At 51.9% G+C, this 56,095-nt stretch carries 60 protein-coding genes and 2 pseudogenes (2 of these 62 running past the window's edge); 51 read left to right on the top strand and 11 right to left on the bottom strand.

From position 1 onward, the window contains the following. The 8 genes from ACLIN2_RS22935 to ACLIN2_RS22900 form a co-directional block, all read left to right on the top strand. Positions 1-579, top strand: the final stretch of a protein-coding gene (locus tag ACLIN2_RS22935; protein ID WP_411502237.1) for an NEW3 domain-containing protein. The gene continues 1,953 nt to the left of window position 1, outside the view; only the last 579 of its 2,532 coding nucleotides appear in the window; the start codon falls outside the window, past its left edge; the stop codon is at positions 577-579. A 128-nt stretch (positions 580-707) separates the two neighbouring features. Then, positions 708-2,216: an argininosuccinate lyase gene (gene argH / locus ACLIN2_RS22930; protein WP_411502236.1), complete on the top strand. Its 1,509-nt coding sequence runs from the start codon at positions 708-710 to the stop codon at positions 2,214-2,216. After that, entirely contained in the window at positions 2,216-3,208 is a 993-nt protein-coding gene (locus ACLIN2_RS22925; protein WP_411502235.1) for an N-acetylglucosamine kinase, read from the top strand. Before argH ends, ACLIN2_RS22925 begins: the two co-directional genes overlap by 1 nt. 17 nt (positions 3,209-3,225) lie before the next feature. After that, on the top strand, positions 3,226-3,963 hold the full coding sequence (locus tag ACLIN2_RS22920) for a PIG-L deacetylase family protein (protein ID WP_411502234.1): 738 nt from the start codon (positions 3,226-3,228) through the stop codon (positions 3,961-3,963). Between the two features lie 132 nt (positions 3,964-4,095). Beyond that, on the top strand, positions 4,096-4,344 hold the full coding sequence (locus ACLIN2_RS22915) for a hypothetical protein (RefSeq protein WP_122925837.1): 249 nt from the start codon (positions 4,096-4,098) through the stop codon (positions 4,342-4,344). Positions 4,345-4,464: 120 nt separating this feature from the next. Beyond that, complete coding sequence (locus ACLIN2_RS22910; RefSeq protein ID WP_400585633.1) at positions 4,465-5,022, top strand: nitroreductase family protein; 558 nt, start codon at positions 4,465-4,467, stop codon at positions 5,020-5,022. Between the two features lie 257 nt (positions 5,023-5,279). Beyond that, positions 5,280-5,588 (top strand): methyltransferase domain-containing protein, encoded by a 309-nt coding sequence (locus ACLIN2_RS22905; protein ID WP_411502233.1) that lies wholly within the window; start codon positions 5,280-5,282, stop codon positions 5,586-5,588. Continuing rightward, on the top strand, positions 5,470-5,829 hold the full coding sequence (locus tag ACLIN2_RS22900; RefSeq protein ID WP_411504623.1) for a hypothetical protein: 360 nt from the start codon (positions 5,470-5,472) through the stop codon (positions 5,827-5,829). The genes ACLIN2_RS22905 and ACLIN2_RS22900 overlap by 119 nt, the downstream gene beginning before the upstream one ends. Positions 5,830-5,921: 92 nt before the next feature. Here ACLIN2_RS22900 and ACLIN2_RS22895 read toward each other — a convergent pair whose 3' ends face one another. Continuing rightward, on the bottom strand, positions 5,922-6,386 hold the full coding sequence (locus tag ACLIN2_RS22895) for a GbsR/MarR family transcriptional regulator (protein ID WP_328210532.1): 465 nt from the start codon (positions 6,384-6,386) through the stop codon (positions 5,922-5,924). A gap of 271 nt (positions 6,387-6,657) precedes the next feature. On the opposite strand from ACLIN2_RS22895, the gene ACLIN2_RS22890 reads away from it, so the two are divergent. From ACLIN2_RS22890 to ACLIN2_RS22880, 3 genes are all read left to right on the top strand, one after another. Beyond that, on the top strand, positions 6,658-7,014 hold the full coding sequence (locus ACLIN2_RS22890; RefSeq protein ID WP_122925844.1) for a group I truncated hemoglobin: 357 nt from the start codon (positions 6,658-6,660) through the stop codon (positions 7,012-7,014). 242 nt (positions 7,015-7,256) lie between these two features. Next, the gene (locus ACLIN2_RS22885; RefSeq protein ID WP_411502232.1) at positions 7,257-7,793 is read left to right on the top strand and encodes a DinB family protein; all 537 of its coding nucleotides are present in this window, start codon (positions 7,257-7,259) and stop codon (positions 7,791-7,793) included. Between the two features lie 421 nt (positions 7,794-8,214). Continuing rightward, a complete protein-coding gene (locus tag ACLIN2_RS22880) occupies positions 8,215-9,621 on the top strand; it encodes an amino acid permease (RefSeq protein WP_328210534.1) in 1,407 nt (468 codons plus the stop codon). Positions 9,622-9,691: 70 nt separating this feature from the next. On the opposite strand, the gene ACLIN2_RS22875 is transcribed toward ACLIN2_RS22880, so the two are convergent. After that, complete coding sequence (locus tag ACLIN2_RS22875) at positions 9,692-10,312, bottom strand: TetR/AcrR family transcriptional regulator (protein ID WP_328210535.1); 621 nt, start codon at positions 10,310-10,312, stop codon at positions 9,692-9,694. A 133-nt stretch (positions 10,313-10,445) separates the two neighbouring features. Here ACLIN2_RS22875 and ACLIN2_RS22870 point away from each other — a divergent pair, with 133 nt between their 5' ends. Continuing rightward, complete coding sequence (locus ACLIN2_RS22870) at positions 10,446-11,393, top strand: MBL fold metallo-hydrolase (protein WP_411502231.1); 948 nt, start codon at positions 10,446-10,448, stop codon at positions 11,391-11,393. 119 nt (positions 11,394-11,512) lie between these two features. Then, complete coding sequence (locus ACLIN2_RS22865) at positions 11,513-12,262, top strand: GNAT family N-acetyltransferase (protein WP_411502230.1); 750 nt, start codon at positions 11,513-11,515, stop codon at positions 12,260-12,262. Here ACLIN2_RS22865 and ACLIN2_RS22860 read toward each other — a convergent pair. Next, entirely contained in the window at positions 12,237-13,148 is a 912-nt protein-coding gene (locus ACLIN2_RS22860; RefSeq protein ID WP_411502229.1) for a DNA/RNA non-specific endonuclease, read from the bottom strand. The genes ACLIN2_RS22865 and ACLIN2_RS22860 overlap by 26 nt on opposite strands. Before the next feature lie 161 nt (positions 13,149-13,309). Between ACLIN2_RS22860 and ACLIN2_RS22855 the strand changes: the two genes are divergently transcribed. Both ACLIN2_RS22855 and ACLIN2_RS22850 read left to right on the top strand, forming a co-directional pair. Beyond that, complete coding sequence (locus ACLIN2_RS22855) at positions 13,310-13,924, top strand: PH domain-containing protein (protein ID WP_327932882.1); 615 nt, start codon at positions 13,310-13,312, stop codon at positions 13,922-13,924. Between the two features lie 306 nt (positions 13,925-14,230). Continuing rightward, the gene (locus ACLIN2_RS22850) at positions 14,231-14,368 is read left to right on the top strand and encodes a hypothetical protein (RefSeq protein WP_170184444.1); all 138 of its coding nucleotides are present in this window, start codon (positions 14,231-14,233) and stop codon (positions 14,366-14,368) included. A 68-nt stretch (positions 14,369-14,436) separates the two neighbouring features. Here the strand turns inward: ACLIN2_RS22850 and ACLIN2_RS22845 are convergent, their stop codons facing one another. Next, positions 14,437-16,131, bottom strand: a complete 1,695-nt coding sequence (locus ACLIN2_RS22845) for a PucR family transcriptional regulator (RefSeq protein WP_411502228.1) — start codon at positions 16,129-16,131, stop codon at positions 14,437-14,439. Positions 16,132-16,392: 261 nt separating this feature from the next. Here ACLIN2_RS22845 and ACLIN2_RS22840 point away from each other — a divergent pair, with 261 nt between their 5' ends. From ACLIN2_RS22840 to ACLIN2_RS22795, 10 genes are all read left to right on the top strand, one after another. Continuing rightward, a complete protein-coding gene (locus ACLIN2_RS22840) occupies positions 16,393-17,001 on the top strand; it encodes an ankyrin repeat domain-containing protein (protein WP_122961299.1) in 609 nt (202 codons plus the stop codon). A 6-nt stretch (positions 17,002-17,007) separates the two neighbouring features. After that, positions 17,008-17,913 (top strand): DUF2877 domain-containing protein, encoded by a 906-nt coding sequence (locus ACLIN2_RS22835; RefSeq protein ID WP_411502227.1) that lies wholly within the window; start codon positions 17,008-17,010, stop codon positions 17,911-17,913. Further along, positions 17,895-19,439 carry an acyl-CoA synthetase FdrA gene (gene fdrA / locus ACLIN2_RS22830; RefSeq protein ID WP_411502226.1) on the top strand — a complete coding sequence of 515 codons (1,545 nt, stop codon included), beginning with the start codon at positions 17,895-17,897 and terminating at the stop codon, positions 19,437-19,439. Before ACLIN2_RS22835 ends, fdrA begins: the two co-directional genes overlap by 19 nt. Before the next feature lie 2 nt (positions 19,440-19,441). Beyond that, the gene (locus tag ACLIN2_RS22825) at positions 19,442-20,866 is read left to right on the top strand and encodes a DUF1116 domain-containing protein (protein ID WP_411502225.1); all 1,425 of its coding nucleotides are present in this window, start codon (positions 19,442-19,444) and stop codon (positions 20,864-20,866) included. 82 nt (positions 20,867-20,948) lie between these two features. Next, on the top strand, positions 20,949-21,980 hold the full coding sequence (locus ACLIN2_RS22820) for a cytosine permease (protein ID WP_411502224.1): 1,032 nt from the start codon (positions 20,949-20,951) through the stop codon (positions 21,978-21,980). After that, the gene (locus ACLIN2_RS22815; protein WP_411502223.1) at positions 21,943-22,224 is read left to right on the top strand and encodes a hypothetical protein; all 282 of its coding nucleotides are present in this window, start codon (positions 21,943-21,945) and stop codon (positions 22,222-22,224) included. The genes ACLIN2_RS22820 and ACLIN2_RS22815 overlap by 38 nt, the downstream gene beginning before the upstream one ends. Positions 22,225-22,279: 55 nt before the next feature. Further along, positions 22,280-23,230, top strand: coding sequence for a carbamate kinase (gene arcC / locus ACLIN2_RS22810; RefSeq protein ID WP_411502222.1), 951 nt, complete (start codon positions 22,280-22,282; stop codon positions 23,228-23,230). A 27-nt stretch (positions 23,231-23,257) separates the two neighbouring features. Then, positions 23,258-23,710 carry a nucleoside deaminase gene (locus ACLIN2_RS22805; protein WP_411502221.1) on the top strand — a complete coding sequence of 151 codons (453 nt, stop codon included), beginning with the start codon at positions 23,258-23,260 and terminating at the stop codon, positions 23,708-23,710. 192 nt (positions 23,711-23,902) lie between these two features. Beyond that, positions 23,903-25,456: a xanthine permease gene (locus ACLIN2_RS22800; RefSeq protein ID WP_411502220.1), complete on the top strand. Its 1,554-nt coding sequence runs from the start codon at positions 23,903-23,905 to the stop codon at positions 25,454-25,456. Between the two features lie 146 nt (positions 25,457-25,602). After that, positions 25,603-25,770, top strand: coding sequence for a DNA-binding protein (locus ACLIN2_RS22795; protein WP_411502219.1), 168 nt, complete (start codon positions 25,603-25,605; stop codon positions 25,768-25,770). A gap of 32 nt (positions 25,771-25,802) precedes the next feature. Here ACLIN2_RS22795 and ACLIN2_RS22790 read toward each other — a convergent pair whose 3' ends face one another. After that, positions 25,803-26,138, bottom strand: coding sequence for a hypothetical protein (locus tag ACLIN2_RS22790; protein WP_411502218.1), 336 nt, complete (start codon positions 26,136-26,138; stop codon positions 25,803-25,805). Between the two features lie 592 nt (positions 26,139-26,730). Here ACLIN2_RS22790 and ACLIN2_RS22785 point away from each other — a divergent pair. From ACLIN2_RS22785 to ACLIN2_RS22775, 3 genes are all read left to right on the top strand, one after another. Beyond that, entirely contained in the window at positions 26,731-26,877 is a 147-nt protein-coding gene (locus tag ACLIN2_RS22785) for a hypothetical protein (RefSeq protein WP_400585586.1), read from the top strand. Then, the gene (locus tag ACLIN2_RS22780; protein WP_411502217.1) at positions 26,852-27,334 is read left to right on the top strand and encodes a hypothetical protein; all 483 of its coding nucleotides are present in this window, start codon (positions 26,852-26,854) and stop codon (positions 27,332-27,334) included. The genes ACLIN2_RS22785 and ACLIN2_RS22780 overlap by 26 nt, the downstream gene beginning before the upstream one ends. A 194-nt stretch (positions 27,335-27,528) precedes the next feature. Then, a complete protein-coding gene (locus ACLIN2_RS22775) occupies positions 27,529-28,023 on the top strand; it encodes a hypothetical protein (RefSeq protein ID WP_122961297.1) in 495 nt (164 codons plus the stop codon). Between the two features lie 31 nt (positions 28,024-28,054). Here ACLIN2_RS22775 and ACLIN2_RS22770 read toward each other — a convergent pair whose 3' ends face one another. Both ACLIN2_RS22770 and ACLIN2_RS22765 read right to left on the bottom strand, forming a co-directional pair. Continuing rightward, positions 28,055-28,234, bottom strand: coding sequence for a hypothetical protein (locus ACLIN2_RS22770; protein WP_411502216.1), 180 nt, complete (start codon positions 28,232-28,234; stop codon positions 28,055-28,057). Positions 28,235-28,347: 113 nt separating this feature from the next. Next, a complete protein-coding gene (locus tag ACLIN2_RS22765) occupies positions 28,348-29,040 on the bottom strand; it encodes a Crp/Fnr family transcriptional regulator (RefSeq protein ID WP_411502215.1) in 693 nt (230 codons plus the stop codon). A gap of 47 nt (positions 29,041-29,087) precedes the next feature. Here ACLIN2_RS22765 and ACLIN2_RS22760 point away from each other — a divergent pair, with 47 nt between their 5' ends. From ACLIN2_RS22760 to ACLIN2_RS22750, 3 genes are read left to right on the top strand one after another with little or no spacing between them, the layout of a single operon-like run. Further along, positions 29,088-30,224, top strand: a complete 1,137-nt coding sequence (locus ACLIN2_RS22760) for an aminotransferase class V-fold PLP-dependent enzyme (RefSeq protein ID WP_411502214.1) — start codon at positions 29,088-29,090, stop codon at positions 30,222-30,224. A 41-nt stretch (positions 30,225-30,265) separates the two neighbouring features. Next, positions 30,266-30,856 (top strand): YitT family protein, encoded by a 591-nt coding sequence (locus tag ACLIN2_RS22755; protein ID WP_411502213.1) that lies wholly within the window; start codon positions 30,266-30,268, stop codon positions 30,854-30,856. A gap of 43 nt (positions 30,857-30,899) precedes the next feature. Beyond that, complete coding sequence (locus ACLIN2_RS22750; protein ID WP_328210544.1) at positions 30,900-32,312, top strand: amino acid permease; 1,413 nt, start codon at positions 30,900-30,902, stop codon at positions 32,310-32,312. 56 nt (positions 32,313-32,368) lie between these two features. On the opposite strand, the gene ACLIN2_RS22745 is transcribed toward ACLIN2_RS22750, so the two are convergent. Continuing rightward, positions 32,369-33,175, bottom strand: a complete 807-nt coding sequence (locus tag ACLIN2_RS22745; protein WP_411502212.1) for a helix-turn-helix domain-containing protein — start codon at positions 33,173-33,175, stop codon at positions 32,369-32,371. 166 nt (positions 33,176-33,341) lie between these two features. Here ACLIN2_RS22745 and tynA point away from each other — a divergent pair, with 166 nt between their 5' ends. The 3 genes from tynA to ACLIN2_RS22730 all read left to right on the top strand — a co-directional run bounded on the left by tynA (position 33,342) and on the right by ACLIN2_RS22730 (position 38,846). Beyond that, a complete protein-coding gene (gene tynA / locus ACLIN2_RS22740; protein WP_411502211.1) occupies positions 33,342-35,648 on the top strand; it encodes a primary-amine oxidase in 2,307 nt (768 codons plus the stop codon). Between the two features lie 45 nt (positions 35,649-35,693). After that, entirely contained in the window at positions 35,694-37,166 is a 1,473-nt protein-coding gene (locus ACLIN2_RS22735; RefSeq protein ID WP_092274529.1) for an aldehyde dehydrogenase family protein, read from the top strand. A gap of 207 nt (positions 37,167-37,373) precedes the next feature. Next, on the top strand, positions 37,374-38,846 hold the full coding sequence (locus ACLIN2_RS22730) for a protein adenylyltransferase SelO (protein ID WP_411502210.1): 1,473 nt from the start codon (positions 37,374-37,376) through the stop codon (positions 38,844-38,846). A 70-nt stretch (positions 38,847-38,916) separates the two neighbouring features. Here ACLIN2_RS22730 and ACLIN2_RS22725 read toward each other — a convergent pair whose 3' ends face one another. Further along, entirely contained in the window at positions 38,917-39,846 is a 930-nt protein-coding gene (locus tag ACLIN2_RS22725; RefSeq protein ID WP_411502209.1) for a TIGR01777 family oxidoreductase, read from the bottom strand. Positions 39,847-39,957: 111 nt separating this feature from the next. On the opposite strand from ACLIN2_RS22725, the gene ACLIN2_RS22720 reads away from it, so the two are divergent. The 9 genes and pseudogenes from ACLIN2_RS22720 (at position 39,958) to ACLIN2_RS22680 (ending at position 46,281) form a co-directional block, all read left to right on the top strand. Then, positions 39,958-40,824 (top strand): sugar nucleotide-binding protein, encoded by an 867-nt coding sequence (locus ACLIN2_RS22720; protein ID WP_411502208.1) that lies wholly within the window; start codon positions 39,958-39,960, stop codon positions 40,822-40,824. A gap of 51 nt (positions 40,825-40,875) precedes the next feature. After that, positions 40,876-41,571 (top strand): aspartate/glutamate racemase family protein, encoded by a 696-nt coding sequence (locus tag ACLIN2_RS22715; protein ID WP_411502207.1) that lies wholly within the window; start codon positions 40,876-40,878, stop codon positions 41,569-41,571. A gap of 231 nt (positions 41,572-41,802) precedes the next feature. Beyond that, positions 41,803-42,054, top strand: coding sequence for a hypothetical protein (locus tag ACLIN2_RS22710; protein WP_411502206.1), 252 nt, complete (start codon positions 41,803-41,805; stop codon positions 42,052-42,054). Continuing rightward, positions 42,041-42,214 (top strand): annotated as a pseudogene (locus ACLIN2_RS22705) (aminotransferase class V-fold PLP-dependent enzyme); the annotation flags it as partial. The gene ACLIN2_RS22710 and the pseudogene ACLIN2_RS22705, both read left to right, overlap by 14 nt. A gap of 2 nt (positions 42,215-42,216) precedes the next feature. After that, positions 42,217-42,381, top strand: a pseudogene (locus ACLIN2_RS22700) (saccharopine dehydrogenase); the annotation flags it as partial. Positions 42,382-42,394: 13 nt separating this feature from the next. After that, positions 42,395-43,180: a DeoR/GlpR family DNA-binding transcription regulator gene (locus ACLIN2_RS22695; protein ID WP_411502205.1), complete on the top strand. Its 786-nt coding sequence runs from the start codon at positions 42,395-42,397 to the stop codon at positions 43,178-43,180. Positions 43,181-43,328: 148 nt separating this feature from the next. Then, positions 43,329-43,895, top strand: coding sequence for a DUF1273 domain-containing protein (locus tag ACLIN2_RS22690; protein ID WP_411502204.1), 567 nt, complete (start codon positions 43,329-43,331; stop codon positions 43,893-43,895). Positions 43,896-44,141: 246 nt separating this feature from the next. Further along, positions 44,142-45,170, top strand: a complete 1,029-nt coding sequence (locus tag ACLIN2_RS22685; RefSeq protein WP_092274558.1) for a VOC family protein — start codon at positions 44,142-44,144, stop codon at positions 45,168-45,170. A 34-nt stretch (positions 45,171-45,204) separates the two neighbouring features. Beyond that, complete coding sequence (locus ACLIN2_RS22680) at positions 45,205-46,281, top strand: NAD(P)H-dependent flavin oxidoreductase (RefSeq protein ID WP_411504581.1); 1,077 nt, start codon at positions 45,205-45,207, stop codon at positions 46,279-46,281. A 104-nt stretch (positions 46,282-46,385) separates the two neighbouring features. Here the strand turns inward: ACLIN2_RS22680 and ACLIN2_RS22675 are convergent, their stop codons facing one another. After that, on the bottom strand, positions 46,386-47,318 hold the full coding sequence (locus tag ACLIN2_RS22675) for a GNAT family N-acetyltransferase (RefSeq protein WP_411502203.1): 933 nt from the start codon (positions 47,316-47,318) through the stop codon (positions 46,386-46,388). A 217-nt stretch (positions 47,319-47,535) separates the two neighbouring features. Between ACLIN2_RS22675 and nagA the strand changes: the two genes are divergently transcribed. Continuing rightward, complete coding sequence (gene nagA / locus ACLIN2_RS22670; RefSeq protein WP_411502202.1) at positions 47,536-48,708, top strand: N-acetylglucosamine-6-phosphate deacetylase; 1,173 nt, start codon at positions 47,536-47,538, stop codon at positions 48,706-48,708. Positions 48,709-48,772: 64 nt separating this feature from the next. Here the strand turns inward: nagA and ACLIN2_RS22665 are convergent, their stop codons facing one another. Beyond that, the gene (locus ACLIN2_RS22665; RefSeq protein WP_411502201.1) at positions 48,773-49,189 is read right to left on the bottom strand and encodes a VOC family protein; all 417 of its coding nucleotides are present in this window, start codon (positions 49,187-49,189) and stop codon (positions 48,773-48,775) included. Between the two features lie 305 nt (positions 49,190-49,494). Here ACLIN2_RS22665 and ACLIN2_RS22660 point away from each other — a divergent pair, with 305 nt between their 5' ends. From ACLIN2_RS22660 to ACLIN2_RS22630, 7 genes are all read left to right on the top strand, one after another. Further along, the gene (locus ACLIN2_RS22660; RefSeq protein WP_301171949.1) at positions 49,495-50,487 is read left to right on the top strand and encodes a LacI family DNA-binding transcriptional regulator; all 993 of its coding nucleotides are present in this window, start codon (positions 49,495-49,497) and stop codon (positions 50,485-50,487) included. Positions 50,488-50,501: 14 nt separating this feature from the next. After that, on the top strand, positions 50,502-51,419 hold the full coding sequence (gene rbsK / locus ACLIN2_RS22655; protein WP_411502200.1) for a ribokinase: 918 nt from the start codon (positions 50,502-50,504) through the stop codon (positions 51,417-51,419). Between the two features lie 10 nt (positions 51,420-51,429). Continuing rightward, entirely contained in the window at positions 51,430-51,825 is a 396-nt protein-coding gene (rbsD, locus tag ACLIN2_RS22650) for a D-ribose pyranase (RefSeq protein WP_411502199.1), read from the top strand. Between the two features lie 33 nt (positions 51,826-51,858). Then, positions 51,859-53,364, top strand: coding sequence for a sugar ABC transporter ATP-binding protein (locus ACLIN2_RS22645; protein WP_400585530.1), 1,506 nt, complete (start codon positions 51,859-51,861; stop codon positions 53,362-53,364). Next, positions 53,354-54,277 carry an ABC transporter permease gene (locus tag ACLIN2_RS22640; RefSeq protein ID WP_122961284.1) on the top strand — a complete coding sequence of 308 codons (924 nt, stop codon included), beginning with the start codon at positions 53,354-53,356 and terminating at the stop codon, positions 54,275-54,277. Before ACLIN2_RS22645 ends, ACLIN2_RS22640 begins: the two co-directional genes overlap by 11 nt. A 36-nt stretch (positions 54,278-54,313) precedes the next feature. Next, a complete protein-coding gene (rbsB, locus tag ACLIN2_RS22635) occupies positions 54,314-55,270 on the top strand; it encodes a ribose ABC transporter substrate-binding protein RbsB (RefSeq protein WP_310228570.1) in 957 nt (318 codons plus the stop codon). A gap of 344 nt (positions 55,271-55,614) precedes the next feature. Next, positions 55,615-56,095 carry the 5' portion of an AAA family ATPase gene (locus ACLIN2_RS22630; RefSeq protein WP_411502198.1) on the top strand. It continues 11 nt past the right edge of the window, so only the first 481 of its 492 coding nucleotides appear in the window; its start codon is at positions 55,615-55,617; the stop codon falls past the right edge of the window.

Below are 56,095 nucleotides of genomic sequence, written 5' to 3'. Positions count from 1 at the left end.
CAGCAGCTGGGTGTACAGGTGACAAACCTGACAGCAAAGGATATTGAGTCGGGTGATTTGAGCCAATACGATACCATCGTCTTGGGAATTCGTGCGTACGGCTTCCGTCCGGAGCTGATTCCGAGCAATGCACGTTTGCTGAAATACGTAGAAAACGGCGGCAATCTGGTCGTGCAGTACCACAAGCCGGAAGACAAGTGGAAGCCAGAGCTCGCTCCGTATCCGATCAAGATCGGGGAGCCGTTGATTCAATGGCGGGTAACGGATGAAAACTCCAAGGTGACCATGCTGGCACCTGATCATCCGCTGTTTTCGACCCCGAACAAGATTACCGAGCAAGACTGGAACAACTGGATTCAGGACCGCTCTGCCTACAACCCGGCACAGTGGGGCAAAGAGTATACCGAGCTGATTTCCAACGGAGATGCAGGAGAGAAAGAGTTTACAGGCACATTCCTCTCAGCTAAGTACGGCAAAGGAACGTATACCTACAGCTCCCTCGTCTGGTACCGTGAAATTCCTGCTCTGGTTCCTGGGGCGATCCGCTTGTTCGTCAATATGGTGAGTCTCCATCAGTAGCAATCCAGTTTGATCCGCCAAAGGGAAGAGGCAGAATGCCTGTCTCTTTTCCTTCCCGGATCGATGCGAGAATCTTTGTAATAATCGTAGTAGCCAGCCGATACAGCAGGGAAGGAGATGCAAGTCAAATGAATTATAGAGAGCGTATTTTTCAGCAGGAGGGAGAAAGCTTCCCAGGAAAGACCTATGTGGAGGTAGTTCTTGCACCTGCCTTTCATGAAGCCAAAAACCATCTCCTGCAACCGATGATGGCCATCAACAAGGCGCATCTGGTTATGCTGCGCGAACAGGAGCTTTTGACGGATACGGAAGCGAAGGCGATTGCCCAAGCTCTGGTCGGCATCGAGATGGAAGAGCTGCGCCACTCCGCGTACACCGGGCAGTTTGAAGATTTGTTCTTTCAGGTAGAGAGCCGTCTCTTGGAGTTGGCCCCGGACGTGGCGGGCAATCTGCATCTGGCGCGAAGCCGCAACGACATGGGAATCGCCATATATCGCATGGTGCTGCGGGAAAAGCTGCTGGTAACCTTGGAATCTGCCCTCTATCTGAAAGAGCATTTGCTCCTTTTTGCGCAAGAGCATGCGGAGACCGTGATGATCGGCTATACCCATACGCAGCAGGCACAGCCCACAACCATGGCCCATTACATCATGGCAGCAGTCGATTTGCTCAGTCGCGATATCAAGCGGCTGTTGAACGCTTATCGGACGTGCAATCGCAGTCCGATGGGAGCGGCGGCTTTGACTACTTCGGGATTTGCAATCAGCCGGGAGAGGATGAAGGAGCTGCTCGGCTTTGATGAGCTGGTAGAAAACTCGTACGACGCCGTTTGCGGAGCCGATTACCTGGGGGAGGCTGCCACGGCGATTCAGCTGGCAGCAATTAATTTGGGACGTACGGTTCAGGATATGCTGCTGTGGTGCACACAGGAGTTTTCGGGTTTAAAGGTAGCGAGCCCCTACGTGCAGATCAGCTCGATTATGCCGCAAAAACGCAACCCGGTGTCCTTTGAGCACATGCGCTCCCTTCTGTCCAGCAGCGCGGGAAATGCCCAAACGGTGTTGACCATGATGCACAACACGCCATTTGGTGACATCGTGGACACAGAGGATGACATGCAGCCGTATGTCTGGAAGAGCATGTCAGTGCTAGAGCAGATGTATCGACTGATGGCTTGCGTGGTAGGAACGATGGAAGTAAACAAAGCAGGTCTCTTGGAACGGGCAAAAGGCAGCTTTGCGACCGTGACGGAGCTGGCAGATACACTCGTGCGCACGGATCATCTATCGTTCAGAAGCTCCCACCACATCGTCAGCAAAGTAGTAAAAGAAGCGATGGCAGCCGGGCTTAAAGCGGATCAGATCAGTCTGGAGCTGGTCAATCGTGCGGCTTTGGACGTGATCGGCAAAGAACTGGCCATCACGGCAGAAGAGCTTCGTCTCGCCTTGGATCCGGTTCATTTTGTCCGCATCCGTAAGCTTCCGGGAGGACCGAATGCCGATGAAATCAAGCGGATGATTCAGGAGCGCACAGCTTCCTTGCAGGCAGAAACGTCCTGGCTTTCGCAGGAGAAACAGGAGAGAGAACAAACGTGGAAGCGGCTGGATCAGATCATCGCTGATTGGAGTGTGGGGTGATGGCAGCTGTACGGATTCCCCTTTTGGCAGTAGACGGAGGGGGCACCAAGTGCTTGGCCGTGCTGGTGGAACGATCCGGGCAGGAAGTCGGCTGCGGACGATCCGGCTCATGCAATTACCAGGGAAGTGGGGAGGAGGCAGCCGCGCGAGAGCTGATGCAGGCGATCTCCCAGGCTCTGGGGGAGGCTTTAACCCACTATCCAAACGTGCCAAGCACGCCCTCGGCAGAGTGGGAGGTTGAGTGCGCTGTCTTCGGGATCGCTGGCCTTGATACCGAGCATGATCGCCAGGTGATAACGGGGATGGTTCAGCGCGTATTGCAGCAGCTGCACGTGCACGTCCGTCATTTAATCGTCGAAAACGATGGCTTCGCGGCTTTGCTCGGTGCGACTGGCGGCAAGCCAGGCATCCTGGTGATCGCTGGCACCGGCTCCATCGCTTTTGGGGTAAACGATGCGCAGGAAACGTCACGGGCAGGGGGCTGGGGTCATCGCGTCGGGGATGAAGGGAGCGGCTACTGGATCGGCAAGCGGGCGATTGTCGCTGTCCTAAAAGCGGCAGATGGCAGGGGAGCACCCACTCTTTTGAAAGATTTGCTGCTGCCCTTCATCGGATTGTCTCGCGTGGATGAGCTTTTTAACTGGACGTACGGCTCATTCTATTCCGTGGACAAGGTAGGCGAGCTGTCCGTCTTGGTCAGTCAGGCTGCCGATCAGGGAGATCCTGTAGCCTTGGAAATCTTGCAGGACGCAGGGGAAGAGCTGTTCCTTGCCGTTCGTGCCGTCATAGAAGCCTTGCATATGAAGAACAAACCGTTTCAGCTGATTCTGCAGGGCGGCGTTTTGCAGAATGACGATCGGGTCAGAGAAATCGTCATAGATCGAGTCAACCGCTACGCGTCGTCCGTCGTGATCGAGAATGCACAGAACGACCCGATTTACGGGGTCATTGCAAAAGGATTGGCGTATTTGGACAGCCAATCCGAACAGTAAAAGAGGTGCCAGTTGAGATGAAAAAAGTAATGGTAGTGTTTCCTCACCCTGACGATGAATCGTTTGCCTGCGGTGGTACCTTGGCAAAGTGCCGGGATGCCAGTCAAATGACGTGTTTAGTCTGCGTCACTTCCGGCTGCAAAGGGCGGACGGGGCCGTTTGAAATCGATTGCGGCGAGAAATTGGCACGCCATCGTGAACAGGAGCTGGAGAGAGCTGCCGAGGTTTTGGGGATTGACCGCTTGGATCTGTTCCGCTATCCAGATGGCTCGTTGGTGCAGACGAATTTCGATGAGCTGGTCGGGCGAATACGCGAGACGATTGTGGAATGGAAGCCGGATGTCGTGGTGACCTTTCCGCCAGATGGTGTGACAGGTCATCCTGATCACATTGTGACGTGCAAGGCGACGACAAGGGCAGTAGAACTGGCTGAGGAGGTGCTGTCAGCCAGAGAATATCCGGATCTGTACTACGTTTCCATTCCCCACTACTACGATCATTGCCCGGATCGGGGGCCACAGCCTGCCGTGCCCATTACGGGTAAAGTCGATATTACCTCCTACCGCTTGCAAAAGGGCGAAGCCTTGCGCGCCCATCAAAGTCAGAGCTACTCGGTGAATCGGGCCTACCCGGGTGTGATTGACGGCGACTTTGGCGTGATTGGCTGCTACGAATACTACACACTGATTCGTTCAGGAGGAAAAAGGGTAGAGCCTTTGCCATCAGAAACCGAGATTCCGGTGATCGAGCTGTGAGTGGCGAGTTCAACGGCAAAAATAGCACAAGGGTTGGTCAGCGTAGTGCTGGTTAATCCTTTTTTTATTCTATGTTAGAAACCAATTTTCCCCACCCCCGTATATCCATAAGAGGGAAGGGAGGAATGCACAGTGAGTCTATTCCAGTTTTTGTTTTCCCGGCACAAGAGCTTGATTTACACAGCTTTTGGCAGCCAGGATTACTTTCGGGTGATTTACAGGCTGGAGGCGGCTGGCGTCTCGTTTCGGACCCGAACTCATCAGGATCCGCGGCATCACACAGGCTCGTTTTCCTTCTCCACTAGAGATTTTACGCAGTACGATATTTATGTAACCAAAGCAGACGAGTATAAAGCCCAAATGGCGATACATGGGAATTAGCCAAGGCCATGGGAGCGGCTGCATAGGGAAGTTGGCGTTTCTTTCTATACGGCGGGTAGGTATCTTAGATATAATGATGGTAAAATTTGTCCTGATAGGTAGTAGAGGAGGAACTGCGTCATGTCCGTTCGTCAAGCCTTGCAAGAGAGAAGAGCTGTGCGAAATTATTTGCCAAAAGAGGTAGAGACCGAAAAGATCGAGGCGCTGCTGGAGTGTGCTGTGCTCGCGCCGAATGATCGACTGCGTCAGCCATGGCACTTTTATGTGATCAGAGGAGAGGCGAAGGAGCGATTCGAGGCAATCGCCAAACAATTTTTGCTGGAGCGCTTCCCAACCAAGCCTCATCTCGTCGCGGAATCGCTGGCAGTATTGGAAAAAACGCCACTGGTCATCGTGGCGACAGCGGATATCATTCCCGGTGATGAAGCGTCGTCAGAAGATAACGAATACGCTGTCTGCTGCGCGATTCACTCGATGTGGCTTGCAGCTAAAGAGCTGGGACTGGGCATGGTCTGGCGCACGAGAGGCGTGGGACTGGTACGAGACGAACGATTGATGACGTTCCTTGGATCACCGGAAAATCAAAAGGTCGTCGGGACTCTATTTATCGGGTATCCAGAAGCGGACGTTCCTACTACGGCTCGCGCAGAGGCTGCAAGCAAGACGACGTGGCTGTAGTTGATAGAAGAAAGGAGGGGGTTAACACCAGTCGTGGTGTCCCCCTTTTTTTTGACGTTCGCCGATTTTATTTTGCTGATTCTTTTTCGGGACGATCAGGAGTGCTAAGAACATGCGGATTGTTCAACCGACTATTCTTATACTGAATATGTAGTGTAAAATCGAATCTAACATTCATAAAAGGGGCTGGGAAATTCTCGGCGATAGCCCACAGGAGCCATGCATTTAGCAATCCGATCAGTGAAAGCAAGATCAATATGTTTATGAATCACACAAAGCTGAATCCCAATGATAAAGCGATTGACATTGGAGCTGGAACAAGTGAATTGCTTATTCGTTATATGGAAAAATATAACATTTCAGCCACTGCTATTGAGCTGTATGAAGGTTCGATCGAATCGGCGCGTAATCGTGCCAACGGGAGAATTTCTTTGGAGCACATCCAATTTGTCAATGAAGATGCAAAGCAAGTTATCGATCAATATTCCACTTCAGCGTTTCGTTTGGGTATATGCATTGGGTCTACACATGCCGACGACTCATCACGGAAATGTAAAGCTGGGTGAACAGATGGGGCTAACCCCACTCTTCTCGGCTGTAGCAAGTGAGGATGATTGGGATGCTTACGAAGGCCTATATGCGAGCTCTATTGAAGAGTACTGTTATGAAAACCCGGATGATCCCGACGTTGACGCGATGCTCACAAGAATTAGGAGTTGGAGAAATACGTATCTGGAATGGGGAAGAGAGCTTAACACTGTCATGATTGGTACTGAGGCAAAATTGAACAGGTTTTCTATCCGTTAAAGAAGTGGAGGGGCTGTCCGAAAAGCCATAGAAAATTGGCGGAGGGATTGCCTCTTTTTATACCAGCATGATGGAGCAGCGCACTTCAGCAGTCAGGATTGCGAACGCCATTGAGCAAGCAATTTTTCCAGATATCCCTCCAAATGCACGGCGCTCTCTTTCATGGACTCAAAGCGCTTTGACAAGACCCCGCTTTCTTTCACGCTCTCGATTTGTGCCCCCTTTTCCAGGATGGTCTGCAGAGATGCAGCTCGCTTCAGGGTAGAGAGAACCTCCTTTTCCAAGGCATTGGGAGAAAATATATAGTAGGTGACACGGTCTCCCGTCACACTCTTTTTTTCCACATGTCCGGTTTGCAGCAATAAGCGGATGTTGGTAGAAACGCTGCCAAGGCTTACTTGCAGGGAGGATGCGATCTGTTCGGCGGAAAGAGCGCCTTCTGTCACCATCAACAGGCCGAGTATCCGTCCTGCAATTCGGGATATACCTTGGCTCTCATGGTGGAGCCCGATTTCTTCAATATAAGTCAAAAGCTCTGGAGATAACTTATCATTCAATACAATTACTCCCTTTGGGAAAAACGTACAGACGTTTTTCGAGCAGCTCGGATAGTTTTCAGTAATTTATTATACCAATACTTCGAACGGTTGGGTAAGAGAGAATCAACCCGACCGTGCTCTTGCTCGACACGGAGGTTTGATATCGTGGCGCTCATGACAAAGAGGAACTGATTCACTCCCACTTGTGCTGCCAGCCTAAAAACATGTAATGGAGATTCCTAGATCAGGGAATAGCTAAAAGGAAACTTCTACATGCTGGAGGGAAACGATGGCAACTTTTTATGACAAGTATGGCGGTGAAGAAACGATTGCCAAGGTCGTTGATTACTTTTACGATCTGATATTGGCAGATGAAACTGTGAACCAATTTTTCAAGGACACCGATATGGAAAAGCAGCGGAGGCACCAAACCAAGTTCATCAGCTATGCGTTAGGCGGTCCCAATCAGTATACCGGTCAGTCCATGGCAAAGGTCCATGCAGGGATGAACCTGCAGCCGGAGCATTTTGACGCGATCGTAAACCATTTGCAGGCAGCGCTTGAGCATTTCGGAGTCGGAGCGGGAGATATCGACGAGGCTTTGACAAAAGTAGGCGCACTACGAGACGATATTTTGTACAAGTAAAGTGTTCGCGGTAGGTCCATCTTGCATGGACCTATTTTTATACAGTAAGAATTTATATAATTCTTAGCCAGTATAAGTGCAACTAAGGCTCCGCCACAAAGCTGGCGGGGCCAAGTTTTCTAATTTTTAGCGGCGGCCCAAGAAATGGTCTATGTGGTAAAATTTAATCTAATACTGCCAGGGTCAGCCTTATGCTGTCATCTATGTATGGAGCTGAAATTTTCGGGAGGGGGAGCGGATTCATGAATTTTAATCGGCAGGAAGCGATCAAGATTCTGGAGCGGACGCCACAGACATTGAAGCAATTCCTATCTGGGCTGTCGGGCGGGTGGCTCGGGGCCAATGAAGGCGAGGGAACCTGGAATCCCGTACAGGTCGTTGAACATCTCATTGAAGGCGAAAAAACGAACTGGATACCCAGATTGAAATTCATCCTGCAAGAGGGGGAAAGCAAGCCATTTCCACCGTTTGATCGTTTCGCGCACATGAAGGAAGAGGCTGCTGCAAAGTCGCTTGAACAATTGCTGCTTGCGTTTCAAGAGATAAGGGAACAGAACATCACGAGGCTAGGGAGCCTTGTCGTGACGGAGTCGGACCTGGAGAAAACGGGATTTCATCCGGCATTTGGTGTGGTTAAAGTAAGAGAGCTGATCTCGACGTGGGCGGTTCATGATTTGACGCATATCGCTCAAATCGTGAGGGTGATGGCACAGAGGTATCGGGCAGACGTTGGGCCATGGCAGGAATATTTGGGGATCCTGAATCAAAACAGAGGATAAGCCGAAGAAAAACCAGTGAAAACTCGCTCGAAGGGGGCGGGAATTGACTGGTTTTTTTTGAACGTGTAGGAATTTATAAGCGTAATGCTTATGAATTCTGGAGCGCATGGAAACTTTCCGCTAAAACGCGGTCGCTCCTCCTTTAATAGGCCTCGATAGAGGTTTTCTTATGAACCGTCTAGCAAATCAACAGATTAAAAATAGAGAAAACGGCTTGTTTCGGAAATGTTGACATGATGTCAACTTGTCAGTATATTATTGATATAATGTCACATTTCAAGTAAGGGCATTCGTCTAGCAAGACTTGAAAGAAAATTCGCCATAGTAAAAATGATCGGAGGAGATGTGGCGCCAATCACTTGAGCGGATTATTGTAAGGGCTTACAGCGGGGTTGAATATTGCTAGTTAGGGAGATGACATATGGAGAATCTCAATCGGGAATCAGGATTAAAGCGCGAGTTGAAAACGGGGCAGCTCACCATGATGGCGATGGGCTGTGCGATCGGTACGGGCCTGTTTCTGGGAAGTGGCCTTGCGATCGGGACAGCAGGACCAGGAGTTTTGATCAGCTATGGAGTAGGCGCTATTATTGTTTTGCTATTAATGGGCTGTTTGGCGGAAATGACCGTGGCCCATCCGACCTCAGGTGCGTTTGGTACGATCGCCGAAAAATACATAAGTCCTTGGGCTGGCTTTATCGTGCGCTATTCCTACTGGATGTCCAATGTGCTGGCAGTTGGGGTGGAAGTCAGCGCGATTGCTGTTTATATGAATTACTGGTTCCCGAATGTGCCAGGAATTGTATGGATTTTGTTTTTTGCCATTGTGCTGATTTACGTCAATTCCACCAATGTCCACACTTTTGCTACGTTTGAATATTGGTTCTCCATGATTAAAGTAAGTGCTATTGTCTTGTTCATCCTTTTAGGGGCGTACATCTTGGTCGGTGGGCCTGAGGAATCAAAAGCTGGTTTCGAAAATTTCGCGAATTCTGGACAGTTCATGCCATTTGGCTGGTGGGGAATATGGGTGGCCGTCTTTATTTCCTTGTTCAGCTTTCTTGGCACAGAACAGATTGCCGTGACAGCCGGCGAAGCCAAAGAACCAGATGTCGCGGTGCCAAAAGCACTTAAGGCAACTGTCTTTCGTCTTTCCTCTTTTTACGTGCTCACGATGGGGATCATGCTGTTGATTGTTCCATGGCAAACCGCGGGAGTAGACAAGAGTCCGTTTGTCAAAGTCATGGAGATATTGAACATACCGGGTGCCTCCGGAATCATGAACTTTATCATTTTAACCGCGGCCCTCTCCGCGATGAACAGCCAGCTGTACGCATCTACCCGCTTGATGTATTCGCTGTCTTTGGAAAAACAAGCTCCTGCCGTCCTGGGAAAAGTGAGCAAAAAAGGCATTCCTACATGGGCACTCATTATTTCCACTCTCGGTATTTTTGTCGCAGCAGGCGTGAATGCCGTTTTGCCCGATTCCTCCTACGCTTTCATGATGGGAATCTCCATGTTCGGCTCTATTTTTACCTGGCTGATGATTTTTGTCTCGCATCTGTTTTTCCGCAAGCAATGGGAGAAAAACGGCGGGCGCAAACTCCCGGTGAAAATGATCGGCTTCCCATATTTGACCATACTGGGAGGGGTTCTGCTGCTCAGCCTGATCGTGACTACGTGGTTTACGCCATTCAAAATGATGCTGCAATTTGGCATACCGTGGTTGATCTTCCTCGTGATTGCATATTGGATCTGGAAGAAGAAAAACGTCAACCGTCATGGTCGTACAGAAACGGCTGCGAAAAAGTTTGTTCACAAGGGATAGGCACAAACAAAAAGAGCGATTGTTCCGGAACCGGGAACGATCGGCTCTTTGCTTGCGAGCAGGAGGGTGATCACGAAGGATACAGTCCGCTCGTGTACAGGATGGTCATGTTTCGCACGATTTCTTGAACAGAGTGCTTGTTTTTGCCGTTCACAAGGTCCCAAAGCTGTGTCTCGTTGAGGGAAAACCAGTTGCGGGCAATCAAATCGCGATCTACATCCGCACGAGCGAGGCCTTTTGCCTGTGCGTAGGCTACGTCACTCGCGATTCTCTCAACGAATTTTTCCCGGATCTCGTCCCACTTTTGATGGGCCTTGTCAGAAAAGCGAATAGCCTCGACAAATACTTGCAGGATCGCTTTTTGCTCGATCGCATTTTCCAAAAACAGGCTGGCTTGCGTCGTAATCATCGAGATCGCCTCTTGTTTGGTGGACGGCTGGTAGCTCATTTCGGCAATCTCGTAGAACCGGTTCATGATGTCATCCATCAAAACAATCAACAAGTCGTCTTTTCCCGAAAAGTGGACATAGGCTGTACCGTATCCGGTCTTTGCTTTCTTGATGATTTGGGTGATCGTTGCCCTCTGGTATCCATTCTCAATGAAAACAGCTTGAGCGGCTTCCAGCAATTTATGACGAGTCTGGAGCGAACGAAGATTCCGCCCATCGATTCGTTCAGTTGTTTTGCTCACGATACTCCTCTTTTCCGTACAATCTTTTTCTATAAGTATACGAGAGATTTAAAATGTGCGCGATCTCACGTTATCATGAAAATAGATAGTCGCAAGGGAGAAAGGAACGAAAAATAGAAGGGGGAAGAAAACCATGGAGGAATACGGTATTTTTCAGGTGACGATCCCACTGCCTTACTGGAATGATAACGTACACTGTTATTTGGCAAAAAGAGAAGGAAAATGGATCATTGTGGACACGGGGCTGAAATGGGAGGCTACACGGAAAACGTGGGAAGAAGTCTTTGCCAAGCATGGAATTGACCCGACAAAGGATATCGAAAGCATCGTGTTGACGCATCAGCATGGCGATCATTTCGGATTTTCCGGTTTGCTTCAGGAATGGACAGGGGCACCCGTTCACCTGAACGAAATCGATCGCGAGCTGTCCCTCTATGGCTGGACGCCCGAGACGTTTCAGGCGTATTACCTATCAGCGGGGCTGCCGCAAGAGAGCGTCCTTCAGCTGCAAGAAAATGCTGCGGCGTTCGTCCGCCCTACTTCGCCCTATCCGACCGACTTGCAGCCTTTGAACGCTGGCGACCGCTTTCAGCTGGGAGAGCTTGCGTTTGAGGCAATCCACTTGCCCGGACATACGCCTGGACATATCTGTTTTTACAACGAGCAAAAGAAGCTGCTCATCTCTGGCGATCACATGACGCGGGAGACGATGCCGTATATTTCCTACCACGGCTACGGAGATTCGAATCCTTTGCAGACCTATCTGGCTACGCTGTCGAAGATGCAAGCCATGGAAATTGCCGCCGTACTTCCTGGGCATGGACCCATCTTTTATGATGCGCAGGAGCGGATCGCAGAGGTAATCGACTATTACCGGTCACGTCTGGATGCTGTGCGCGAGCTCGCGGCAGGAGGACGAACCGCCTACGAAATTTCACTCGCTATATTTCCGGCCGACCGCAGCCTGTTTCAAAAGTGGATTGATTTGGGCGAAACGAATGCCTGCTTGCAATATTTGCTGACAAACGGCGACCTTCAGGTACGAGAAGAAGGTAGCCAGAAGAAATACTACAGGGATTGATAGAAGGACAAGGAAAAAATCCCCCGCCCTCGTCGAATGGGAAGGGGGATTTTTAGAGATAGGATGTATATTTATACAATAATATGAATTATTATTAGATTAAAAAGGAGCTGATCACGATGCATGTGAATGTCGAGGAACTGTCCATCAATGCTTGGCCTGCTCTGGAGACGATGATTGACGACGGCTGGCTGCTGCGCTTTGCAGACGGGTATACCAAACGGGCGAATTCTGTCTATCCACTCTATCCTCCGGCGGGTGATCTGGAGCAAAAAATCGCGGCGTGTGAACGGCACTACGGAAGCAAAAAGCTGCCCACGATCTTCAAAATGACGCCGTATTCTCAGCCGGCCAAGTTGGATGCCCTCTTGGAGGAGCGGGGATATAAACTGTTTGCGGATACCAGTGTTCAAATGGTCTCGCTTGCAGCAATGGCAGCACCGGCCATGCATTCGGTCCAGTTCTACGAGGAATGTGCGGATGAATGGGTAGATGTGTTTTGCCGCCTCTCGGAAAAGGACGAGAGGGAGAAGCAGACCATGACTCAGACGCTACGAAAGATCATACCCGCCTGCTGCTATGCCGTCCTGTATGCAGAAGGGGAGGTCGTCGCCTGCGGCATTGGTGTGCTGGAACGAGAACACATCGGACTTTATGACATCGTGACGGCCCCAAGCCATCGCAAGCGCGGATACGGTGAGCAGCTGGTATTGAATATTTTGCAGTGGGGGATTGAGCGTGGGGCCAAGCACTCCTATTTGCAGGTCGTAGTGGATAACACACCTGCTCTTCGGCTCTATGAAAAACTGGGGTATCAGGAAATCTATCCGTACTGGTATCGGATCAAGGAGCAGGAGTGCTCCACCTGATGTCGGACGGCTGGTAAATGGGAATCAGCTCGCTCATTTCCTGCTTTCCCTCTGACGATACGAGACGAGGCTCCCAAAAGAGTGGGTTGCGCAGATAGAGACTTGCGTCAAAGCGCAGGCTCGTCTCTTTGGCGATGGTCTCGAGCGGCACTTGGTAGGTCACTAGACGCTGATACTCACAGCGATCAGTGGAGCGCTCGGGACTTTGTCGGATGAGAAAGGAGAGGCACGAGATTTGCTGTTCTTCATTGGCGTACAGGACGCTTTTCCAGAAGCCAAAAGGGACATGAACGGCGCAGCCAGGATGCGCCGCTATGGGCGATCCAGGATGCGCCGCTATGGGCGATCCAGGATTGCCATCTACACCACAGTACTCCTCGTCATCGTCCTTGTGAATTGGTCCGGTAAGAATGACCAACCGCTTTGCCGCTTGCAGCCGCTGGATGACCCAGTCCTCCAGGCAGTTCCAGATTCCGGTGTTGAAGTGATGATGCTGCAGTGCGATGTTGGCGTAGCAGAACGAGTCGTAGTTGGCCTGCTCTGCTTCCCGGCGCTCTCCCCAGCAGATGTCTCTGCGGCGGGTCAGATGGCCTTTGTCATAATCGTTTCGCGCGTAATATTCGGGGCCGACCTGATTTTCCTCCCCGATTCGCTCGTCAAAATGCCAGGAGGAATTGTCCCGGGTGACAGGGGTTGCCCGCAAGATATCGACGCAGGCAGCAGAAAAAATAGCGAAACGCGTGCGCTGGTTCATGACGATGGAAAAATGCGTGAAGTCGAAAACAGCTCCGTCATCAAGCGCCTCGGCAGCGACACGGCCTTGTGGCAATGGCAGTGGAATCGGGTGCTTTTCATTGAGAAAAAAAGGATCGTAGCCGGTCTTCATGAGTCCTCTCCTCCTTGGAAAAAAGCCTTTCTCCACGCATGAAATATTGTAAGAATATTCAGTTGTAATTGCATTATACTAGAATCGTGCAACCAGGCACACCGCCTAGCGTACTACTGGTTGTGAGGTCAATATGCCCAGAAAAAAGGGGGAGATGGACGATGTTTGGCAAGCTGGCAGCGGATGTTTTGGGATTAAGCGATGTTGGGGTGGTCGTGAAGCCGTCCGATTACGACAAGGTGGACTCCGACGACTACGTCATGCACGAGGATAACGAGAAGATCTACTTCCTGATCAAGTCTAAATCAGATGAGTACTGCTTTACCAACCTGGCGCTCATTCATCTCGATGGGACGAGCGCAACCAGCAAAAAGCGGACGCTGCGCCGGCTTTCCTACCACACGCATAAAATTACGGACGTCTCGCTGGAAACGGCGGGCACGGTAGATCTGGATGTGGAAATCAAGTTCACGATGGGGGCGGAGCACTACTCGATTGATGTGAACAAAAAGCATTTGGAAGCGCTCAAGGATTTGTATAAGGCACTGATCAAAATATCCTCGATGACGCATGAAAACGAAGTGGCCATGCAGCACGCGCAGGAAAGCCTCCACGTTGCCCAAAGCACAATCAGCAGCGCCATGAAGCTTTCCGCTGATATCGCGACACAGTTTCAGACGCTGAATCAGTACACCTTTGACTGGCTAAAGGACACGCATGAGAAATACGTCGTGAAAGACTTCGGCAAAGTCTTTGAAAAATACATCCACAACTAAACGTACGCAATAAGAGAGGGCCACTCCGGTAAGCACCCGCACGTTATTCGTGTAGGCTGGCTTGCCCTGGAGGGCCCTTTATACATTCTCCTACCAAATGGTGCAGCAGTAGTAAACGGACTTTTCACTGTCAGTTATCCCTTTCACTCTGGGTAAAATCATCAAAATTACCGGCTTGGCTACCCAATCTTGTCCCAAAGGTTGAACGGGCTGTCCCTTTTTTACATACAAATGCTTCTAGCGATAGGAACAAGCTCAGGTTGTACGCTTTCCGATCGCAAAATAAGGAGATAGGGGAGATTTTGCATGGGATATGGAAGAAATGAAGAAAACGCGCTTCGGGAAATTCGTGAATTGGAGCGTGCATTGGAACAAGCCATCCGGGCTCTTCGTGTAGCGCTGAACCAACTGCGTGAGATTGAAGAGAATTTTGAAGACGACTAAGATGTAACCACAAAGAAGTCAGGCCCATCCCGCAAGATTGGGATGGGCCTGGATTACATAGGTAGGATTCATTCCTTTTGCAGCAGCTTGTAGATTTTCAGGGCGAGCTGGATCTGCAGCAGCTCCTCGGAGTGCTTGAGGTCCGTGCCGAGAATCTCCTTGATCTTGTCGATTCGATAAATGAACGTGTTGCGATGGATGAACAGAGCTTTCGCTGCTTCGCTCACGTTTTGATTATGAGAAAAATAGCTCTCAAGCGTCGTCATGAAGCTGGTGCCAAATCCAAGATCGTGCTCATGGACTTTCCCCAGTCGTTTTAAAAAGAAATCCTCCAGCTCGCTTGCCTTGATATTGGATTCGAGAAAGTGATAGATCGAATAGTCTTCAAAGTGGGAGACGGCACCCTTCCCATCGAATTTGTGCTTGAGCCGGATGGCTTCGTGGGCTTCGGAAAAGCTCTTGTGCAAAGAGGTGATGGTCTTGTACTGACGACCAATCCCGACAGAAAAGGTCGTTTTCTTGACCTTGGCCAGCAGCGTCTCGTACAGCTCATCGGCAAACTGCTTCGCTTCACTGATCGTAATGGTGGGTCTGTACTCGTTTTGCCCAACCAGCACGATGACGCGGTTATTGCGGTAAAAGCACATGATTTCCCCATTGGCAGAGCTGGCGTGTTCATAAACGAGGTCGACACATTTTTTCGCGATCAGGTCCTGCTCATATTTTCGGACGACCATGTCTTCGAGACTGCCCACCACGTCAGGCTCAATCGTAATGACCATGCAGTAGTACATGTAGTTCGCGTTGATTCCGTGCAGATCGCACAGCGGCTGGATCGAATCGATCGAGGTGAGCTTTCCCGTGAGCAGATCATCAAAAAAGTCCTGCCGGATCGTCAGCTTGACCTCCTCGAGCTCACGGGTGCGTATCCTCTCCAGCGCAAGAATGGTGGAGGACTGCTCCAGAACGATGTAGTCAAACTCGGTCAGCTCCCGCATCGTTTGCCATACGATGATATAGCCGTAAATGTAGTTGGCGACTGCGACCGGCAGGATGCGGCATTTGATTTCCCGGCCTTTGGAATGATAGATCCGTTTCACCGATTTCTTGATCTGGCTGATGTTGCGGGGGATCGTATCCGTGAATTCTTTGGTGAAGACAGGGCGGTTTCGTACCAGATGCAGGCAGGAGGCGAGCGGGATGGGATTGTCCTTGACCTCTGTGTAGTGCAGCAGGTTCCAGTCCCGGTCGAGAAAGAGGATCGGGTTGTTGATGTTGTCTGACAGCTCGGCAGAGATCCGGTCGATACCGCCGCCTTCCAGCGCGATGCGGAACAGCGAGTTGTGCATGTCGAGCGATTTGCGGTTAAGCAGGTCGTACCTTCCCGACGCCTTTTCGTTGATGATCGCGATCACTTTAGACAAGGTGTACTCAAACGGCAGGGCCAACAGCGGCAGTCCGTATTGGTTGGCCAGATCGATCATGTTTTGCGGGATTTCATCGAAGTAGCGATGCATCTTGATACACAAGCCAGAGCAGTTGATTTCAGCCAGCTCCTTGATGATCCGGTTTTGCAGCTCCTCGTTATCTTTGAAAATAAAACCGGTCGACAAGAGCAGCTCATTGGGAGTAAGCCAGTCAAAAGCGTCCGGGTTTTCCATGATGTTGACGATCGAGACGACGTTGTTGATGCCTTGCTCTCCGGCGATGATGCGCATGCCGTCTATCGATTTGATCTGAAGCAGGTCTTTGATCGTGAGCACTTGGTGGCACTCCTTTCCAAGTAAGCTGCTAGGAATAAGAATTGTGCATTGTGCACAACGAAGCCGATTCTTTTTTAGTTTCGATACACAATGACGACAGAGTGGATCCTGCCTACAATAAGGCTGCAGGGGTTTCATACCCGCTATTTCACCCGTCTATCTACGGTAGGCGGCGTTTTATACCAGTCAACTATATCATAGGGATTTGATTGTGCAATCTGTTCTTTTTGATAGGCTGACTAGGATAGCAGGAGGTACAACATGGCTGATAATCAACTCGTACAATCGTTCCTTGCAGCAGCGAGCGAGGGCAATATCGCAGCACTCCAAAATTACGTAGCGCAAGGCGTCGATATCAATGCGCGAAACAAGCAGAAAAGAACCGCAATTTTGCTGGCGGCGATGAACGATCACTACAACGCAGTCGAGTATTTGATCGAGGCTGGGGCAGATATTGATCTGCAGGATGAAACCTGCTTCAATCCGTTCCTGTACGGCTGCATCAACGGCAAATTGGAGCTTGTGAAGCTGATGGTCAAAGCAGGTACGAACCTCGAGCTGTTGACTCGCTTCGGCGGCGTAGGGATTACCCCTGCTTGCGAAAAAGGTCATGTGGAAATCGTGCGTGAGCTCCTCACCACCACTGACATCAATGTGAACCATACCAATTTTGTCGGTTGGACACCGCTCATCGAAGCGATCATTTTGAATGACGGCGGTGAGAGGCAGCAGACGATCATCAAGCTGCTCATCGAACACGGAGTAAACGTGAATATGGTGGACAAATACGGCGTCACACCACTTACGCTGGCAAGACAAAAAGGCTTCAAGGAAATCGAGCAAATCCTGCTCGATGCCGGGGCGTACTAAACGAGCGTGATACAAGCTCAAGCATTGTCGGGTGATGCCGATTTTCTGAATCAAGTCGCCAGTGGCGTGTTTAGCGGGTCTGTTCACAGCCTTTTTGACAGGACGATCAACCTGCATTGCAGAGAGAAGGAAGAGCTGTTCACGATCGCCTGTGTGGAGCTGGATAACGGGCCAAATACGCTAGTGACGGATCGAAAGCGCTTTCAAAACCTGGGAGTAGCGGTGGACGACCCAGTGTTTGTGAGAGACGGTGCGTTGTTCATCGGTCAGGCACTGGCGTTAACCTGGCAGCAGGCCAAGCAATGGGAATGCAGGCTCCCGGTTTATCCGGAAAAGGATCAGAAGCTGCGGGAGCATGTTGCTTTCATAAAGGAGTACGTAGCCGCTCATGGAAAGCCGGGCGGTTTGAAAAAGGCGTCATCGCCAGCCAATGTTTTTGAAGCAGAAGTCTCGGCGCTCTTGGGTGCGAGAACGAGTCAGCTGTATCAGTCGCTGGCTCTTGGCAGGTGGTCCGAGGCATGCGAGCTCGCGATTGGGCTCGTGGGGCTCGGACCTGGATTGACGCCATCAGGAGACGATTATCTTGCGGGATTGTTTAGCGTCTATCATCTGCCGAACGCTCCGTGCTGTTTGCCATACCCATTTTTCGAAAAGCTTGCCCTCGAAACATGCCAGCGAACGAACGAAATCAGTTACATGATGATCAAAAAAGCAGCGGTCGGCCACGTAAGAGAATCGATCGTAAGTCTGCTCCAAGCCGCCATCGAGGGAACGGTCGATGACGTCATTCGCTCTTTGGACAAAGTGCTCAGCATCGGCTCGTCGTCGGGCACTGACATGACGATGGGGCTGGTCAGCGGACTCATGCTCCAATTAGAAACGGGAGGTAACGTATGTCTATCAAAGTCGTGATCAAGAAGAGCACCTATTTTGATTCCGTGTCGCTGATGTCCTTGTCGACAAAAGCGAACCAGCTTTCAGGTGTGGAACAAGCAGTTATCGCGATGGGTACGGAAATGAACAAGGAAGTCCTGCGCAACGTCGGACTATTGACTCAAGAAATCGAAGAGGCGAAAAGCAGTGATCTGATGATCGTCGTGAAAGCAGAGACGGACGAGCTTTGCGACGATGCTTTCGCTGGCATCGAGGAGCTTTTCGCCAAAAAAGGCGAAACCAAAGGCGCGAGCGAGGTCAAATATGCAACCATCGACTCGGCTGCCAAAAGCATCCCGGAAGCAAACCTCGCCATCATCTCCGTGAACGGTGCGTTTGCCGCGAGAGAAGCGCACAAGGCATTGGAAAACGACCTGCACGTCATGCTGTTTAGCGACAACGTCAGCATCGAGGAAGAAATCTCTTTGAAGCAATACGCGCACGAAAAAGGCCTCTTGATGATGGGACCTGACTGCGGTACTGCGATTATCGGAAACGTAGCCCTGTGCTTCGGAAATGCCGTTCGCAAAGGAAGCATCGGGATCGTAGCCGCTTCGGGAACAGGCAGCCAAGAGGTGAGCGTACGCATTCACGACTTCGGCGGCGGGATCACCCAGCTGATCGGTACAGGCGGTCGCGATCTGAGCGAGCAAGTAGGCGGCATCATGATGCTGGATGGAATCAAAGCGTTGGACGAGGATGAAGCGACAAAAGTCATCGTGCTGATCTCCAAGCCTCCAGCACCAAGCGTGGAAGAAAAAGTGCTGGCACAAGTGAAAGAGTGCAAAAAGCCAGTAGTCGTGTACTTCATCGGTGGTAAAGAAGAAGCGGTCCTCGCGGCAGGCGCGCATTTCGCGAAAACCTCGAAGGAAGCGGCTCTCAAAGCCGTCGTTTTGGCAGGAGCCAACGAAGACGAAATCAACAAGCGCGCTCTGAACTGGCCGCTGATTGAAGAAGTCCGCGCCAAGCTGACTCCTGAGCAAAAGTACGTGCGTGGACTGTTCTGCGGCGGTACCTTGTGCGATGAGGCGATGTACATCGCGATGGAAACGTTTGGAGACGTATACAGCAACATCCAGAAGAACTCGGATTACAAGCTGAAAAACCTGCATGAGAGCAAGGCGCACACCTTCCTGGATATGGGCGATGATGACTTTACGAACGGCAAACCGCATCCGATGATCGACCCGTCCTCCCGTATTGCCAGATTCCTGCAGGAAGCGAAGGATCCTTCTGTTGGCGTCATCCTGATGGACTTCATCCTGGGCTTTGGTGCAAACGAAGATCCAGTGGGTGTTATGCTGCCAGCGATCCTCGAGGCGAAGCAGCTGGCTGAAAAAGAAGGACGTCATCTGGAAATTCTCGGCTATGTAATGGGAACTGATCTGGACTCTCCGAAGTTTGAGGATCAGGTGAACAAGCTGATGGCAGCAGGTGTAACCATCGCGAGCAGCAGCACGAGCGCAGGTCTGTTGGCTAGAGAATTCGTAACGAAAGGGGCTTAACGATGAGCAAAATCAACGAGCTGTTTTCAAGTAAAATTCATGCGATCAACGTAGGGATCGAATTTTTTAAAGATGACATCATCAAGCAGCAAGCAGGTGCGACACACCTGGAGTGGAAACCGCCAGGCGGTGGCAAGCCTGAGCTGATCGCTGCTTTGGATCGACTGGAAAACCCAGAGCTGGCAGAGAAAATCGAAGCGGCAAACAAGGTGGCTGTCGAGCGGATCATTCAGTCCCAGCCGATGCTGGTGGGCTTTGACCAAGCGATCAATGTCGTTCCAGGAATGACCAAGACGACGATCCTGCACGCAGGACCTCCAATTGCGTGGGAGAAAATGAACGGAGCGATGAAGGGTGCCGTTACAGGTGCGCTCGTATTCGAAGGCTTGGCAAAGGATATCGAGGAAGCAGAGAAAGTAGCAGCGTCCGGCGAGATTACCTTTGCTCCATGCCACGAGCACAACTGCGTTGGCTCCATGGCAGGTGTCACTTCCGCATCGATGTTCATGCATGTGGTCAAGAACAAGACGTACGGCAACGTGGCATACACAAACATGAGCGAGCAAATGTCTAAAATCCTCCGAATGGGTGCAAATGACGAAAGTGTCATTACCCGTCTGAACTGGATGCGCGACGTGCTCGGTCCAATGCTGCGCGATGCGATGAAAATCGCGGGCGAAATCGATTTGCGCCTCATGCTCGCTCAAGCTTTGCACATGGGCGACGAGTGCCATAACCGCAACAATGCGGGTACGGTTCTGCTGATCCAAGCTCTGACTCCGTACATCCTGGAAACAGATTACACGAAGGAGCAAAAACGCCAAGTCTTTGATTTCGTAGCAAGCAGCGACTACTTCTCGGGTCCGACCTGGATGGCTATGTGCAAATGTGCTCTCGACGCAGCGCACGGAATCGAGAACAGCACCATCGTCACAACTATGGCGCGCAATGGCGTAGAGTTTGGAATCCGCGTCAGCGGCATGCCAGGCAACACATGGTTCACTGGCCCTGCGCAAAAGGTAATTGGACCGATGTTTGCAGGCTACAAGCCGGAAGACTCCGGACTGGATATCGGTGACAGCGCGATTACGGAAACGTATGGCATCGGCGGCTTTGCGATGGCAGCGGCGCCAGCGATCGTGGCACTGGTTGGTGGAACCGTAGAAGAAGCGATCGGCTTCTCTACCAAAATGAAAGAAATCACAACCGCAGAAAATCCGAATGTGACGATCCCGATCCTGAATTTCCAAGGGGTCGCTACAGGCATCGATATTCGCAACGTGGTGCAAACCGGTATTTTGCCGATCATCAATACGGCGATTGCCCACAAAGAAGCAGGGATCGGCATGATCGGTGCGGGTATCACGTACCCACCGATTGAGGCTTTTGAAAAGGCCCTCCTGACTTTGAGCGAGCGTATCAGCTAACAAGCCCTCTTCTGGCGCACGAGGCTCTCGCGCAACATGCGAGGGTCACGTGCAGAGAAGGCTTGATGAAGGAGAATGGAACATGGCACAACTAGATTGGCAATCATCGAATGAAAAAGAATCGAGAGAGCAGTGGAAATCCTATGGCTATTCCGAGGATATTTTACCGAAATCCTCTGCAGAGCGCGATTGGGGTATCTTTTCCTATATAACGGTTTGGATGGGCGCTGTTCACAACATCATGTCGTATATGACGGTCGCTGGGTTCTTTGCACTCGGTCTGAGCGTTCCTCAAGTGTTCTGGGCGGTGATGCTGTCCGCTGCCATCGTTTCCGCTGGCTATGTGCTGAACGGCTACTCAGCCTCCAAGTACGGGATTCCGTTTGCCATGCTGCTGCGCGATTCGTTTGGGGTAAAAGGGTCCGTCATTCCAGCTCTGTGCCGCGGTCTGATCGCTGGGGTCGTCTTTTTTGGAGCGACGACAGTTGTAGGGGCGCAATCGTTGAACGTGATATTTGCCAAAATCTTTCCGGGGTACATGTCCTGGGGAGCAGGCTTTGACTTGTTTGGCTTGGACTTTCCGACCATGCTCTCGTACATTGTTTTGTGGGTAGTAACCGTCCTGTTGTTTTTAGGCGGAATGAACATCCTGAGTGTATTTAGCAAGTACTCGTCTCCTGTCGTCTACATCTTCATCATCGGCGCAGCGATCTGGGCGATTTGGATTGCAGGTGGGGTAGGGCCGATTATGGACTACGTGCCAGCTAAGCCAATGGAAAACGGTCTCGTGTTCATCGCATGCGTGAGTGCACTGGTCTCCAACTGGGCAGGTCCGATCGTGAACATCTCTGACCTGACACAGCGTGCGAAAACACCGCGGGCAGCGATAGTCGGTTTGCCGTTTGGAATGATCGTCTCCTACGTTCTGTTCGCGATCACGTGCATTGGCTTGATCGTCGGCACGGAAATCGCGTTTGGACAGACGATTTTCAACATCGTGGATGCCATCGGAAAAATCGAAAATCAGTTTTCCGTCATCGTCCTGATTTTGGCTTTGAATGTAGGGGCTACAGGCTTTGTGGTTTTTGGCAATGCTATCGAGCTACTACATTGAGCGTAAACGAAAGCTGGATTTGTCCACGATCTACGTGAAGCCTGGAGATAACGGGAGATATGTGAGCGGCTACAATCTGGTTGCCTGCGTGGTCATGGCGATCAGCTTCATCTTTCCAATGTCCGGTGCCTTCTTCACGAATGTTCCTCTGTTGGCTACGCTCAATCAATTCGCCTTTTTCAGTGGGCTGATTCTTTCCTTCGTGCTCTACACGCTTTGCTATCGTTTGAACAAATCCAACTAAGTGTTTCTGCCCAGTGAACCGTAGAGACCATATCATCAGAAAAAGGGGTATACAGATGGGAGAACTTGTTATTGTTGCGATCGGAGGCAACGCACTCGTAAAAGAAAATGGACGTGACTCGATCCAGGATCAATATGAAGCCGTGAAAGAAACGGTGTCCCATATTGCCGATATGATCGAGGAAGGCTACAAGGTAGTGGTAACGCATGGCAATGGCCCGCAAGTAGGATTCGCGATGCGCCGTTGTGAGATTGCGAACGAAATCACAGGGATGCCGACTATCCCGCTGGTGAACTGCGTGGCAGAAACACAGGGCGGGATTGGCTATCAGATTCAGCAAGCGTTGACGAACGAATTTGCAAAGCGCGGCATGAAGCAGAAAGTAGCGAGCGTGATTACCCAAGTGGAGGTCAGCATCGATGACCCGAACTTCCAGAATCCTACGAAGCCCGTCGGTTCCTTCTTTACACTGGAGCAAGCCGAAGCGATGAAGACGGAGCACCCTGATTGGGTGATGGTGGAAGATTCCGGACGAGGGTATCGCCGTGTCGTTCCTTCCCCACGTCCGATCGATATCATCGAAAAGGATGCGATCAAGTCCTTGATCGACTCCGGTTATGTGGTGATTGCAGCAGGCGGCGGGGGCATCCCAGTCGTGAAGACGGGTGACAATGCGTACGACGGGATCGATGCGGTGATCGACAAAGACTTTGCGACGAGCCTCTTGGCGGAGCAAATCCAGGCGGAGACGCTCATTATCACCACGGGTGTTCCCCGCGTTTGCATCAACTTCGGGAAGTCTAACCAAAAGGCGCTGGAGCAAATCAGCATCGAAGAAACCAAGCAGTATATCGCAGAGGAGCACTTCGCCAAAGGCAGCATGCTGCCGAAGATCGAAGCGAGCCTGAGCTTCCTAGAAAAAAGCGGATCCCGTGTCATCATCACGAACCCGGAGAGCTTAAAAGACGCGGTCAACAATCAGGCAGGCACGCACATTGTGAAATAAGGGCAGAAAAGGGAGGCAAGCATCACGATGGATTACATGAAGCTAGCAGTAGAGAAGACCATCGAAGGGATGGACAACCATATCGGAGGTCCTTTCGGGGCAGCGGTAGTGAAAGATGGCGAAATTATTGTCGTGTGCAGCAACCGCATGATTGCAGATAACGATCCGACCCAGCACGCTGAAATGGTAGCGATTCGCGAAGCGTGCAAAATTCTCGGCACGATGAATCTGGAAGGCTGCGTAATTTACGCGACGTGCGAGCCTTGCCCGATGTGCGTAGGTGCCATCATGTGGGCGGGCATCAAAGAAGTATACTACTGCTCCACCAACGACGATGCGCATGAGCACGGTTTTTCGGACAAGCATCTGCGCGACTACTTGTCGGGCAAAGACATGAGTGCGCTGAACATGATCAAGGTAGAGAAGCGTGAGGACTGCGATCATCTGTTCACGCATTTCCATCACCAAGCAAACGTGTAAGCGGCGAGAGGAGAGGGGAGGCAGTGTCATGGTCTTTGGGGCACTGCCCTTCTCCTGCCATTCATGAGGCTTCAGACAGCATGATTTCCCTATCAACTCCATGATCGGCTCTCATTCATTCTCATCGGATTTCAACAGGCTCGAAGCACTGATGTCTTCATCCATCTTTCATTACGTAGGAGCTGAGCGAAAATGGATCAAATGATGAAAGGGTTTCTGTGGAAAAAGGGCGACTGGGCAGCGTATTTTGGACTATTGGCGAACAACCTGACCAACCTTCTGACGATGATTGCGCTGCTGCTGTTCGTGGTAGGCTTTCCGGAAGACATTGTGTATGGTCGCGTGGTTCCGGCTTTTGGTCTGGGGATTTGCCTGGCCAGTATTTGCTATTTCGTGTTTGGCTACTACTTGGCGAAGAAGACAGGGCGAAAAGATGTAACGGCACTGCCTTCCGGTCCGAGTGCACCCTCGATTTTTACCGTTACGTTTCTGGTTATCCTGCCTGTTTATTTGTCGACCAAGAACGCTGAATTTGCTTTTCAGATCGCCCTCGTCTGGTGCTTTTTTGAAGCGATGATTCTCGTTGTCGGTTCGTTCCTCGGGGATACCATCCGCCGCATGATTCCACGCACGGTTTTGCTCTCTTGCCTGTCAGGTCTGGGTCTGCTGCTTTTGGCGATGAACCCGATGCTGCAATCGTTTGAGACACCGCTCGTGGCATTTGCAGTCCTCATTATCATTTTCCTCAACTGGTTCGGGAAATCGCCACTATTTGCCAAGATCCCGACAGGCTTTCTGCTGCTGGCGACCGGAACCGCGCTGGCGTGGATTTTCGGCTTGCAGGATCCGGCAGCGATCGCAGCATCCATGCAGTCGTTTGGCTTCAATCCTCCTACGGTTCACATCGACAGCTTGATCCAAGGAATTCCTCATGCCCTGCCTTATTTAGCCTCAGCAGTACCACTCGGACTCGCCAATTACATCTTTGACCTGGAAAACATCGAGAGTGCCCATGCGGCAGGTGACGAATACAATACGCGAAAAGTCATGCTGGCCAATGGAATCTCCTCCATCATCGGTTGCTTCTGCGGAAATCCGTATCCGGTAACTGTGTATGTGGGGCACGCAGGCTGGAAATCACTGGGGGCAGGTATTGGCTACACAGTGGCTACAGGCTTGTCCATGTTTATCATCTCACTTTTCGGACTCGGGGCGTTTTTGCTGGCGGTCATTCCTGTCGCAGCCATCGTACCGATCCTGGTGTACATCGGGATCGTGACAGCCAATCAGGTGGTTCGGGAGACGCCGAAGCTGGAGGTACCGGTGATCTTCATATGTATGTTCCCGTGGATCGCAAACTGGGCATTGACGCTTACGAACAACGTTTTGTCAGCAGCAGGAACGACGGGCGCGAAGGTCGGGGCAGCCGTCCTCGCAAACAAAGGCGTTTATTACAACGGTCTTGTGCATTTGGGAAATGGGGCACCGCTCAGCAGTATGGTCTGGGGATGCATCGCCATTTTTGCCATCACCAATAAACCGATGCGGGCTGCCATCGCCGGTGCGACTGGCTCTGTCTTGTCTCTGTTCGGCATCATTCACGCGCCGACTGTCGGATTTGCTCAAGCCCCTTCCATGCAGTTCGTTTACGCCTATCTCATGGTGGCTGCGATCTTCGTCGGCAAGCATATGATGGATCGCAATTCACCGCAGACTCAGCTGCAGGAGTCGAATGTAAAGGCATAGTCTTTGCAATTTGTAAGAGCATGCAGGAGAAGCCCTCAAGAGGTTGAGGAGGTCTTGCGGGAAAGATGAAGAAAGGAACTTGCGAAGAGGAGGGATGGGCATGGAAATGAACAGAGCAAGGAGAGGAGTCTGAACTGCCAAAAGGTTTGGCCAAGCCTGCACAACGAGCACTCGCGCAAGCAGGCTTCTTCCGTCTCGAGCAGCTAGCCAAAGTAAGCGAAGCCGAGCTTCTCAAGCTTCACGGTATGGGACCCAAAGCAATGGGGCAGCTGCGGGCTGCGCTAGCCGAAAAAGGGTTGAGCTTTGCGGAGTAGGGCGGTAATGACCTGTAGCCGCGGCAAGCTACCTAGACCGTTCCAAAAGTAATTTTCATGCTGGGCGCATAAGTCATGGGGACAGAAGCAGTATAGGCGATCGACAAAAGCTTTTCCGCTGCATATTGTCGCTCCGCTTCTTCCCTGCTCATTCCACGCTCCTGCAGTTGGGAAGTGAACGTCCTTGGGTCGCCGGGATCCGGGAAAGCCAGTGCTTTGTAAAGCTTGGCCGCATCTTCGGGGTTTACTTGCGGATTTGATACATGCACTTTGTCGCTTTGCCGGCACTGTACTTCACGCAAGCCGAGCTGCTGAAAAAGCAAGGGCAGCTTCAAGCCGATGTTGCCGTCCTTTCCGGTGCGCTTCAAAGGCGATCATTTTTCCGCCTGCCTTCACATGATGGATCATTTTTGTCAGCAGGCGCACAGGTTCGGACAGATGCAGCAGCACCGCATGGCACACGGCGAGATCGTATGTTTTTTCGATTGGAATGACCCCAGTGAGGTGGCCCTACGAACCGGAGCTTTTTTCTCCGTTTTCCGAATGTAAATAACCGCCACCATAAAGGTGACGGTATTCATCGAGCTCGTTAGGTTTTAGGGTGTTACCGATAATCACGTGCGACGCATCTACCTCCGTAATGAAGCTAGAAGTCTATTGCAGTGAACGGTTTTCCCTTACTCGCTGGGTGATCGTGTAAATCATCCATGGCACATCGCCTCCTAGAAGACTAAAGCCTGTTTGAATAACACACCACCGAGCTCGATGACTTTATTATGGTCCATTCTCGTTTTTATATACACGCACATCTCAAATCTTTTTGAGGACGACAAAAACTCGATTGAACGGCTGCAGCGAGGCGTTGGCATATTTTTGCCGAGGCGTCACACGGTCCCACACAATTTGTCCCCCATATGCATTGGCTATAGGATAAGTCCGAGAAAAAAGGATGAAGGCGATATGGCACGTGCGGATGACAAGCTGACAGTGATTTTTCAAAAAGGAAATAAACGCATGGTTGTTAAATCCCCACTGAATGGCAATCGGCAGGTAGTCGTGGTCCTTAATAGCCAATTCACCAATGCTCCCAATACGACGCAGATTTAGTGCGGCAGGCAACAACGCGAGCATCGACTCCACCAACTCCCAGCAGCAACAGGCCGTTGGAGCAGGCGGCAAAGCCAAAAACCGTGGGTTGAAAGGCAAGCAGGTGGGACCTGTCCAAAGAAATGGCGCCCGCAAAGGTGATAACGGGCAGAACAAAGCAGTCGTCATCGTCAATGACCAGGTGGTTAAGCTGGCGAGGCGAAATGGCAACAATTCGGCTACCCAAGTGGCAGGCGGCGGAGGAACGGACAGTACTGGCGGAACCAATGCCGCCATTGAAAGCCTGAATACGAAGCAGCAGCATGCAGTTGGCGGAGGACCTGGCTCCGTCGCTTACAATAAGAGTGCGAAAAGCAATCAAAAAGGAAAAGGGAAGAAAAAGCGAGCAGCTGGCACTGGAAAAAAGGGGAAGAAGCGCCGCAGCGTCAAAAGCAGTAGAAAATCAAAGAAAAGATAAGGGAAACAGAGCCAAGTCCTCAGGGGGAACTGGCTCTGTTCGTTTTCGGCGAGAAGGGTTCCATTAATTGTCATCGTGAAGGGGCTGGCTAGCTTGGACAAATGGAGTTGGACAAGTAAATCAATCGGAAAGAAGGAATTATCAGGAAAATATGGAATTTTATAAGCCGATAAAAAAGAAAAGGGGAATAATTGGTGGGCAAAGGAAAAGCCAGCGTGGCTCTTGCTCTGATCCTCCTGATGATATTGTCAGGATGCGCGGATGTAAAGACGCATGGAGAGCCGCATGAAAAAGAAAAAACCGTTTCGTCCGTGGAAGCACGAGTGGAAAAATATCTTTCCTCCGATGACATTTCCATCTTCGTAGAGAACAAAGCTGCCAAGCCAGACGAGTTTATCGTCTATTCCAGTCTGCCGCCAAAAGGTCAGGAGCTGGAACGAAAAATATTGGCACTTCGCATTGTCAATCAGGTGATGCGTGACTACCCAAAGGCCACCTTTATCAGCATTTGGGACAACGCGGAAGCAGCAGGACAGATTGCCAAGAACGGGGATCTGGATGCATCCTGGGATGGATATCTCCACCAAGTCGCCTTTGCCATCAAAAACGCGCATGGGGTACGGGTGTCCTATGCGCTCGGCCCGGATGATTTCGATAATATTTCTTTTGGAATGTCTCTCTCTAGGTAGAGGCATTCTTTTTTTTTGTCGGCAGGCATGCTTAACTGTCCGTCCTGTTTACGGAATCCCGCGTGTCCTGCAGCAGCTGCTCCGTGTAGGTTTGTTCGTACTTATCAGGAGTCAGCCGTACCTTTCGTTTTCTCCGCGAAAAGAACTCGTAAGCGCCCCCATACAGCAAGAGTCCACCGATCACTAGGATCAAAAATACCCATAGCTTCATCCAGCAAGCCTCCTTTTTCTCCCCATATTCATAGTCAGAAATTTGGCGCGAAATACGAAAAGTGTAAAGTGCTTTACTGATTCCGGTCGAGCTCTTCCTGTATCGTGAAGGTATTACATCGATAGGCCATCCAAGACGGAGCGGTACAGCATCGCTTCATCCTCGATGACGTACAAGCCGCCATTTTTAGAGAGGATGTGCCTTCTCTCCAGCTCCTTCATCGTCCCTGCGACGGTGACGCGAGAGGTGCCGACGACATTGGCCAGCTCCTGATGGGTGAAACGGACCGTAATGATTCGTTTCCCCTCGATTCCTTTGCCGTAAGTACTCCCCAGCTGCAGCAGGGTGAAGCAGATCCGCTGGGCAGCAGAGTAAAAACTGAGCTGCATGGTGTGAGAAGCGAGAATCCGGTTCTTTCCATCGAGAAAACGCAGGACCTGATGAGCGAGTGTAAGATTTGTTGAAAACGCTTCCTTGAAGCGCTCGACTGGAATCTTCAGAAGGGTTGCTTTACTCGCCGTGATTGCCCCGTTGTTGTAGGTGGGATGGTCAAACAGCCCGCATTCGCCAAGCAGTCCGCTTTTTCCAATGATGGCGATCGCCTTTTCTTCTCCGGAAGGGGTGGTAAGAAAGAGGCGGATACGTCCCTGCAGGACAACGTAGACATGCTTTGCTGCCTGATCCTGATGAAAAATGGATTCGTGCTTTTGGTACGGGACGGTTTGCCCGAGGGGATAGACCTCATGCCAGTCGTAGGGGAGATCCTCCATCCAGGGCGAGGTTTTGTCATCGAAGAACGAAATCATGATCTGTATCACTCCACAATCATTGAACAGTAGAAAGAGGGATTGTTATGACGTTTCCATTTGCCCGTGAGAGAGGCTATTTTCCGATTGTAAACGAAAAAATTCAGCTGTCCAGCTGCTCGCAAAGCGCTTTGAGCATGCAAGTGCAGGAAGCGATCGCCGCTTATGTGGACACCTTGCGCTACACCGGGATGGACTGGAATCTGTGGATGGATAAGGTGGAGGAAGCCAAAGGACAGTTCGCCCGACTGATCAACGCTTCTCGGGAAGAGATCGCGGTGCTGTCCTCTGTTTCAGACTGTGCCTCTTCTGTTGCTACTGCCCTGGACTTCTCGGGGGAGCGCAATCAGATCGTCACGACCGAAATGGATTTTCCCAGCATTGGTCACGTGTGGCTGGCCCAGCAGAAACGAGGCGCACAGGTGCAGTTTATTCCATCGGCAGATTCTGTTATACCGTTAGCGTACTACAGCGAGTCGGTGAATGAACAGACCCTGATTACGTCGATTCCCCACGTATCGTATTACAACGGCTTCAAGCAGGATGTACAGCAAATCGCCCAGATCGTCCATGAAAAAGGCTCATATCTGTTCGTAGACGCCTATCAGTCTGCGGGTAGCGTGCAGATTGACGTAAAAGCGATGGACATTGATTTTCTGGCAGCGGGCGTCCAAAAGTACATGCTGGGGATCCCGGGGATTGCTTTCCTGTATGTCCGCAAAGAGGTAGCGGAAAAGCTTACGCCAGTCGTAACGGGCTGGTTCGGGCGTGTCAGCCCGTTTGCGTTTGACATCAAGCAACTGGATTTTGCCCAGGCAGCACGTCGCTTTGAGACGGGGACCCCTCCGATGATCAATGGCTACGCGGCGGCGGCAAGCATCGGCATGCTAAACGAAATCGGGGTAGACCGGATTGAAGCTTATCTGCAAAGCCTGTCCCGTACGGCGATTGCCTACGCGCAGGAAAAAGGGCTGCGGGTGATGAGCCCTCTCGATTTGAGCCAAAAGGCAGCCAACACGGCCATCTACATTCCGCAAGCCTCCAAAGCGGAAGCCATTCTCAAGGAAAAAGGAATCCTGGTCTCGGCTCGCAACGATGTGATTCGGATCGCTCCGCACTTCTACAACACAGAGCAAGAAGTAAAGGCAGCGATCGACGCGTTGGCTGCTCTTGGGAATCGATGAACAACGCGTCCCTCGTAAAATCGCTCGGGAAGGAATGGAGCATGATTTTGGCGGGTACGGCATTGGTGGCGCTCGCGTACTACCTATTCATGCAGCCCAATGAAATCACAGCTCCAGGCTTGGGGGGAGTAGCTGTTTTGCTCGGCTACTTTCTCCCGATCTCCCTCGGACTGATTTACTTCTTGCTAAATGTACCGCTATTTCTGCTAGGTTACCGATTCGTCGGGCGCAAATTTGTCGTCAACAGCTTGGTCGGTATGGTGAGTTTGTCGCTGTTCTTATGGGTATTTTCTTTCCTTCCCGGTTGGCATCAGCCGCTGGCAGGAGTGCTGCTCGGGGGCATAGTCAGTGGGGCGGGGATTGCATTGGTCCTACGTGCCGGTGGAACGACAGGCGGTGTCGATATCGCTTGCGTGGTTCTGAACAAGATTTGGCCAGCCGCTACGATCGGCAAAATGATGATCGCCCTGAACGCCCTGATCGTTATCGCTTCCTGGCTGGTATCGGATGCGCTGCACTCGATTTTTACGCTTCTCTCTTTGATTGTCGCAGGAAAAGCGGTCGACGTGTTCATGGTATGGGGGCAGCGAAACCGTGGTGAACAGCAGGCCGAGGCAGGTACGACAGGTTAATTCGCAATATTTGAAATCGAAAGTCATGACGGGGGGCAACTGTATGAAGGATAAGGACAACTTTCTCGAACGTGAATCAGGTCTACACCGAGGATTAACCAAAAGTCAGCTGACGATGATCGGGCTTGGGGGAGCGATTGGAACCGGGCTGTTTATGGGGAGTGCCATCGCAATCAGCTACGCAGGGCCGGGAGTCATCCTCAGCTATGTGATTGCAGCGTTTATCGCCGTGATCATGATGTTCTCTCTCTCGGAAATGGCTGTCGCCCATCCGACTGCGGGATCCTTCGGGGTCTATGCAGAAAAGTATTTGGGCGGCTGGGCAGGCTTTACCTCTCGCTGGACGTACTGGGCCGCGCAGGTCATTGCGGTAGGCGGAGAAGCGGTCGCGGTCGGTATCTATATGACTTACTGGTTCCCAGACATTCCGGTATGGGTCTGGACCCTCGGATTTGGTGCGGCTTTGCTCTACGTCAATTCTCGTTCGGTTGAGAACTTCGGCAGCATTGAGTATTGGTTCGCTATGATCAAGGTAGTAGCTATTATTGCTTTCATCATTTTCGGTATCGCGGTCGTGCTGGGGATCGGGACACCAGCAGTCGGCTTTGAAAACTTTACCAAGCATGACGGATTTTTGCCGCACGGGTTTGGCGGCGTATGGATGGCGGTGCTGATGGCGATCTTCAGCTTTGTCGGGGTAGAAGTCATCGCTGTGACGGCTGGGGAGGCCAAGGACCCGCGTTCGGCTGTTCCTCGGGCGATGCGTACGATGGTTGTCCGTTTGATCATCTTTTACTTCCTCGCGATGGGAATCATGATCGCTGTCGTTCCTTGGATCAATGCAGGTGCAAAGGAAATCGCCCAAAGCCCGTTTGTTCTCGTTTTTGATCACGTCGGGATATCCGCTGCAGCAGGTATCATGAACTTCGTCGTCCTGACAGCAGCCTTGTCCAGCATGAATACCAATCTGTACATGACTTCGCGGATGATCTTTTCCTTGTCGCGCAGCAATTACGCACCAGAGTCTTTTGGCAAGCTGAACAAGGACGGCACACCGGTCAACGCCCTGCTGCTGTCGAGCATTGGTGTGGCGCTCGCAGCTCTCATCTCCAAAATCAGTCCGTTGGCGTATAACTACTTGTTTGGAATTGCCTTGTTCGGTGCCTTGTATGTTTGGCTGTTGACGCTTTTGTCGCATTTGAAATTCCGCAAGCAATGGGAGCAAAATGGAGGAGAGAAGCTTCCTGTCCGTGCACCGTTGTTTCCGGTCCTGCAGATCATCGGGATCGTACTGATCGCCGCGATCTTGATTACCATGGGCTTGGATACGGAGTTCTGGAACGTCTCCTGGATTATCGGAGTTCCATGGCTGGTTTTCCTCACCCTGATCTACTATGCCAAGTACAAGAAAAAGCTATCGCATGCGGATTCGAACCAGTCTGGAAAAACGGCATAAGAGGAAGGATCAGCAGTCCACCTTATCTGAGGTGGACTTTTTGCTGTCTGCAGGGACTAGAGTGGGGGAGTTTGCAAAAGCATGATGATCTGCATCGGTGTGAACAGGCTAAAATGCTTGAAATCCTTGATGAAATGAGCCTGATCGTAGTAGCCATGCTCGTTGGCGATCGTTCCCGAAGTGCTCGTCCGGTTCATCATGGCAGAGAGTGTATTTTGAAAGCGAGTGATGCGGCTGTACTGCTTCGGCGAGAGCCCGAGTGTGTCGACGAACTTTTTGCGGATATAGCGGCTGGATAGGCCGATGTCATCTGCGAGAGTATCGACAGTCACGTTCCCTTTGGATTGATAGATTTGCTGCAAGCAATAGGGAAGCAGTCCAGTAGGTTGCTCGGATGACAGCAGCTTCGGCAGCAAATATTTCTCGAAATGCGCGATGCGCTCCTCAAACAGCTCCAGCTCCGCGATGTCATCACAGAGACTTTCAGCTCCATGCATGACGTCACTCACATTTGGCTGACGGTCGATCAGATCGCGAAACGGAGTGGGGGACAGATACAAGCTTTGCAAGGGCGTGAGACGTACACCGAAATAGGTGGCGCCATTCTGAAAGGGAATGGTTTCCCCTTTCAGAATGGTCCCGCACATCAGGGAATGAGGGCGAAGGGGATCACAGCAGATCAGCACATCCATGCAGCCATCAGGTACGACGCGAATGGCATGGACAGACGTTCCCATAACGTATTGGTAATAGAGGACGGTCTGGCCTTGATAAGGGACAAGCTTTTCCTGATAGCTGCTGGTTTCCAGACGAAACCCGTACTGCACAGGAGGTAGATTGGCGGCGATTTCAAAGCGATTCATTCATCCATAACCACCTTTACAAAATCGTCAGGTTCACGCGTGATACATAGCTACCAATAGTATGATATAAACGCCAAGAAACTGATAGTTCCGAAATTTACAATACATTTGTCGCAGCCTGCCCCTACAATGAGCGTGTAAACACGAACAAGCGGGGGGATCTTTCATGCATCCACAGAAAAGCGAAAGAAAGAAGCTGCCAAAACAACTCGTCCTATCCACGGCAGCTTTAGGAACGGCTTTAACCTTTGCGCTGTCGCCGTCAGTGCCATTCGCGCAGAAGGCAAATGCCCATGGCGGAGAGGCAGAATACCTTCCACTCCGGGAGATGGTGGAGGAATTCGGAGGCACCGTTGCGTGGGATAGCAAAACCCAAACGGCACAGGTCAAGCGCAGTGGCACCATTGTAACATTGAAGCCGAATCAGTCACAGGTGCTGGTAAATGGTACTTCTATCCAGCTGGAGGCGCCCGTTGTCTATAAAAATGGATCGTTGTACGTAACGCATCATTTCCTCAACGAAGTATTCCAATCCGAGCTGGATCAGACGGTTTCGGTTCAAAAGGTGGAGCATCCTTTGAATCCGTTGACAGCAGAAGAGATTAACAGTGTTGTAAGCGCTGTCAAAGCGTCCGAATCCTATAAACAGAGCATGCGCTTTACGCAAATCTCGTTGAAGGAGCCGGAAAAAGCCAAGGTATGGAGCTGGGTATACGGGCAAAAGGGCGCATTTGAGCGAGAAGCGAATGTCGTGATGCTGGATGGCAAAAAGGTCATCGAGGCACAGGTAAACCTCGCGACGAAGAAGCTCGTCTCCTGGAAGGAAGTCGAGGGGGCACACGGGATGGTCATCTTGGATGACTTCCAGACTGTCCAAGCCGCAATCGAGCAGAGCAGTGAGTATGCGGATGCCCTGAAAAAACGGGGGATCAATGACGTGAAAAAGGTAGTTGCGACTCCGCTCACCGTCGGGTATTTCAACGAGGCAGATGGCTTGAAGCAGGACCTGCGTCTGCTGAAGGTCGTCTCTTACCTGGATGTGGGAGACGGAAACTACTGGGCGCACCCGATCGAAAATCTGGTAGCGATCGTGGACCTGGAGCAAAAGAAAGTGATCAAGATCGAAGACGCAGGCGTAATCCCGGTGCCTTTGAAGCCGACTCCTTACGATGGCCGCAGCCAGCAAGCGAAGCAAAACGTCAAGCCGCTCACGATCACGGAGCCGCAAGGGAAAAACTACAGCTTTGACGGTAATACGATCCATTGGGGCAACTGGGACTTCCACCTCCGGATGGATTCACGCGTAGGTCCCGTCCTGTCGACGATGACGTACAACGACAATGGCATCAAGCGCAAAATCATGTACGAGGGCTCGCTGGGCGGGATGATTGTTCCTTATGGCGATCCGGACGTGGGCTGGTATTTCAAAGCGTATCTGGACTCCGGGGACTACGGGATGGGAGTATTGACCTCTCCGCTGGAAAAGGGTACGGACGTACCGGATAACGCGCAGCTGCTTGAGGCGACCATCTCGGACAACGACGGAAACCCGTACACGATTCCAAATGCCATGGCGATCTTTGAGCAATACGCCGGACCGGAATTCAAGCACCAGGAGATGGGAAAAGACAACGTGAGCCGCGAGCGCCGTGAGCTGGTCGTTCGCTGGATCAGTACAGTGGGCAACTACGACTACATTTTCGACTGGATCCTGTCTCCGAACGGAACGATCAAGATCGATGTGGGCGCGACAGGTATCGAAGCAGTGAAGGCCGTGAAATCCTCCACGATGCACGATCCGACTGCGAAGGAGGATACCCGCTACGGCACGCTGATCGATCACAACATCGTCGGAACGACTCACCAGCACATTTACAACTTCCGCCTCGATCTCGATGTGGATGGCGAGAACAATACGTTGACAGAGGTTAATCCGCAGATCGCCGAAAATACAGCAGGTGGTCCGCGCAAGAGCGTGATTGTTACCGAGCAAAAGACCGTGACCACGGAGCAGGACGCAATCCAGACCTTTGACCCGTCCACGATTCGCCTGCTGAGCAATCCTTCCAAGGAAAACAAAGTCGGAAACCCGGTTTCCTATCAGATCATGCCGTACGCTGGAGGAACACATCCGGTGGCAAAAGGAGCTATGTTCAGCAAGGACGAGTGGCTGTACAACCGCGTGAATTTTATGGACAAACAAATCTGGGTCACCAAATACAATCCAGACGAGCGCTATCCAGAGGGAGAATACCCGAACCGTGCAAAGACGGATACAGGCTTGAAGGAGTTTACCGCAAACAACGACTCCATCGAGAACACAGATAATGTGGTGTGGATGACCACGGGCACGACGCACGTAGCTCGGGCAGAGGAATGGCCGATCATGCCGACGGAGTGGGTGCACGCGATGCTCAAGCCGTGGAATTTCTTCGATCAGACACCTACCTTGGACTTGCCTGAGAAAAAGTAGCGCTGCCATGTAAGATCAATCAAATGGGAATCGGGGGAGTTTAAGATGGCACAATCATACCAATTGTTCATTGATGGAAAATGGGTAGATGCTTTGTCAGGCACGACATTCGATTCGTTCAATCCGGCGACGGGAGAAGTAAACGGCGTGGTGGCTGAAGCGGGGGCGCAGGACGTTGATCTGGCGGTAAAAGCTGCGCGCAAAGCGTTTGAAACCGGAGCTTGGGCGGAAATGGCGCCAAGTGATCGCGGCAGGCTGCTGTACCGTGCCGCACAAAAAATGTGGGAGAAGCTCGATTATCTCGCAGAGGTAGAGTCCAGTGACAACGGCTTGCCGATCAACGAAACGAAGTACATTGCGATGCCCGCAACCATCGACGTGCTGGAATTCTACGCGGGACTCGCCAACAAAGTGCAGGGAGAGACGCTGGCTTCTCCGGGAAATCGCTTCAACTACACGCTGCGAGAGCCACTAGGCGTCATTGGCGCGATCGTGCCGTGGAACTTCCCGCTCATGCTGGCGATGTGGAAGCTGGCTCCGGCTCTGGCAGCGGGCAACACCATCGTCATCAAGCCGGCGGAGCAGACGCCGATCAGCATGCTGGAGCTGGCAAAGGTATTTCAGGAAGCGGGAATCCCGGATGGCGTCATCAACGTAGTTCCCGGGTTCGGCGCCGTTGCGGGAGACGCGCTGTCTTCTCATCCGGATGTAGACAAAATCGCCTTTACGGGTTCGACCTCGACAGGCAGACTGATCATGCAGGCGGCAAGCAAGCATCTCAAGCCTGTAACACTTGAGCTTGGAGGCAAATCGCCAAACATCGTCTTCGCCGACGCAGAGCTGGACGATGCCGTGAATGGCGCCCTCTTCGGAATTTACTTTGCGCAAGGCCAAGTGTGCGCGGCGGGTTCTCGTCTGTTCGTACAGGACAGCGTCTACGACCGCTTCCTAGATGCTTTCAGCAAAAAGGCGCAAACCATTCGGGTCGGCAACCCGCTCGATCCTGCCACGCAAATGGGTCCACAAGTATCGATGGCTCAGCTGGAGCGGATCGAGCACTATGTAGAAAAGGGACTGGAGGAAGGAGCCAACCTCGTGCTGGGCGGCAAACGCAATCCGCAGGCAGGCACCGGCTATTTCTTCACACCAACCATCTTTGAAAATGTGACGAACAACATGACCATTGCCCGTGAAGAAATTTTTGGTCCGGTCATCTCGGTCATTCGCTTCAAGGACGAAGAGGACGCGCTCCGTCTGGCTAACGAAACGACCTATGGACTCGCTTCCGGTGTTTGGACCAACGATTTGAAACGCGCACATCGCATGGCACGTGGCCTGCACGCAGGAACGGTGTACATCAATACGTATTCCATGCTCGACAGCACCACACCGTTTGGCGGTACGAAGCAGAGCGGCTTTGGTCGCGAGCTGGGGATGCAGGCGATGGACATGTATACGCATACGAAGAGCGTCTGGGTCGACCTGGGCAAGCAAGGCCTGAACTGGTACGGGGTATAAAAGAGAGCAAGATTACAGCAAGGTGCGATCAGCCTTCCTCATGCAGGGAGGCTTTTTTTCATTCCCTACACTTTGAAAGCGGAAAGGGCACGCGTCTGGTGCACGTAACACGTTATAATAGAATGGCAAAAGTAAACAATAATAAGGGCAATTCTGTGCAGAAATAGAAGGCTGCAAACCCAATGACGCATAGAAAAAGGAGTTACAATGACAGAGAAAAAAGCAGGTCGCAGTGCTGGATGGAATTTCGACAACAGTTATGCTCGTTTGCCTCAAACCTTCTTTACCGAGCAACCGCCAACCCCTGCTCGCTCGCCAAAGCTGGTCATCCTGAATGAAGCTTTGGCAGGTTCACTTGGGTTAAATAGTGATGCGCTGAAAAGGGAGGATGGCGTGGAAGCTCTTGCAGGCAGCCAGATTCCCGAAGGTGCTCTGCCGCTGGCGCAAGCCTATGCCGGGCATCAATTCGGCTATTTTACGATGCTGGGGGATGGCAGGGCGGTCCTGCTCGGCGAACAAGTGACACCGGATGGACAGCGGTTTGACATTCAGCTGAAAGGGGCGGGACGGACGCCTTATTCCCGGCGTGGCGACGGGCGCGCGGCACTTGGGCCGATGCTTCGCGAGTACATCATCAGCGAAGCGATGCACGCTCTTGGGATACCTACCACGCGCAGCCTGGCTGTCGTGACCACGGGCGAGAATATCATTCGCGAAACGTATTTGCCCGGTGCCGTTTTGACTCGTGTGGCTGCCAGCCATATTCGCGTAGGCACGTTTCAATATGCCGCCAAATGGGGGACTCAGGAGGAGCTGCAGGCCTTGGCAGACTACACCCTCGAGAGGCATTTTGCGAAACCGGACGAGGGGGAAAACCGCTATTTGTTCCTTCTGAAAGAAGTGATCAAACGGCAGGCTGCGCTGATTGCCAAATGGCAGCTGGTCGGCTTCATTCACGGCGTGATGAACACTGACAACATGGCCCTGAGTGGAGAAACCATTGACTACGGCCCGTGCGCCTTCATGGACACGTTCGATCCAGCCACCGTCTTTAGCTCGATTGACGAGCAGGGGCGCTACGCCTATGCGAATCAGCCGTATATTGCCGTGTGGAATCTCTCGAGATTTGCGGAAACGCTTCTCCCGCTGCTGCATGACGATCAGGAGCAGGCAGTCAAAGCGGCAGAAGGAGCACTTGCAGGTTTTGCCGAGCGGTATACGGGGGAATGGCTAAATGGGATGAGGGCGAAGCTGGGGCTCTTTACGGAAGAGGAGCAGGACGGATCGCTTGTAGAGAGCTTGCTCAAATTGATGGAAAAAGAGAAAGCCGACTATACGAATACGTTCCGAGCCCTCACGCTGGATAAGCCGCAAGAGTCGGCGATGTTTGGCACACCGGAATTTACCGAATGGCTGGGGCAATGGCAAGCAAGGTGGGACAGACAGCCGCAGTCCAAGGAGGAATCTCTGCAGCTGATGCGCCAGAACAATCCAGCTGTCATCCCTCGCAACCATCGCGTAGAGGCAGCGTTGGACGCGGCAGTGACAGGAGATTTCAGCGTGCTGGAAAGGCTGCTGGACGTGCTTGCAAGGCCGTTTGCGTATACGACCGATCAGGAAGAGTACGCGGCTTTGCCTGCACCCTCGCACTATCCTTATCAAACCTATTGCGGGACCTAATGCACAATACGAAAAGGCAGCGAATGACGGAAAGGTCTATCGCTGCCTTTTTTGATTTTCTACAGAGAGCTTACGCGTTGGCCTTCTCCGGTACGAGCAGATCTCGCAGCGCTGCCTCTAGATCGGTGTGACCAAAGGAAAAGCCGCTCTCTAGCAGTTTCGCCGGGACACAATTGCGGCCAGTCAAAGCGAGACTAGGGTCCGTTCGCATGACTAGATAAGCGCCGAGCCAGACGAAGGGTGCAGGAGTCGGAGGAGCCCAGCCCTTGTTCAATACCTTGCGAAGCGTCTGCATGAACTCACGGTTGGTAACCGGCTTTGGACCCGTAGCATTGACAATGCCGCTGACCTGCTCGTTTTCCATGGCATAGAAAAACATCTCGTTCAAGTCATCTACATGCAGCCAGCTAATGTATTGATTCCCACTGCCGACAGTGCCGCCGAGTCGCATCGAAGCAAGCTTGGCGAGAGGCTCGAGGGCACCGCCATTTTTCCCCAGCGCAAAGCCGATCCGCAGCATGACCTTGCGTGTATGCGTCAGCTCGCGTTCAAAAAACGCCTGCTCCCACCGCTGGCAAACCTGCACGGAAAAGCCTGTGCCATGCGGGGCATTCTCGTCGCATTCCTGCAGCGTATCGCCGAAAATAGCGAGAGAGCCGGCTTGCACAAAGACAGCGGGAGGCTTTGCGCTTGCCAGAATCGCATCGGTCAGGACTCGCACGGAATCCAGGCGAGAACGAATGATTTCCTCTTTGTTTTTGGGCGTGTACAAGCAGTTGACGCTTTTGCCGGTAAAGTTGATGACGGCATAGCTGCCATCGATTTCATCTGTCCAAGCTCCTCTTGTCGCGCCATCCCATTGCAGATAGCGGATAGATCCAGCTGCCCGAGAATTCCCTCGAGTCAGAATTACGACCTCAAATCCCTTTGCAGCGAGAAAATCAGCCAAGGCGTTTCCCAGAAAGCCGGAGCCGCCAGCCAGCACGATTTTTTTACTCATGGTAACATCCCCCTCTCGGACCTTCCTCTTTTTGGTAGATCATGGTGGGCTCTCTGAGGTATATTGTACTGGAATAAACAGGGAATGGACAGAGGAAGGGGAGGGGATGCGATGAAAAGGCAACGGATCCTGCTGCTGGGGGGAAGCGGCTATCTGGGTGCGCAAATAGACAGCTGCCTGAGGGCGAGCCAAGAGCATGAAGTAGTCGCCACCTGCTTTTCGGGCGCGATCCAGCCGGGATGGACTCGGGTCAATGTGAAGGACGCAGAGACTTTTGCGGCGCTGGTCTCTGCAGCTTCACCGGACGTCCTCATATGGGCACTTCGGGGGAATGATAGCGCGGATGCCCAAGAGCTGATCGAAATAGGCATGCGGGTACTGCTCGCCCATATACCGAAACAGGCAAAATTGATCTATCTTTCCACGGATGGCGTGTTCGGCAATAAGTCAGGCCCGTTCACCGAGCAAGAAGAATGGGAGCTGCTGGATGAAAGAAATCCACTGGCAGGCTACTGCCTGGCCAAAATCATGGGGGAGCAGAAGGTACGTGAACAGCATGATCATCACCTCATTCTGCGTTTTGGACCCATCTATGGAAAGAATGTGCAAGGCATCTGGGACAAACGGACAAAGGCATTGGTCAGCGAGCTTCAGGAAGGCAGAGGAGTCGTACGCACTCAAAATCTGTACAAGTCATTCGTTCATGTGGAGGATTTGGGCCGTGCAGTAGCAGAACTCGTGACAAGCTCGCACAAAGGCACCCTTCACTTGGGACCGGAGGAAAAAGCGAGCTACTACACGTTTTGCCGGAGCATGGCGAAAGATTTCGGCTATGCTCCCGAGCTGGTACATGGGGAGATCTTGTCTGCTGAAAAAGCCCGAGAGCTGGGGATTCCGCTTGATACCTCACTCGATACGAGCAAGGGGAGGGCATGGGTAAAGACGGAATTTCGAGGGCTATCAGGGCAGGAGAAATGAGAGAACGATGAGAAGATAAAGGAAGAATGAGAACATGGAGGGGGAGTGGGAATGAGAACAATTGGACTGATCGGCGGCATGAGCTGGGAGTCTTCCCAGGTGTACTATCAAAAGGTGAACGAAGCGGTGAGAGATCGGTTGGGAGGCTTGCATTCGGCGAAATGCATCCTGTATTCGGTCGACTTTGCTGAGATAGAAGAGCTGCAGCATGCAGGAAAGTGGGAGGAAGCTGGCACGCATATGGCGAATGCCGCTCGCAGTCTGGAGGCAGCAGGAGCAGACATGATCGTCCTTTGCACCAATACGATGCACAAGCTGGCGTATGCGATACAGGGGGCTTCTTCTTTGCCGTTTATTCACATCGCGGATGCGACAGCGGGCAAGATCAAAGCGGACGGGTATCAACGAGTCGGCTTGCTCGCTACACGCTTTACAATGGAGCAAGCGTTTTATACCGGTCGTCTGCAGCAGGAGCACGGGCTGGAGGTACTGCTCCCCGATGAAGCGGGAAGAGAGGCTGTGCATGCGATCATCTACGAGGAGCTGTGCCGGGGCATCATTCGTGAGGAGTCAAAGCAGGTTTACCTGCGCATCATCGATAAACTGATCGAAGAAGGCGCGGAGGCCATAATCCTCGGGTGCACGGAAATCGGTCTGTTGATTACACAAACGGACTGCTCTGTGGCGGTGTACGATACGACAGAGATTCACGCGATTGCCGCTGTGGAAGCTGCCCTGGAAAAATAGCAACCGATATGGCTACAAAAGGTCACCAGCATTTGCTGCGTGGTCTTTTTTTTGAATGGATGAAGGAAGAAAGGCAGCCTGCTTCTTAACGGGTGAAGAGACGGGCTGCCGATTATGTGTTCCATCCAAAGCTACTCGACTGCCAAATAATCCAGTACGATTCCGATAAAAAGCTTCCCGATGTTCAGCATGGAGCGCTCATCTACATCAAACTTCGGATGGTGGTGCGGTTTGATTGCACGCATCAAAAGAAAGCTGGAAACGAATCGTCTGCTCATCTTTGGCTACCACAACAAGGTCACGCTGCTGGCTATGATGTCCTCGAGGGAGGATGTCGATAAGCTGTGTCAAAAGGTCGCTGATGTAGTGGGGGAATGGTCAGAGAGTGAAGGTCTGCCTTTGTGTGCGGGTGTAGGAACGGCAGGTCAAGGGATCGGCGCGATCAAAAAGAGTCACGATGAGGCGCAAAAAGCGCATCGGTGAGGCAGCCAAACGATTTGGCAAAACCTTTATCGTGGATGCCATGAGCAGCTTCGGTGGTGTACCGATGGACATCACAGACCTGCATATCGACTACCTGATCTCCAGCGCAAACAAATGTATTCAGGGTGTACCTGGTTTTGGCTTCATTGTCGCTAAAACAGCATCCCGATGGCGATTGCCACAGAGCTGATCGCCAAGGGTGAAGTCAACAAAACAGGAGTCATCACTCCGGAAGAGGCCTTTGATCCGGCAGTCATTTTTGCTGAATTAGCCAAGCGCCAGATCGTCATCCACGAGGAGATCACAGAGCTGGTAGCACAATCATAGGGGGACATGAAGCGTGTCGTTGTTCGGAGAAGAGCGTAAGCAGATCATTTTGCAACTGGTAAACGCAAACGGTAAGGTACGAACCAACGATTTGGTAGAAAAGCTGCAGGTTTCGTCGGAGTCCATTCGCAGGTATTTGGAAGAGCTCGAATCGGAGAAAAAGCTGAAGCGTGTATACGGTGGAGCGGTCAAGCTGAACCTGGATCGCACGGAGCCGTCCCATATGAGCCGGGAAGTCCTGCGTGCCGAGGAGAAAAAGCGGATCGGCCGCGCAGCCGCAGATTTGGTACAGGACAACGACACGATCGTCATCGACGAAGGAATGACTCCTTTGCAAATGATCACTTTCCTGTCCACCAAAAAAGATTTGACGATCCTCACCAGCTCCATCACCGCACTCAACATGTTGATCGAGTACCAGAACGGCGGCTTGCTCAGCGCCGAGATCTACTTTTTGGGCGGCAAAGTAAACGCCAAGCATCATCGGGTGGGCGGCTCCTTTGCTGAACAAATGATGAAAGACTTTTTCGTGGACAAGGCATTCCTCTCCGTAGACGGCTTGCTCATCCACAAAGGAATTACCTGCTATGATCCGGAGCGGGCAGTGCTGGCAAAACGTTTTATCGAAAACGCAAACGAGAGCATCATCTTGGCGGACCATTCCAAGATCGGAATCAGCACACTGTCCAAGGTGGCTGAGCTGAAGGAAATCGATATCGTCATCAGCAATACGAAAGCGCCTGCTGACTGGAGCAAAGAACTGCAAGCCCACAACGTGACCTGGCTCGTAGCTGAGTAACAAGATGGACAAGTGTAGACCGGTTTTTTCCCAATAGGGAGAGGATCATCTTTTTCCATGGCGTTTTCTGTGTCATTCAAGTTTGTGTTACGATAAGAAAAAGAGGAGTCGCATTGGCTAGAGCTTCTTGTAAACGAGAGGTGGCATCATGCTAAAACGGTTATTTGTTTCAGGCTACAAGGCTCACGAGCTTGGCATTTTCAATGAAAAAAATCCGGGGCTATCCATTATTAAGAAAGCGCTCAAGCGGGAACTCGTAAGATTCCTTGAGGACGAGCTGGAATGGGTGATCATATCCGGTCAGCTCGGGATAGAAATGTGGGCTGCCGAAATCGTTCTGGAATTAAAAAAAGACTATCCTCAGCTGAAGCTGGCGGTCATTACTCCGTTTTTGAATCAAGAGGAAAAGTGGAAAGAAGAGACACAGGATTACTACCGGAATATTGTGATGCAAGCGGACTATCTCAATAGTGTCTATCAATCACCGTACCAGGGAGCCTGGCAGCTCGGAGAGAAAGACAAATTCTTGCTATCCAATTCAGACGGGATCTTGTTAGTGTACGATGAAGAAAACGAAGGTTCCCCGAAGTTTCTAAGTAAGCTCGCCGCAAAAAGAGCGGATCTAGGCGACTATCAGTTATTTCGCATTAATGCCTATGACTTGCAGGCCATTGCTGAGGAACAGCAGCAGGAATTGTACAATGACCATTTCTAAACGAAATAACCAGCATGAGAAGCCGCCGAGGAAGGTGGCTTTTCGAATTTCATCAGTTCGTTTTCAGTTTATAGCACAGCTCCGTCCTGTTCGAGACGCCCAGCTTTCTGTACGTATTTTGCAAATGTCGTTTCACCTTCGCAGCAGCGCAATTGCCAAAACGGTACGTGTGGTATGGAAAAAGATTGTATAATAGGAGGTGTCAAGCCAGTAGATAGAAAAGGGAATGACGTAGGAGAGATGCACATGATTGACAGACTGGACCATTTTGTCTTAACGGTTCGGGATATAGAGGCGACCTGTCGGTTCTACGAGCAAGTCCTCCAGATGAAGCCAGTCACCTTTGGTAGAGGCAGGTGGGCTTTGCAATACGGCCAGCAAAAAATCAACCTGCATCAGGCCGGCCATGAGTTTGAACCGAAAGCACAGCATCCTGCTCCAGGCTCTGCAGATCTTTGTTTTCTCACATCCGTCCCATTGGAACAGGTCATCACGCACATGACAGCCTGTGGGGTAAGAGTCATAGAGGGTCCAGTTGAGCGGACGGGAGCCAATGGTCCCATACTTTCGGTGTACGTGCGTGACCCGGATGGAAACCTCATTGAGATTTCAAATGAGGGAGTGCGCGAACAGCCTGTTCACCCTGACCCAACTGTGGAGAAAATCAGCAGCCTGTTCAAAGGACGGGAGTCAAGCATCATGGGGGACGAGCGATACGGCTCTTTCAGCGTCCTGTTACCTCTCGTACCTATGGAAGGTGGGCGGTTGGGCATCCTGTTTGAAAAGCGGGCAAGCACGATGCGGCGTCAAGCCAACGAAGTCTGTTTCCCCGGAGGACGCACAGAGGAAGGGGACGAATCGCGCTGGGCTACGGCCCGTCGTGAGACAAGCGAGGAGCTGGGGCTGCCGCAGTCGCGCATTCAGCTGATCGGGTCACTGGACATCCTGCTTGGTCCGGGCAGGGGCAGTATTTATCCGTTTGTCGGCTATCTGGAAGGCATCGCAGACATGAATCCGAATCCGGACGAGGTAGGAGAAGTGTTCGTGATCGCCTTGGATACCTTGCTGGGGATGCAGCCTGCCATTCATAAAACTTCGAGCTACATACAGCCCGAAAAGGATTTCCCATTCCATTTGATTCCAGGGGGAGAACGCTATCCATGGCGGTCGGGAACGATCGAGCATTTGTTTTACGAGGTAGAAGGACGTGTCATTTGGGGAATGACTGCGCGTGTGCTAGCGCATTTTCTTGATTTGATCCGACATCAGGTATAGATTGCGTGAAACCATTTGGGAGGAGTGGGGAATGATGTGGCAGGCAAACGCGATAACGACTCGATTGCAGGTGAAATTGCCGATCCTTCAAGCGGGCATGGCTGGTGGAACGACGACTCCGGAGCTGGTCGCAGCCGTTTCGGAAGCAGGTGGACTCGGAACGCTGGGTGCAGGGTATATGAGTGCAGGACAGATGCGTGACGCGATCCGCGCGATTCGTGCTCGGACCGAAAAGCCCTTTGCCGTCAATCTGTTCATCCCGGAGAGCTACGACGGCAGCCAGCCTGTAGCTGATTCGGTTTCAAGCGTAATGAACGAGGTTCGCGACCGGCTGGGCATACCGGCTGATCCAGAGGTAACCCGTTTTGCGGAACCGTTTGAAGAGCAGATGGCTGTCGTACTCGAGGAGCAGGTACCCGTATTCAGCTTTACCTTTGGCGTATTGGAAAAGCGCTGGCTTGCTGAGCTGAAGCAGCGGGGAACCACCACGATTGGGACAGCAACCACCATGCGGGAAGCGATCGCCCTCGAAGCCAGCGGTGTCGATATGATTGCTGCCCAAGGAAGTGAAGGCGGAGGGCACCGCGGATCGTTTTTGCCAGATTCACCGAGCAATCTGATAGGTACGATGGCATTGGTACCGCAGATTGTGGATCGTGTGGACATTCCCGTCATTGCAGCGGGAGGGATCATGGATGGCCGGGGGATTGCTGCTGCGTTTGCACTGGGAGCGCAAGCCGTACAGCTGGGCACCGCGTTTTTGACCTGCGTAGAGAGTGGAGCTCATCCGCAGTACAAGCGCTCTGTTCGTGAGACGAGTGATGAGGCGACGGTCATTACCCGTGCCTTTTCCGGTAAATCGGCCAGAGGCATCGAGAATGAGTTCATGACCTTGCTGGCACCGCATGATCACGAGCTGCCACCTTATCCGGTACAAAATGCGTTGACGCGCGATATTCGAAATGCGGCAGCGAAGCAGGACAGAACAGAGTATCTATCGATGTGGGCAGGTCAGGCAGCTTCGCTTAGCCGGGAAATGTCTGCAGGGGAGCTGGTTGCTGCGCTTGTCGAGGAAACAGAGCGGGTATGCCAGGGGTTGCTCAAAAAATGAGGATCTGCCAGCTTTGAATTCCGCTGCAGGATGAGCTGGAGCTGGAAAAGCGTTTGGATTAGGGTGTGATTGCATAGACGATCACACCCTTTTTGCTGTCTTCCTCAAAAGCGGACCCGGTATTCGCTGCGCTGGGCAAAACGATGGAATCCCGCCCGAAAAAAGGAGTTTGCCATCGGTTCATTGTGCAAGTCCGTATCGGCCCGGATGTAGCGCTCGCCACTTTGCACAAGTGATATCACTCCCCGGTTCAACAGGACGTCCACGTAGCCGCGCCCTCTGAATTCAGGGAGGACTCCGATGTAGCCAATCGTCGCAAACGTGGGACTTTTGGTCGGCATGACGAATCCAATCAGCTCGTTCTCTGGCGTATAGGCAAGCTCCCACCAATGAGCCTCATAAGTCATGCTTTGCAGGTCGTGAAAGATCTCTTTTGCCTGGAGATAGGGACCGAGGTCGGCACGTTCTTGCGCAATCTGTCTGTCGAGAGTGGAAGCGGAGCCGCGCATGATCGCATCGATGAACGAAGCTTCCCCTACTTCCGACAAGCTGCGAAACAGAATGCCTCCGTTTGCTTCCTGACTGCGAGGCTCGTCGGATTTCCATTCGAAACGGGAGGTTTCCCGCTGCAGATGAAACCCTTTCTTTTTTAAAAACGTCTGTCGAGTCGGCCCACTTTCTTGCCATTGCGGGGCCATAGCTGGCGTATCCAGCACATACCCCAGCTGCTCGGCACCTAGCTGTTTGCACATCAGCAGCAGATACTGCCACAGCTGGTCGCCACACGCGTCATCCTCCCAGGGAAGATCGAGCAGAACAATATCCGAAGGTACGTCCTTTCCGGGGAGCGTCCAAAACGCAGCACGCCCGAGTGCTTCACCCTCTTTTTCCACGAGAAAACACCATTCAGGACGCATAGCGCCTTGCGAAAACATATGCTCCACATACGCAAGAATGGAGGCGTGCCGTTCTGGAGGCGTCAAGACAGCGACAAAATCAGAAAGCTCATGCATGGCAACGCGGCGCACGGTATACATGTGTGGATTCTCCCCCTCGGCTTCCTTAGGTAATTTGGTGTATGTAACCTTCGTATTTATTTTTGGTAGTTACTAACTCATCATAGTGAGAAAATTCCTTCCAGTCAATCTAGTTCTTGCACGTACCTTGGTTTTGTTATTTTTCAAGTGCTATAATCGGAATGACACGAATCTGTCCGAAAAAGATTTGCATGGCAGCAATGCGGAGGGGAAAAGCATGAATCAGACAATCGCCCTGAGAGGGACGGTACTTGCGAGTGGCGAGGAAATCGAAAACGGTTTGGTCGTCGTGGCGGGAGGGACCATCCAGTTCGTGGGGGAAGCAGATACGTATCGCGAAGCTCTGCCTGCCGAAGTGATCGAAGTGGGAGAAGGCTGGATTGCTCCTGGTTTCATCGACTTGCATATGCACGGTATCAACGGCTGTGACACGATGGACGGGACACCTGAGTCGCTGCAGGAGATTTCTCGTGCTTTAACAAGGTTTGGCGTTACGACCTTTTTAGCCACGACGATGACAGCGCCTTATGGGGAACTGGAAACCGCGTTGGAGAACATTGCCCAGCAAAAACGGGTAGGCTTAGTAGGGGCGCAGGTAGCGGGGATCCATCTGGAAGGACCGTGGATCAACCCGCGTTATAAAGGAGCGCAAAAGGAAGAGAACATCGCGATTCCAACGCTGGATGCGGTGCGGCATTTCTATGAAAAAGCAGAAGGACTGATTAAGGTCGTCACCATTGCTCCAGAGCAGCCAGAGGCATTGGAGGCGATCGCCTGGCTCAAAGATCGTGGGGTCATCGTATCAGCTGGGCATACCGGAGCGTCCTTTGCCCAAGCGGCTGAGGCTGTCGAAGCAGGAGTGCGTCACTTCACGCACTGCTTCAACGCCATGACAGGCTTGCATCATCGCGAGCCAGGAGTGGTAGGTGCGGCGATGTATCACGAGCAGCTGAGCACGGAGCTGATCGCCGATGGCATCCATGTGCATCCTGCTGTGATGCGAATATTGTATCGCGTCAAAACAGCTGAGCGTCTTGCGCTGGTCAGTGACTCGATGCGAGCTGCGGCGATGGGAGAAGGAACCTACGACCTTGGCGGGCAGGAGGTTCACGTCCAAGGTCAGGAAGCCAAGCTCGCGGATGGGACGCTGGCGGGAAGCATTTTGACCCTGAACCGGGCGGTAGGCAATATGGTGACGCTAAGCGGAGTGCCATTGCCGGAAGCGGTCGAGATGGCTTCCCTGACCCCAGCAACGATCCTCGGCATAGCGGACCGCAAAGGGAGACTGGCGGCCGGCTACGATGCGGACATCGTCATTTTGGACAAGGCATTTCAGGTGCAGGCTACGTTTGTGGCAGGACAGAACGTTTATCGAGCAAACGAAAACTAGAGATGGCATGGAAGACACAAAGGAAGCAGTCTGATCGAAGTGGATCAGGCTGCTCTTTGGCATTTCAAGCTTGCTTTTGGGCGTCTAAAATCTCAAGGTAGTGAGGATTGTACATAATGCCGAGAATGTTTCCAAAGGGATCAATGACGGTAGCCGTGATAAAGCCAGCCCCTCTGTCCTGTGGTTTCTCATGCGGCTGTGCGCCCATCTGCAGCAGCTTCTCATAAGTGGCTGTCACATCGTCAACATGCCAGTAGACAACAACTCCGGAGGGGGAAGCTCCTGACTTCGCAGGGGCATAACGGTTATCGATGATGCCCAGCTCGTGCTGGTAGTCGCCGATACGAAATTCGACGTAGCCTGGTCGACGAAAGTACGGCTCGATGCCAACTAGTTCGGTATACCATTTCGTTGCTGCGTCCAGGTCCTCCGCCCAAAAAATGACGGTACTCATGCCGCGCAAGGTTCTTCCTTCATTCATAAAGCATGCCTCCTCATGAAAGTGGTTTGGTCTGGCTTCCTCTCATCCATATGTATCCATCATAAAGGAGAAAGACTGACAGCAGCTGTCAGGGAATGCATACTCCCCGAAAGAAAAATTCCTTTTCAAAAAAAGACGTAGCATGGGGATTTCTGCAAAAAAGTATTGACAGCTTTTTTTGAGCAGGAGTATAGTGTAAGCATCAAATATGGTACCGGTTACACACGAATGATTTCCACAATCATTCTCTTTTTTCGGAATGTATGTAACCGGTTACACATTGTGAAGAGACGGTGAAGGCAAGCATGGCAACGATACGCGATGTGGCCAAATTAGCGGGGGTGTCCGTGGCAACGGTATCCCGATACCTCAATAAAAATGGATACGTGAACAAGGATACGGAGCAAAGAGTGGCCAAGGCGATCGAGCAGCTCAATTACGAGCCGAATGCGGTCGCGCGCGGTTTGGCTGGGAAGCAGACGGGCACAATAGCGTTAATTCTGCCCGATATTGCCAACCCGTTTTTTCCGGAAATTGCAAGAGGCGTGGAAGATGTGGCTCAAAAGCATGGCTTCACGGTCATTCTGTGCAACTCGGACGATCAAGGCCAAAAGGAAAAATCGTATATCGAAATGCTGCGTAAAAAATACGTCGACGGGATCATTTTCGCCTCCAATACACTGGGACAGGATGACGTCGAGCAAATGAATAAAAACAACATTCCACTCGTGGTGCTTGACCGGGCTCCGACCCGCCAATCGTGCAGTGTCATTCGCTCGCGAAATTACGAGGGGGCAAAGCTGGCAGTATCGCATCTCTTGGACATCGGCTGCAAAAAGATCGCTCATCTGTACGGACCACAGGAGCTGATCACCGCCAAAAAACGGATGCTCGGCTATGAAGAGTCGGTGCTGGATTTTCCGTGGTACACACCAAGCTTGATGGTGCCTGGGCATTTTCGGATGGACGGTGGACTTGCCGCAGTCAAGGAGCTGTTTGCCAAGCACCCGGATGTGGACGGAATCTTTTGCGGTAATGACCTGATGGCGATAGGGGCATTGAAAGGACTTCACCAGCTCGGCATACGCGTACCCGAAGACGTCGCAATCATCGGCTTTGACGGCATCAGCCTGACGGAGATTACCACACCAGAGCTTACGACCATTGCCCAGCCCAACTACGATATGGGGGCACTGGCTGCTAAGGTGCTGATCGAGACGATCCAATCAGGTGTGATGGAAGCCAAGCTGTATGAGCTGGATGTAGAGTTGATCGTGCGTGATTCCACGAAAAGATAAAGGAGAGAGAAACGATGAAAACGCCGCCACAGGTTGTCGTCATTGGCAGTTTGAATATGGATATCGTTGTCGAGGCAAAGCGACCGCCGCTCATGGGAGAGACGGTTCATGGAAACCAGGTTCACTTTATTCCAGGTGGAAAAGGAGCCAATCAAGCAGTAGCCTCTGCCCGTTTGGGAGCCAAGACGACGATGATTGGTGCGGTTGGCGCCGATGCTTTCGGCACGGAGCTGCTGCAAGCGCTGAAGCAGGAAGGCATCGATGTGGAAGCGGTAAAGGCAGAAGCTGACAGCCATACAGGCGTGGCCTCCATCGTGCTGTCCCAGGGCGATAATCAGATCATCGTGGTGGCAGGGGCAAACGGACAAGTCACGGCTGCTGACATCGACCAGCACGTCGATAAGATCAAACAGTCCGATGTGGTGCTTCTGCAATTGGAAATACCTCTGGAAACGGTGATTTATGCAGCTGCCAAAGCAAAAGAGCTGGGCAAGACGGTGGTGCTCAATCCAGCGCCTGCCCGCGAGCTGCCAGATGAACTTCTGAGTCAGGTGGACGTCCTCATTCCAAATGAATCCGAGCTTTATCTGCTGGCCCAGGCGGATGCCAAAATCGAGCTTGCGGACGCCATGCAGGCGATGCTGCAAAAAGGTGTTTCTACCGTCGTGACCACTTTAGGCTCCAAAGGGGCAGCGTATTTGACTGCCAAAGGAGAGCAAGGACTGGTCGCAAGCCATCGCGTTCAAGTCGTAGATACGACAGGAGCGGGAGATTCCTTTAATGCCGGATTCTCCTATGCATTAGCCGGTGGAGCGGCAGTCGGGGAAGCAGTCGCATTCGCTACGAAAGTGGCTGCGCTCGCTGTGACAAAGCTCGGCGCACAGTCAGGTATGCCTACCCTCGCACAAGTAGAGGAATTCATCGCAGAGTAAGGGGGACATTATGAAAAAACTAGGCATTTTAAACAGCGATATTTCAGCGCTGATCAGCCAGCTGGGACATACGGATCGAATCGTCATTTGCGATGCTGGCTTGCCGATTCCTGATTTCGTGACACGCATAGATCTGGCGGTGGTTCCAGGACTGCCTTCCTTTTTTGAAGTGTTGAATGCGGTATTGCTAGAAATGCAGGTAGAGAAGGCGATTTTCGCAGAGGAACTGATCAATGCCCAGCCGAGCGCGCACATCTATCTGGAAGCCGCTCTTCCGGGAGTGGAGATGGAGAGTGTCTCGCACGAAGCCTTCAAGGACCTGACGAAGGAAGCGAAAGCCATCATCCGCACGGGTGAATGCACGCCATATGCGAACGTCATTTTGCAAGCAGGTGTGACGTTTTAATAGCAACACACGGCGAAGAGAGGAGGAGTACACATGTCAGCCTATCTGTTGGAGATGAAAGGAATCAACAAATCCTTCCCGGGAGTCAAGGTGCTAAGTGATGTCCAGCTGAACCTGAAAAGCGGTGAGCTGGTTGCATTGATGGGGGAAAATGGGGCAGGCAAGTCCACTTTGATGAAGATTCTCGGTGGCATTTACGAGCGGGATGCGGGGACAATCATCGTCAAGGGCGAGACACAGGAAAAGATGACGCCGGATATCGCCTCCAGTCGAGGAATTGCGATCATCCACCAGGAGATGAACCTGATTCCCCATCTGTCTGTCATGGAAAACATATTTCTCGGTCGTGAATACACATACGGCAAGAGTGGCTTTGTCAATTGGCGCAAAATGCGGCAGGAAACCAAGCGCTGGCTCGATCAGCTGGCGATCAAGCTCGATCCGGATACGCTGGTCGGCGATCTGTCAGTCGGTCAGCAGCAGATGATCGAAATCGCCAAGGCCCTTTCGATGCAGGCAGACATTCTCGTTCTGGACGAGCCGACAGCTGCCTTGACCAACCGCGAGATCGACGCCCTCTTTGACATGATTGCCTCACTCAAGGAAAAAGGCGTCGGGATGATCTACATTTCACACCGGATGGAGGAAATCTTTCAGGTGAGTGATCGGATCACCGTTTTGCGCGATGGACAGTACGTGGGAACCGTTGAGACGGCCGAGACGAATCTGGACGAGCTGGTGAAAATGATGGTAGGTCGTGAAATCACCGACCGTTTTCCAAAGGTAGAGGTTCAGCTGGGCGGGGAGCGTCTTCGCGTCGAAAACCTGAATGTCAAAGACAAGCTCTCCAATATCTCCTTCTCGATCAAAAGCGGGGAGATTGTCGGAGTGGCAGGGCTGATGGGAGCAGGGCGCACGGAGTTGGCCAAAGCGCTGTTCGGTTTGGAGAAGGTGCGGGAAGGACAGATTCTCGTCGATGGCAAGCCGGTGCGTGTGACGCGGCCGATCGATGCGATCTCTGCGGGAATTGCGCTCGTGACGGAGGACCGTAAAGAAGAAGGTCTGGTCCTGTCGCTTTCGGTGCGGGAGAATATTTCTCTGCCGAATTTACAAAAAGTCTCGTCTCTCGGCGTCATGAAGCCGAGAGACGAGCAGGTGCTGAGCAATGATGCGATCCAGCGCTTGTTCATCAAGACAGCAGGCGGCGAACAGATCGTAGGCTCGCTGTCCGGCGGAAATCAGCAAAAGGTCGTAATCGGCAAATGGCTGGCGAAGAAGCCGAAAATCCTGATACTGGACGAGCCGACTCGCGGTGTCGATATCGGGGCGAAAAAAGAAATCTACGATATTATGAATCGCCTCGCACAGGATGGTGTCGCGATTTTGATGATCTCCTCCGAGCTTCCAGAGGTGCTGGGCATGAGTGACCGCGTCCTGGTCATGCATGAAGGCCGCATCACGGGAGAGTTTACGAGAGAAGAGGCTACACAGGAAATGATTATGCGTGCAGCGACGGGAGGGACTAGCCATGCGGTTTAATGTTTTGCAGAGAATGGGCCCGCTGCTTGGGCTCGCCTTGATTGTCATCGTCCTATCGGTTATTAACAGTGACTTCTTGACAGTAAGCAATATTTTCAACGTGTTGCGCCAGATTTCGATTAATGCCTTGATTGCGTTTGGGATGACCTTCGTTATTTTGACGGGCGGCATTGACTTATCCGTAGGGTCCATGTTGGCTCTTGCAAGCGCTATCACTGCAGGTTTGATGGCGAGCGGTATGGATACGTGGCTGGCTGTCTTGATCGGCCTTTTGGCTGGTGTAGTCATGGGGGCGATCAACGGCATCATCATCACCAAAGGGAAAGTGGCTCCGTTCATCGGTACCTTGGCGACGATGACCGTGTTCCGTGGCCTGACGCTGGTCTACACAGAGGGCAGACCGATTACAGGCTTGAATGAAGACTTCGCGCTGCTGGGGAAAGGCTTTTTCCTGGAGATCCCGATGCCAGTCATCTGGATGCTGATTTCGTTTGCTATCCTGTATTTCTTACTTCGTCATACGACCTTTGGACGCCATGTATACGCACTCGGCAGCAACGAGGAAGCGACCAAGCTGTCCGGGATCAATACGGGCAAAGTCAAAGTGCTCGTCTACTCGATCAGCGGTCTGTTTGCAGCCCTGAGCGGGATCATCCTGACCTCCCGTCTCAACTCGGCGCAGCCAACCGCAGGGACGTCCTACGAGCTCGATGCGATTGCCGCGGTTGTTTTGGGCGGTACGAGCCTGTCCGGAGGGCGTGGGTGGATCGTCGGTACCCTGATTGGGGCGATGATCATCGGTGTGTTAGATAACGGTCTGAACCTGCTGAATGTCTCTTCCTTCTACCAGTCGGTAGTCAAAGGGGCGGTCATTCTCATCGCAGTGCTCTTGGACCGATCTAAAGCTAAATAAATAAAAAGCTTGGACTTTAAGGAGGATGGATTCGTTATGAAGAAATTTTTGAAGATGGCAATGGCTTCTACGCTGGTACTGGGGGCACTCGCAGGCTGCTCCACGTCTTCCAACCTGGAAAACAAACCAGCTGAGCAATCCGCTGGCAACACAAATGCAGGTGGCGAAGCAGGCGGCAAAGTAACGATTGGCCTGGCCGTTTCCACACTGAACAACCCGTTCTTCGTTTCCTTGAAAGAGGGAGCTGAGAAAGCGGCTAAAGATGCAGGAGCAGAGCTCTTGGTAGTAGACGCACAAGACGATACGGCGAAGCAAATCAGCGGCGTAGAGGATTTGATCCAGAAAAAAGTAAGTGTCATCATGATCAACCCGACTGACTCTGCAGCGATCGTCACAGCTGTAGAAGCAGCCAACAAAGCAAACATTCCTGTTATCACGGTTGACCGTGCAGCTGAAGGCGGACAAGTGGTGTCTCATATCGCTTCTGACAACGTAAAAGGCGGCAAAATGGCTGGCGATTTCATCCTGGAAAAGCTGGGTGGCAAAGGCAACATCGTTGAGCTGCAAGGGATCGCAGGTACTTCCGCAGCGCGTGACCGCGGAAAAGGCTTCCACGATGCAGTAGACGGCAAAGAAGGCGTGAAAGTAGTAGCGTCCCAGCCAGCTGACTTCGACCGTGCAAAAGGTCTCTCTGTCATGGAAAACATCCTGCAAGCAAACAAAGACGTACAAGCAGTATTTGCACACAACGACGAAATGGCACTGGGCGCTCTGCAAGCCGTAGAAGCAGCAGGTAAAGACATCGTTGTTGTAGGCTTCGACGCAACGGACGACGCAGTAAAATCCGTAAACGACGGAAAAATGGGAGCAACGGTTGCTCAAAAGCCGGCAGCCATCGGTGAAACCGCTGTGCAAACCGCTCTGAAAGTAGCAAAAGGTGAGAAAGTGGAAAGCAACATCCCGGTTGATCTGGAGCTCGTTACGAAAAAGTAAGGGAATCGTTCGGTTTCCTTGAGTACAGGCTCCATCAGATAAAAGACTTCCCCGGCAGGCCAAGTGAATTGGCTGAGCTGGGGAAGTTTTTTTATACAGTAAGAATTTATCGGCCACAAAGCTTGGCGGAGCCAGGTTTTCTAACTGAATCAGAAAGTATAAAAAACGTGAGCCATCTATCTGATTCAGCATGAATAACCTTCCGATAAATCGCGGTCGCTCCTCCATGAGATGGCCTCGATAGAGGTTTTCTTATGTTCCTGCCGGGAGAAAGGAATCGGTATACGCGAGAAGAAGATAAAAGCGTATAGAAAAAAACTCCGGATGCAAGGAGTCAACATCAGATGAAAAAGGTCTTTCTTATTGGCAGTGTTGCGAGCGGCAAGACAACGTTGGCAAAGCGTTTATCGGAGAAAATGGATGTTCCTTGGTTTGAGCTCGATTCCATCGTTTATCACCAGACCCCAAAGGGACGATGCAGACGCACACCGGCTGAACAGTTGGAAGTGATCATGGAAATCGATAAAAAGGGAGCTTGGATCATGGAAGGGACAGATAGGGACTCCTATCAGTACCTGTACAAAATGGCCGATACGATTATCTTCCTTGACACCCCACCTGAGGTCCGCAAAATAAGGATTCTACTACGCTTTTTGAAGCAAGTACTTGGCGTGGAAAAGTGCGCTTACAAGCCTGACTTGATGATGCTGAAGATGATGTATAAATGGACACGCGACTTTGAGCAAAATAGAGGAAGTCTTGAAGCTAAGTTAAAGCAATACAAGAATAAAGTAACGAGGCTGAAAGATGGCAGCAAGCTTAACG

This window comes from Brevibacillus centrosporus (genome assembly GCF_046622605.1).
Lineage (GTDB): Bacteria > Bacillota > Bacilli > Brevibacillales > Brevibacillaceae > Brevibacillus > Brevibacillus centrosporus.
This window is presented reverse-complemented; position numbering and strand designations above follow the sequence as displayed.

What these genes read in the sequence shown, in the direction of transcription:
- rbsK (WP_411502200.1), top strand. Translation starts at nt 50,502, where the DNA reads ATGAAAACGCCGCCACAGGTTGTCGTCATTGGCAGTTTGAATATGGAT.
- ACLIN2_RS22685 (WP_092274558.1), top strand. Translation starts at nt 44,142, where the DNA reads ATGATTGACAGACTGGACCATTTTGTCTTAACGGTTCGGGATATAGAG.
- ACLIN2_RS22750 (WP_328210544.1), top strand. Translation starts at nt 30,900, where the DNA reads ATGAAGGATAAGGACAACTTTCTCGAACGTGAATCAGGTCTACACCGA.
- ACLIN2_RS22640 (WP_122961284.1), top strand. Translation starts at nt 53,354, where the DNA reads ATGCGGTTTAATGTTTTGCAGAGAATGGGCCCGCTGCTTGGGCTCGCC.
- ACLIN2_RS22920 (WP_411502234.1), top strand. Translation starts at nt 3,226, where the DNA reads ATGAAAAAAGTAATGGTAGTGTTTCCTCACCCTGACGATGAATCGTTT.
- ACLIN2_RS22755 (WP_411502213.1), top strand. Translation starts at nt 30,266, where the DNA reads ATGATTTTGGCGGGTACGGCATTGGTGGCGCTCGCGTACTACCTATTC.
- ACLIN2_RS22660 (WP_301171949.1), top strand. Translation starts at nt 49,495, where the DNA reads ATGGCAACGATACGCGATGTGGCCAAATTAGCGGGGGTGTCCGTGGCA.
- ACLIN2_RS22805 (WP_411502221.1), top strand. Translation starts at nt 23,258, where the DNA reads ATGGATTACATGAAGCTAGCAGTAGAGAAGACCATCGAAGGGATGGAC.
- argH (WP_411502236.1), top strand. Translation starts at nt 708, where the DNA reads ATGAATTATAGAGAGCGTATTTTTCAGCAGGAGGGAGAAAGCTTCCCA.
- ACLIN2_RS22690 (WP_411502204.1), top strand. Translation starts at nt 43,329, where the DNA reads ATGCTAAAACGGTTATTTGTTTCAGGCTACAAGGCTCACGAGCTTGGC.
- ACLIN2_RS22760 (WP_411502214.1), top strand. Translation starts at nt 29,088, where the DNA reads ATGACGTTTCCATTTGCCCGTGAGAGAGGCTATTTTCCGATTGTAAAC.
- ACLIN2_RS22675 (WP_411502203.1), bottom strand. Translation starts at nt 47,318, where the DNA reads ATGTATACCGTGCGCCGCGTTGCCATGCATGAGCTTTCTGATTTTGTC.
- ACLIN2_RS22910 (WP_400585633.1), top strand. Translation starts at nt 4,465, where the DNA reads ATGTCCGTTCGTCAAGCCTTGCAAGAGAGAAGAGCTGTGCGAAATTAT.
- tynA (WP_411502211.1), top strand. Translation starts at nt 33,342, where the DNA reads ATGCATCCACAGAAAAGCGAAAGAAAGAAGCTGCCAAAACAACTCGTC.
- ACLIN2_RS22725 (WP_411502209.1), bottom strand. Translation starts at nt 39,846, where the DNA reads ATGAGTAAAAAAATCGTGCTGGCTGGCGGCTCCGGCTTTCTGGGAAAC.
- rbsB (WP_310228570.1), top strand. Translation starts at nt 54,314, where the DNA reads ATGAAGAAATTTTTGAAGATGGCAATGGCTTCTACGCTGGTACTGGGG.
- ACLIN2_RS22880 (WP_328210534.1), top strand. Translation starts at nt 8,215, where the DNA reads ATGGAGAATCTCAATCGGGAATCAGGATTAAAGCGCGAGTTGAAAACG.
- ACLIN2_RS22800 (WP_411502220.1), top strand. Translation starts at nt 23,903, where the DNA reads ATGGATCAAATGATGAAAGGGTTTCTGTGGAAAAAGGGCGACTGGGCA.
- arcC (WP_411502222.1), top strand. Translation starts at nt 22,280, where the DNA reads ATGGGAGAACTTGTTATTGTTGCGATCGGAGGCAACGCACTCGTAAAA.
- nagA (WP_411502202.1), top strand. Translation starts at nt 47,536, where the DNA reads ATGAATCAGACAATCGCCCTGAGAGGGACGGTACTTGCGAGTGGCGAG.
- ACLIN2_RS22905 (WP_411502233.1), top strand. Translation starts at nt 5,280, where the DNA reads ATGTTTATGAATCACACAAAGCTGAATCCCAATGATAAAGCGATTGAC.
- ACLIN2_RS22765 (WP_411502215.1), bottom strand. Translation starts at nt 29,040, where the DNA reads ATGATTTCGTTCTTCGATGACAAAACCTCGCCCTGGATGGAGGATCTC.
- ACLIN2_RS22925 (WP_411502235.1), top strand. Translation starts at nt 2,216, where the DNA reads ATGGCAGCTGTACGGATTCCCCTTTTGGCAGTAGACGGAGGGGGCACC.
- ACLIN2_RS22770 (WP_411502216.1), bottom strand. Translation starts at nt 28,234, where the DNA reads ATGAAGCTATGGGTATTTTTGATCCTAGTGATCGGTGGACTCTTGCTG.
- ACLIN2_RS22730 (WP_411502210.1), top strand. Translation starts at nt 37,374, where the DNA reads ATGACAGAGAAAAAAGCAGGTCGCAGTGCTGGATGGAATTTCGACAAC.
- ACLIN2_RS22885 (WP_411502232.1), top strand. Translation starts at nt 7,257, where the DNA reads ATGAATTTTAATCGGCAGGAAGCGATCAAGATTCTGGAGCGGACGCCA.
- ACLIN2_RS22870 (WP_411502231.1), top strand. Translation starts at nt 10,446, where the DNA reads ATGGAGGAATACGGTATTTTTCAGGTGACGATCCCACTGCCTTACTGG.
- ACLIN2_RS22665 (WP_411502201.1), bottom strand. Translation starts at nt 49,189, where the DNA reads ATGAATGAAGGAAGAACCTTGCGCGGCATGAGTACCGTCATTTTTTGG.
- ACLIN2_RS22680 (WP_411504581.1), top strand. Translation starts at nt 45,205, where the DNA reads ATGTGGCAGGCAAACGCGATAACGACTCGATTGCAGGTGAAATTGCCG.
- ACLIN2_RS22855 (WP_327932882.1), top strand. Translation starts at nt 13,310, where the DNA reads ATGTTTGGCAAGCTGGCAGCGGATGTTTTGGGATTAAGCGATGTTGGG.
- rbsD (WP_411502199.1), top strand. Translation starts at nt 51,430, where the DNA reads ATGAAAAAACTAGGCATTTTAAACAGCGATATTTCAGCGCTGATCAGC.
- ACLIN2_RS22715 (WP_411502207.1), top strand. Translation starts at nt 40,876, where the DNA reads ATGAGAACAATTGGACTGATCGGCGGCATGAGCTGGGAGTCTTCCCAG.
- ACLIN2_RS22720 (WP_411502208.1), top strand. Translation starts at nt 39,958, where the DNA reads ATGAAAAGGCAACGGATCCTGCTGCTGGGGGGAAGCGGCTATCTGGGT.
- ACLIN2_RS22890 (WP_122925844.1), top strand. Translation starts at nt 6,658, where the DNA reads ATGGCAACTTTTTATGACAAGTATGGCGGTGAAGAAACGATTGCCAAG.
- ACLIN2_RS22820 (WP_411502224.1), top strand. Translation starts at nt 20,949, where the DNA reads ATGGCACAACTAGATTGGCAATCATCGAATGAAAAAGAATCGAGAGAG.
- ACLIN2_RS22860 (WP_411502229.1), bottom strand. Translation starts at nt 13,148, where the DNA reads ATGAAGACCGGCTACGATCCTTTTTTTCTCAATGAAAAGCACCCGATT.
- ACLIN2_RS22825 (WP_411502225.1), top strand. Translation starts at nt 19,442, where the DNA reads ATGAGCAAAATCAACGAGCTGTTTTCAAGTAAAATTCATGCGATCAAC.
- fdrA (WP_411502226.1), top strand. Translation starts at nt 17,895, where the DNA reads ATGTCTATCAAAGTCGTGATCAAGAAGAGCACCTATTTTGATTCCGTG.
- ACLIN2_RS22745 (WP_411502212.1), bottom strand. Translation starts at nt 33,175, where the DNA reads ATGAATCGCTTTGAAATCGCCGCCAATCTACCTCCTGTGCAGTACGGG.
- ACLIN2_RS22645 (WP_400585530.1), top strand. Translation starts at nt 51,859, where the DNA reads ATGTCAGCCTATCTGTTGGAGATGAAAGGAATCAACAAATCCTTCCCG.
- ACLIN2_RS22780 (WP_411502217.1), top strand. Translation starts at nt 26,852, where the DNA reads ATGCTCCCAATACGACGCAGATTTAGTGCGGCAGGCAACAACGCGAGC.
- ACLIN2_RS22840 (WP_122961299.1), top strand. Translation starts at nt 16,393, where the DNA reads ATGGCTGATAATCAACTCGTACAATCGTTCCTTGCAGCAGCGAGCGAG.
- ACLIN2_RS22735 (WP_092274529.1), top strand. Translation starts at nt 35,694, where the DNA reads ATGGCACAATCATACCAATTGTTCATTGATGGAAAATGGGTAGATGCT.
- ACLIN2_RS22785 (WP_400585586.1), top strand. Translation starts at nt 26,731, where the DNA reads ATGGCACGTGCGGATGACAAGCTGACAGTGATTTTTCAAAAAGGAAAT.
- ACLIN2_RS22865 (WP_411502230.1), top strand. Translation starts at nt 11,513, where the DNA reads ATGCATGTGAATGTCGAGGAACTGTCCATCAATGCTTGGCCTGCTCTG.
- ACLIN2_RS22850 (WP_170184444.1), top strand. Translation starts at nt 14,231, where the DNA reads ATGGGATATGGAAGAAATGAAGAAAACGCGCTTCGGGAAATTCGTGAA.